This window comes from Arthrobacter sp. 2762, from assembly GCF_040548745.1.
Taxonomy (GTDB): Bacteria; Actinomycetota; Actinomycetes; order Actinomycetales; family Micrococcaceae; genus Arthrobacter.
On sequence record NZ_JBEPSI010000006.1, the window covers coordinates 277,373 to 322,278 of the forward strand.

The 44,906-nt window shown below is 63.0% G+C and carries 43 protein-coding genes, 1 pseudogene and 1 riboswitch (1 of these 45 cut by a window edge); of the genes and pseudogenes, 26 read left to right on the plus strand and 18 right to left on the minus strand.

Annotation, left to right across the window (positions count from 1 at the left end):
• From ABIE18_RS13640 to ABIE18_RS13655, 4 genes are all read left to right on the plus strand, one after another.
• Window positions 1-912, plus strand: partial view of a thiolase family protein gene (locus tag ABIE18_RS13640; RefSeq protein WP_499723289.1) — the 3' portion only. 303 nt of this gene lie to the left of the window's left edge; 912 of the gene's 1,215 nt are visible here — the last part of the coding sequence; the start codon falls outside the window, past its left edge; it ends in the stop codon at window positions 910-912.
• A 7-nt stretch (window positions 913-919) separates the two neighbouring features.
• A complete protein-coding gene (locus ABIE18_RS13645; RefSeq protein WP_499723290.1) occupies window positions 920-1,606 on the plus strand; it encodes a 3-oxoacid CoA-transferase subunit A in 687 nt (228 codons plus the stop codon).
• 2 nt (window positions 1,607-1,608) lie between these two features.
• A complete protein-coding gene (locus ABIE18_RS13650) occupies window positions 1,609-2,277 on the plus strand; it encodes a 3-oxoacid CoA-transferase subunit B (RefSeq protein ID WP_499723291.1) in 669 nt (222 codons plus the stop codon).
• Window positions 2,278-2,421: 144 nt separating this feature from the next.
• The gene (locus ABIE18_RS13655) at window positions 2,422-3,225 is read left to right on the plus strand and encodes an IclR family transcriptional regulator domain-containing protein (RefSeq protein ID WP_499723292.1); all 804 of its coding nucleotides are present in this window, start codon (window positions 2,422-2,424) and stop codon (window positions 3,223-3,225) included.
• 12 nt (window positions 3,226-3,237) lie between these two features.
• On the opposite strand, the gene ABIE18_RS13660 is transcribed toward ABIE18_RS13655, so the two are convergent.
• Both ABIE18_RS13660 and ABIE18_RS13665 read right to left on the minus strand, forming a co-directional pair.
• Window positions 3,238-3,582 carry an iron chaperone gene (locus ABIE18_RS13660; RefSeq protein WP_499723293.1) on the minus strand — a complete coding sequence of 115 codons (345 nt, stop codon included), beginning with the start codon at window positions 3,580-3,582 and terminating at the stop codon, window positions 3,238-3,240.
• A gap of 40 nt (window positions 3,583-3,622) precedes the next feature.
• On the minus strand, window positions 3,623-4,021 hold the full coding sequence (locus tag ABIE18_RS13665) for a RidA family protein (protein WP_442017275.1): 399 nt from the start codon (window positions 4,019-4,021) through the stop codon (window positions 3,623-3,625).
• A gap of 134 nt (window positions 4,022-4,155) precedes the next feature.
• On the opposite strand from ABIE18_RS13665, the gene ABIE18_RS13670 reads away from it, so the two are divergent.
• The 8 genes from ABIE18_RS13670 (at window position 4,156) to ABIE18_RS13705 (ending at window position 13,410) form a co-directional block, all read left to right on the plus strand.
• Window positions 4,156-5,028: a fumarylacetoacetate hydrolase family protein gene (locus ABIE18_RS13670; RefSeq protein ID WP_499723294.1), complete on the plus strand. Its 873-nt coding sequence runs from the start codon at window positions 4,156-4,158 to the stop codon at window positions 5,026-5,028.
• Between the two features lie 26 nt (window positions 5,029-5,054).
• A complete protein-coding gene (locus tag ABIE18_RS13675; RefSeq protein ID WP_499723295.1) occupies window positions 5,055-5,537 on the plus strand; it encodes a cupin domain-containing protein in 483 nt (160 codons plus the stop codon).
• Between the two features lie 5 nt (window positions 5,538-5,542).
• Window positions 5,543-6,409: an acyl-CoA thioesterase gene (locus tag ABIE18_RS13680; protein WP_499723296.1), complete on the plus strand. Its 867-nt coding sequence runs from the start codon at window positions 5,543-5,545 to the stop codon at window positions 6,407-6,409.
• A gap of 60 nt (window positions 6,410-6,469) precedes the next feature.
• Window positions 6,470-8,149 carry an AMP-binding protein gene (locus tag ABIE18_RS13685; protein ID WP_499723297.1) on the plus strand — a complete coding sequence of 560 codons (1,680 nt, stop codon included), beginning with the start codon at window positions 6,470-6,472 and terminating at the stop codon, window positions 8,147-8,149.
• A 14-nt stretch (window positions 8,150-8,163) separates the two neighbouring features.
• The gene (locus tag ABIE18_RS13690) at window positions 8,164-10,554 is read left to right on the plus strand and encodes a bifunctional salicylyl-CoA 5-hydroxylase/oxidoreductase (protein WP_499723298.1); all 2,391 of its coding nucleotides are present in this window, start codon (window positions 8,164-8,166) and stop codon (window positions 10,552-10,554) included.
• Between the two features lie 2 nt (window positions 10,555-10,556).
• The gene (locus tag ABIE18_RS13695) at window positions 10,557-11,933 is read left to right on the plus strand and encodes an MFS transporter (protein WP_499723299.1); all 1,377 of its coding nucleotides are present in this window, start codon (window positions 10,557-10,559) and stop codon (window positions 11,931-11,933) included.
• A gap of 7 nt (window positions 11,934-11,940) precedes the next feature.
• A complete protein-coding gene (locus tag ABIE18_RS13700; protein ID WP_499723300.1) occupies window positions 11,941-12,402 on the plus strand; it encodes an acyl-CoA thioesterase in 462 nt (153 codons plus the stop codon).
• A 123-nt stretch (window positions 12,403-12,525) separates the two neighbouring features.
• On the plus strand, window positions 12,526-13,410 hold the full coding sequence (locus tag ABIE18_RS13705; protein ID WP_499723301.1) for a PaaX family transcriptional regulator: 885 nt from the start codon (window positions 12,526-12,528) through the stop codon (window positions 13,408-13,410).
• 32 nt (window positions 13,411-13,442) lie between these two features.
• Here ABIE18_RS13705 and ABIE18_RS13710 read toward each other — a convergent pair whose 3' ends face one another.
• Window positions 13,443-14,225 carry a VOC family protein gene (locus ABIE18_RS13710; protein WP_499723302.1) on the minus strand — a complete coding sequence of 261 codons (783 nt, stop codon included), beginning with the start codon at window positions 14,223-14,225 and terminating at the stop codon, window positions 13,443-13,445.
• A gap of 258 nt (window positions 14,226-14,483) precedes the next feature.
• The gene (locus ABIE18_RS13715) at window positions 14,484-15,125 is read right to left on the minus strand and encodes an NADPH-dependent F420 reductase (protein ID WP_499723303.1); all 642 of its coding nucleotides are present in this window, start codon (window positions 15,123-15,125) and stop codon (window positions 14,484-14,486) included.
• 104 nt (window positions 15,126-15,229) lie between these two features.
• On the opposite strand from ABIE18_RS13715, the gene ABIE18_RS13720 reads away from it, so the two are divergent.
• Window positions 15,230-15,937 carry an HAD family hydrolase gene (locus tag ABIE18_RS13720; protein ID WP_499723304.1) on the plus strand — a complete coding sequence of 236 codons (708 nt, stop codon included), beginning with the start codon at window positions 15,230-15,232 and terminating at the stop codon, window positions 15,935-15,937.
• Window positions 15,938-16,011: 74 nt separating this feature from the next.
• Entirely contained in the window at window positions 16,012-16,221 is a 210-nt protein-coding gene (locus ABIE18_RS13725) for a DUF4177 domain-containing protein (RefSeq protein ID WP_223935036.1), read from the plus strand.
• A gap of 63 nt (window positions 16,222-16,284) precedes the next feature.
• On the opposite strand, the gene ABIE18_RS13730 is transcribed toward ABIE18_RS13725, so the two are convergent.
• The 3 genes from ABIE18_RS13730 to ABIE18_RS13740 all read right to left on the minus strand — a co-directional run bounded on the left by ABIE18_RS13730 (window position 16,285) and on the right by ABIE18_RS13740 (window position 18,072).
• Entirely contained in the window at window positions 16,285-16,836 is a 552-nt protein-coding gene (locus tag ABIE18_RS13730; protein WP_499723305.1) for an SRPBCC domain-containing protein, read from the minus strand.
• A 105-nt stretch (window positions 16,837-16,941) separates the two neighbouring features.
• Complete coding sequence (locus tag ABIE18_RS13735) at window positions 16,942-17,343, minus strand: hypothetical protein (RefSeq protein WP_499723306.1); 402 nt, start codon at window positions 17,341-17,343, stop codon at window positions 16,942-16,944.
• A gap of 117 nt (window positions 17,344-17,460) precedes the next feature.
• Window positions 17,461-18,072 (minus strand): NADPH-dependent FMN reductase, encoded by a 612-nt coding sequence (locus tag ABIE18_RS13740; RefSeq protein WP_499723307.1) that lies wholly within the window; start codon window positions 18,070-18,072, stop codon window positions 17,461-17,463.
• 184 nt (window positions 18,073-18,256) lie between these two features.
• Here ABIE18_RS13740 and ABIE18_RS13745 point away from each other — a divergent pair, with 184 nt between their 5' ends.
• The 5 genes from ABIE18_RS13745 to ABIE18_RS13765 all read left to right on the plus strand — a co-directional run bounded on the left by ABIE18_RS13745 (window position 18,257) and on the right by ABIE18_RS13765 (window position 22,030).
• Entirely contained in the window at window positions 18,257-19,465 is a 1,209-nt protein-coding gene (locus tag ABIE18_RS13745; protein WP_499723308.1) for a Re/Si-specific NAD(P)(+) transhydrogenase subunit alpha, read from the plus strand.
• Entirely contained in the window at window positions 19,465-19,800 is a 336-nt protein-coding gene (locus tag ABIE18_RS13750; RefSeq protein WP_499723309.1) for an NAD(P) transhydrogenase subunit alpha part 2, read from the plus strand. The genes ABIE18_RS13745 and ABIE18_RS13750 overlap by 1 nt, the downstream gene beginning before the upstream one ends.
• Window positions 19,797-21,170, plus strand: a complete 1,374-nt coding sequence (locus tag ABIE18_RS13755) for an NAD(P)(+) transhydrogenase (Re/Si-specific) subunit beta (RefSeq protein ID WP_499723310.1) — start codon at window positions 19,797-19,799, stop codon at window positions 21,168-21,170. The genes ABIE18_RS13750 and ABIE18_RS13755 overlap by 4 nt, the downstream gene beginning before the upstream one ends.
• Window positions 21,171-21,296: 126 nt before the next feature.
• Entirely contained in the window at window positions 21,297-21,551 is a 255-nt protein-coding gene (locus ABIE18_RS13760) for a hypothetical protein (RefSeq protein WP_499723311.1), read from the plus strand.
• A 122-nt stretch (window positions 21,552-21,673) separates the two neighbouring features.
• The gene (locus ABIE18_RS13765; RefSeq protein ID WP_499723312.1) at window positions 21,674-22,030 is read left to right on the plus strand and encodes a hypothetical protein; all 357 of its coding nucleotides are present in this window, start codon (window positions 21,674-21,676) and stop codon (window positions 22,028-22,030) included.
• On the opposite strand, the gene ABIE18_RS13770 is transcribed toward ABIE18_RS13765, so the two are convergent.
• The 11 genes from ABIE18_RS13770 to speB all read right to left on the minus strand — a co-directional run bounded on the left by ABIE18_RS13770 (window position 22,027) and on the right by speB (window position 34,726).
• Window positions 22,027-22,764 carry a maleate cis-trans isomerase family protein gene (locus ABIE18_RS13770; protein WP_499723313.1) on the minus strand — a complete coding sequence of 246 codons (738 nt, stop codon included), beginning with the start codon at window positions 22,762-22,764 and terminating at the stop codon, window positions 22,027-22,029. The genes ABIE18_RS13765 and ABIE18_RS13770 overlap by 4 nt on opposite strands.
• 8 nt (window positions 22,765-22,772) lie before the next feature.
• Entirely contained in the window at window positions 22,773-24,212 is a 1,440-nt protein-coding gene (locus ABIE18_RS13775) for an amidohydrolase family protein (RefSeq protein ID WP_499723314.1), read from the minus strand.
• A 48-nt stretch (window positions 24,213-24,260) separates the two neighbouring features.
• Window positions 24,261-25,133 (minus strand): aspartate/glutamate racemase family protein, encoded by an 873-nt coding sequence (locus ABIE18_RS13780; protein WP_499723315.1) that lies wholly within the window; start codon window positions 25,131-25,133, stop codon window positions 24,261-24,263.
• Window positions 25,130-25,813: a GntR family transcriptional regulator gene (locus tag ABIE18_RS13785; protein WP_499723316.1), complete on the minus strand. Its 684-nt coding sequence runs from the start codon at window positions 25,811-25,813 to the stop codon at window positions 25,130-25,132. The genes ABIE18_RS13780 and ABIE18_RS13785 overlap by 4 nt, the downstream gene beginning before the upstream one ends.
• 103 nt (window positions 25,814-25,916) lie before the next feature.
• Window positions 25,917-27,266, minus strand: a complete 1,350-nt coding sequence (locus tag ABIE18_RS13790) for an MFS transporter (protein ID WP_499723317.1) — start codon at window positions 27,264-27,266, stop codon at window positions 25,917-25,919.
• A 374-nt stretch (window positions 27,267-27,640) separates the two neighbouring features.
• Entirely contained in the window at window positions 27,641-28,555 is a 915-nt protein-coding gene (locus ABIE18_RS13795) for an amino acid-binding protein (protein ID WP_499723318.1), read from the minus strand.
• A 140-nt stretch (window positions 28,556-28,695) separates the two neighbouring features.
• A complete protein-coding gene (mscL, locus tag ABIE18_RS13800) occupies window positions 28,696-29,148 on the minus strand; it encodes a large conductance mechanosensitive channel protein MscL (RefSeq protein WP_499723319.1) in 453 nt (150 codons plus the stop codon).
• A 275-nt stretch (window positions 29,149-29,423) separates the two neighbouring features.
• Window positions 29,424-30,749 (minus strand): D-arabinono-1,4-lactone oxidase, encoded by a 1,326-nt coding sequence (locus ABIE18_RS13805; protein WP_499723320.1) that lies wholly within the window; start codon window positions 30,747-30,749, stop codon window positions 29,424-29,426.
• Window positions 30,746-32,269, minus strand: a complete 1,524-nt coding sequence (locus ABIE18_RS13810; protein WP_499723321.1) for an aminobutyraldehyde dehydrogenase — start codon at window positions 32,267-32,269, stop codon at window positions 30,746-30,748. Before ABIE18_RS13810 ends, ABIE18_RS13805 begins: the two co-directional genes overlap by 4 nt.
• Window positions 32,270-32,291: 22 nt before the next feature.
• The gene (locus tag ABIE18_RS13815) at window positions 32,292-33,725 is read right to left on the minus strand and encodes a purine-cytosine permease family protein (protein WP_499723322.1); all 1,434 of its coding nucleotides are present in this window, start codon (window positions 33,723-33,725) and stop codon (window positions 32,292-32,294) included.
• Complete coding sequence (gene speB, locus ABIE18_RS13820; RefSeq protein ID WP_499723323.1) at window positions 33,722-34,726, minus strand: agmatinase; 1,005 nt, start codon at window positions 34,724-34,726, stop codon at window positions 33,722-33,724. Before speB ends, ABIE18_RS13815 begins: the two co-directional genes overlap by 4 nt.
• A gap of 177 nt (window positions 34,727-34,903) precedes the next feature.
• Here speB and ABIE18_RS13825 point away from each other — a divergent pair, with 177 nt between their 5' ends.
• From ABIE18_RS13825 to ABIE18_RS13855, 7 genes and pseudogenes are all read left to right on the plus strand, one after another.
• A complete protein-coding gene (locus ABIE18_RS13825; protein ID WP_499723324.1) occupies window positions 34,904-36,445 on the plus strand; it encodes a PucR family transcriptional regulator in 1,542 nt (513 codons plus the stop codon).
• Window positions 36,446-36,519: 74 nt separating this feature from the next.
• Window positions 36,520-36,618: riboswitch (glycine riboswitch) on the plus strand.
• Between the two features lie 148 nt (window positions 36,619-36,766).
• Window positions 36,767-39,634: an aminomethyl-transferring glycine dehydrogenase gene (gene gcvP / locus ABIE18_RS13830; RefSeq protein WP_499723325.1), complete on the plus strand. Its 2,868-nt coding sequence runs from the start codon at window positions 36,767-36,769 to the stop codon at window positions 39,632-39,634.
• A 15-nt stretch (window positions 39,635-39,649) separates the two neighbouring features.
• On the plus strand, window positions 39,650-40,786 hold the full coding sequence (gene gcvT / locus ABIE18_RS13835; protein WP_499723326.1) for a glycine cleavage system aminomethyltransferase GcvT: 1,137 nt from the start codon (window positions 39,650-39,652) through the stop codon (window positions 40,784-40,786).
• A gap of 238 nt (window positions 40,787-41,024) precedes the next feature.
• On the plus strand, window positions 41,025-41,408 hold the full coding sequence (gene gcvH / locus ABIE18_RS13840; RefSeq protein ID WP_377654965.1) for a glycine cleavage system protein GcvH: 384 nt from the start codon (window positions 41,025-41,027) through the stop codon (window positions 41,406-41,408).
• On the plus strand, window positions 41,405-42,736 hold the full coding sequence (gene glyA, locus ABIE18_RS13845) for a serine hydroxymethyltransferase (RefSeq protein WP_499723327.1): 1,332 nt from the start codon (window positions 41,405-41,407) through the stop codon (window positions 42,734-42,736). Before gcvH ends, glyA begins: the two co-directional genes overlap by 4 nt.
• A gap of 390 nt (window positions 42,737-43,126) precedes the next feature.
• Window positions 43,127-44,527, plus strand: a complete 1,401-nt coding sequence (locus tag ABIE18_RS13850) for an L-serine ammonia-lyase (protein ID WP_499723328.1) — start codon at window positions 43,127-43,129, stop codon at window positions 44,525-44,527.
• Between the two features lie 107 nt (window positions 44,528-44,634).
• Window positions 44,635-44,906, plus strand: a pseudogene (locus tag ABIE18_RS13855) (lipoyl synthase); the annotation flags it as partial.

Genomic DNA, 44,906 nt, shown 5'->3' on the forward strand with positions numbered 1-44,906 from the left:
CGGCAGATCAATGCCGGGGACGCCGATGTTGTGTTGGTGGGCGGGGCTGAGTCCATGTCCCGGGCGCCGTGGGTGCTGCCGAAGACGTCCAAGCCGTACCCTGCCGGTGACATGACCTTGGCGTCCACCACGCTCGGCTGGCGTTTGGTGAACCCGGCCATGAACAAGGACTGGACCATCTCACTGGGCGAAGCCACCGAACGGCTTCGCGAGAAGTACGGGATTACCCGTGAGCGTCAGGATCAGTTCGCTGCCGACTCGCACAACCTCGCCGATGCCGCATGGAACGAAGGCTTCTACGACAACCTTGTTTCGCAGGTTCCGGGCACTGACCTGGTTCGGGATGAGGGAATCCGCGCCGGTTCTTCGGCCGAGAAGCTTGCCGGTTTGAAGACCGTGTTCCGGGCTGAGTCCTCCGGGACTGAGGGCGGCACAGTGACTGCTGGCAACGCGTCTCCTTTGTCCGATGGTGCTTCGGCCGCGTGGATCGGTTCGGAGGCAGCTTCATCGATCCTAGGTATGGAGCCGCTGGCCCGCATCGCCGGCCGCGGTGCGCATGGCAACGATCCCCAGTTCTTCGGCTTCGCTCCGGTGGAGGCCGCGAACAAGGCCCTCGCGAAGGCGGGCATTGGCTGGGACCAGGTTGGCGCCGTCGAACTAAACGAAGCGTTCGCCGCGCAGTCGCTGGCGTGCGTTGACGCGTGGGGGATTGACCCCTCGATCGTGAACCAGCATGGCGGGGCTATTGCGATGGGCCACCCGCTCGGCGCCTCGGGTACCCGCCTCCTCGGCACGCTTGCCCGTTCCCTGCAGGCGTCCGGGCAGCGCTGGGGAGTCGCGGCGATCTGCATCGGTGTGGGCCAAGGCCTGGCTGTTGTGCTGGAAAACGTTTCTGCGGGCGTATCGGAGTAGGTGGATCATGCTGAAATTCATTGACACTGTTGGCGAGGCTGTCGCTGGCATCCAGGACGGGTCCACCGTGATGATCGGCGGGTTCGGCAACGCCGGGCAGCCGTTCGAACTGATCGACGCCCTCATGGATTGCGGCGCGAAGGACCTCACTGTGGTGAACAACAACGCCGGCCAAGGCGATCAGGGGCTTGCGTTGCTGATCAAGGAAGGCCGGGTCCGCAAGATGATCTGCTCGTTCCCGCGGCAGTCCGATTCCTGGCACTTCGATGCCAAGTTCCATGCGGGTGAGATTGAGTTGGAGTTGGTCCCGCAGGGCAACCTGGCCGAGCGCATCCGTGCCGCGGGCGCTGGGATTGGCGGGTTCTTCACACCCACGGGCTACGGCACCACGCTGGCCGAAGGCAAGGAAACGCGCTTGCTGGATGGAAAGTGGCAGGTGTTCGAAACGCCCATCCACGCCGACGTCGCCCTCATCAAGGCCCTCAAGGCCGACGGCAAGGGCAACCTCGTGTACCGCAAAACTGCCCGTAACTTCGGCCCCATCATGGCGGCCGCTGCCAAGCACACCATTGTGCAGGTCTCCGAGATCGTGCCCACGGGTTCGTTGGATCCGGAGAACGTGGTGACGCCGGGGATTTACGTCAACAGTGTGGTCCGGGTTGGTTCTGCAGAATTCGATGGGAAGGTGGCTTGATTATGAGCACTGCGACAAGCATCCAGACGTCCGAGAAGCCCCTGGGCCGCGACGAACTCGCGCAGCTGGTGGCACGCGACATCGCACCGGGTTCCTTCGTGAACCTGGGCATCGGCCAGCCCACCCTCGTGTCCAACTACCTCACCGAGGAACAGAACATCACGCTCCACACGGAGAACGGGATGCTGGGGATGGGCCCTGCGGCTGAGGGCGACGAGATCGATCGTGACTTGATCAATGCGGGCAAGATCCCCGTCACCGAGCTGCCCGGGGCCTCGTACTTCCACCACGCCGACTCATTCGCGATCATGCGCGGTGGGCACCTGGACATCTGCGTCCTCGGCGCCTTCCAGGTTTCGGCCACGGGCGATCTCGCCAACTGGCACACGGGCGCCCCGGACGCCATCCCGGCTGTGGGTGGTGCCATGGACCTTGCCACGGGCGCCAAGGATGTGTTCGTGATGATGACGTTGTTGACGCGCGAGGGCGTGTCCAAACTGGTGGAGCAGTGCACCTACCCGCTCACCGGCGTCGGCTGCGTGACCCGCGTGTACACGGACAAGGCCGTCTTCCTTACAGGACCCGACGGCGTCACTGTCCGCGAGACGTTCGGCTGCACCTTCGAAGAAATCCAGGAGCTCATACCCCTGCCCCTGAAGCCCGGCGCCTAACACTGCTCACGTTGTGGGGCCCGCTCTGCTTGGTATTGCCCTGGCAGGGCCCACATCGCCCGGGTTCCCTGGCCGAGCTTGCGAGGTTAGGGAGGCGGTGGGGATGCAGAGCAGGCCCCGCAACGCACCCTAGGATTGGTAACCATGACCGATTCCGCAGTTACCCCGCAGGCCAGCGACCAGTATGTGCAGTCGTTGGCCAGGGGTCTGGCCGTGATCCGGGCGTTCGATGCGAACAACCCGGTCATGACCCTCAGTGAAGTCGCAGCCCGCACTGACCTGACCCGCGCCACGGCCCGACGTTTTCTTCACACCCTCGTGGAGCTGGGCTACGTCCGCACGGACGGCAAGACCTTCGCCCTCACTGCAAAGGTGCTGCAGCTCGGCTATTCGTATCTTTCGGCGCTGTCCCTGCCTCAGCTGGCTCAGCCACACTTGGAGCAGTTGAGTCTGAAGCTGGGGGAGTCCACGTCCGCTGCGGTCCTTGACGGTCCGGACATCTTCTACGTTGCCCGTGTCGCGACCCGCCGGATCATGAACGTGGGCATCACTGTGGGCACCCGTTTCCCGGCATACGCCACCTCCATGGGGCGTGTGCTGCTCGCCGGTCTGCCACAGGCCAAGCTCGAGGCATACCTGGCCAACGTCGAACTCAATCCCATCACGCCGCGAACCGTGGCCAACGCGGCAGACTTGAGGTCCGCCGTCGAGCAGGTCCGTGCGCAAGGCTGGTGCCTGCTGGACCAGGAGCTGGAAATCGGGCTCATGTCCATCGCGGCGCCGGTGTGGAACCACAACAACGGCGACAACGTTGCGGCGATCAACGTGTCCCTGCAGGCCCAGGCTGTCGCGGCGGAGCCGGACCCGGACAAGTATCTCGAGTCCGTCCGGCAGGAAGTCGTGGCCACGGCCAACGCGATCTCCCAGGACGTGTCCGCGAAGCACTAAATCGAGGCGCCTCTACTTCCGGATCGCAGCCAGCCGTGTCTCGAGAATCCGCCGCACCATGGAGTCGGGGACAGGGTTGTCCGCAGAGAACCGCAATGTCCCCGGCGACCACGAATAGCCGCCAAGCTCCTCTGACATCTCGGGCAGGATCCGCCCACTAAATGGGTACAGGGCGAGGTGCTTCTTGGTTTCGAGCACGCTCACGAAGCCCTTGCCATCAACGAGCAGAGCCGGCATGCCGTAGCTGGTGCCTTCCTCGGCGTCGGGCGCCAGCTCACGCGCGATCGCAACAACCCGCTCCAGGATTTCCCGGTTGCCTGCACTGACGTTCTCCAGATATTCGGTGACGGTTCCCATAGGGACATGCTTCACCAGGCTCGACCGCCAATCCAGAGATTTAGCCCTCAGGAATAACTGCGATGCCCTGGATTTCGATCAGGGCCTCTTTCTGCCACAGCCGGGTCACGCCGATGCCGGCCATCGCCGGGTACTGTGTGCCAGCCATTTCGCGCCAGATTCGTCCGATCTCGCGGCCGTTCGCCATGTAGTCGTCTACGTCTGTGAGGTAGATGGTGACGTTGACGAGGTCCTCCGGCTGCCCACCGGCTTCCCGCAACGTGGTCAGCACGTTGGAGAACGCCTGCGTGAACTGCTCCACGATGCCGCCGGGAACGATGTTCATGTTCTTGTCCAAGGCAGTCTGCCCACCCAGGAACACCGTGTTGCCGGCAAGCATGCCGTGTGCAAAACCGGATGGCTTGGGGAGTGACTCCGGGTTGATTGTTTTGTGGCTCATGCTGTTCCTCCTTGTTGTGGCAACTGCAAAAACTTTTGAAATGCCTCTGTGCAGATCATTTCTGCCGTGCTACGTTGAGCATATGTGACGATCGTAAAAAAGTCGACACATTGAATCTCGAAGGAGCAGAACCCATGAAACTTGCCACCTTGCGCACCTCCGGCGGAAGTACGACGGCGGCACTCGCCACGGGCGCCGACACGTACCTTGCGCTGCCGGCCACCGACGTCGGCGCGCTCCTGGCCCAGCCGGAATGGCGGTCGATCACCGAGAAAGCAGCGGAAGCAGCGGCGGAGGGCGGGCAAGCCGTCATCGCAGCAACTGAAGCTGACTTTGCCCCGCTCCTGCCCCACGCCGGAAAAGTCATTTGTTGCGGGCTGAACTACGGGGACCACATCCAGGAAATGGGACGCGAACTTCCTGAATTTCCGACCCTGTTCGCCAAATACGCTGACACCCTGATCGGGGCCGCGGACGTCGTAGAAGTCCATGGCAGTGGTCGCGTGGACTGGGAAGCCGAGTTGGCCGTCGTCGTGGGTTCTGAACTGTTTCGTGCTGACGAAGACCAGGCCCGGGCGGCAATTGCCGGGTACACCGTTGCCAATGACGTCTCCATGCGCGACTGGCAGAACCGCACCCTGCAGTGGTTCCAGGGCAAGGCCTTCGACGCAACCACACCAGTGGGCCCGGTGATGTTGACCGCGGACGAGGCAAGCGAAAGCTTCAAAGTCCGTGGCTACGTCAACGGTGAGCTCGTGCAGCAGGGCAATACCAGCACCCTGGTGTTCGGTCCCGCACAGCTGCTGTCCTACATTTCCCAATTCACGGTCCTGCGCCCCGGCGATCTCGTACTCACGGGCACGCCTGGGGGAGTAGGCATGGGAATGACCCCGCCGCGTTTCCTGAACGACGGCGACGTCCTCACCACCGAAATCGACGGCATCGGCCGCCTGGAAAACCAATTCCGAATCCACGCGCCGGTCACGCCAGTCCCCGCCAACGCCTAAAACCCACCGCCAAAAGGAGAACCCCCATGAGCCAGACCACCACCGAATACCGCCTCGAAGGCGACAACTCCATCTACGCCGGCGCTGACGGCAAGGTTGTCCCCGTAGTGACCCGCGCCGGTGAAGAAGACACCAACACGGCGCAGTCCGGGGATTGCATCCGCGTCTCCGGAGTGAGCATCCAGCACACCCCGGCAACCAAGATCTGGTTCGGCCAGGTGTCCAACACCCCGGGCTACCGCTCACTCCCGCACCACCACGGCGAGGCAGAGACCGGTGGCTACGTGCTCCGCGGCCACGGCCGGATCTACTTCGGCGCGAACTACTCAGAGTTCATTGACATGAAGGCCGGCGACTGGGTGTTCGTCCCGCCATTCATGCCGCACGTCGAAGCAAACATGTCTGTCACCGAAGAACTCGTGTGGCTCACGGCCCGCACCCCGGAGAACCTCGTGGTCAACCTCGACGACGTCCCGGACGAAACCCTCGCCGACTACCGCCGGGCATAACCACCATGATCACCGGAACCTTGACCTCGGAGACCTTCCTCAGGGCTGTGGACCTCACCCCAACAGAGGCCCAGGTTTTTGACGACGCCTACGAAGCCACCACCCAGTACGTTCCGTGGCCAAAAGCCTATGGCGGAGACATGGTGGCCCAAGCGGCAGCCGCCATGATGCTGTCCGTGGAGGCCGACAGGCAGCTCCACTCGATGCACAGCTACTTCATGCGGCCCGTGGACATCGGTGCCCATGTTCGCTATGAAGTAGAACGCTTGCGCGACGGTCGCGGCTACTCCACCCGCAATGTCCGTGGTTTCCAGAATGGCAAGCCTGTATATGCCGCGATGGGTTCGTTCCAGGTTCCCGAAGATGGTCCGGACTTCCAGCCGGAGGCTCCTGCCGCCGTCGATCCTGAATCCCTTCGCTCCGCAGCGGAAGCACTGGACGGGACAGAAGGCCCAGCCGCAGACTATTGGTCTACGGGCCGTAGTTTCGACATGCGGCATATTCCGGGACCGGTATACGTCGAGCTGGAGGGTGGATCCATGCCGCAGCAGGCAATTTGGGTCAGGGCTTTTGACAGCCTCCCCGACGACGCCAACCTCCACCGCACCGCCCTCGCCTACGTTTGCGACTACACGATCCTGGAGCCGCTGCTCCGGGTCAACGGACTCAACTGGGCCAGTCCCGGGCTCGCCACCGCCAGCCTTGACCACTCCATGTGGTTCCACCGCGATGGCCGCGCCGATGAGTGGGTCCTCTATGCACAAGAGGCCATATCCGGCCAAAGCAACAGGGGCCTGGCCATGGGCCGCTTCTTCGACCGGCAAGGAAGGCTCCTCGCCACAGTCGCCCAAGAAGGCATGATCCGCGCCTGAACAGCTTTACCCCCCAACATCATCCCCAGCTTCACTGACGCACCACTGAAAGGAACGGCCATGAGCATGACGCCATCGGCCCACGTGGACACGTTCACGCGCGACCACTTGCCGCCCGCCGATACCTGGCCGGCGCTCGAATTTACCCTGCCGGAACTCCACTACCCGGAGCGGCTGAACGCTGCCGCCGTGCTGATCGACAACGCGGTCGAGACGTTCGGTGCGGACCGGCCGGCGCTCCGCACCCCGGATGGCACAGTCTGGTCTTATGGACAGTTGCAGTTGCACTCCAACCAGGTTGCCCAGGTCCTTACCGAAGACCTCGGGGTAGAGCCCGGAAACCGTGTGCTGCTCCGCGGCCCCAACAATCCATGGCTGGTTGCCGCCTGGCTGGGTGTGCTGAAGGCGGGCGCCGTGGTGGTCACTACTATGCCCATGCTGCGTTCCAGCGAGGTGGCCACGTTGATTCAGCTCACCAAGCCCGTTGTCGCGATTTCCGATCACCGCTTCGTGGATGAGCTCGCGACGGCGGCAGGCGAGGACGTCACCGTCATGAGCTACGGAGGGCCCGACGACGGCGACCTCACCCAACGCTGCCAGCGCAAGAGCGGGGAGTTCACAGCTGTGGACACGTCTGCAGACGACGTAGCCCTGCTGGGTCCAACGTCCGGGACCACAGGTGTGCCCAAGGTGACCATGCATTTCCACCGGGACGTCTTGGCGAATGCGGACACCTTTGCCCGCCACATCCTGCACCCCACAGCCGACGATGTCTTCGCCGGTTCCCCTCCGCTTGCCTTCACGTTCGGGCTCGGCGGATTGGTGATCTTCCCGCTGCGGTTTGGCGCGTCGTCGCTTCTGACGGAGAAGGCCGGGCCTGTGGAACTGGCCGAGCATGCTTCGGCTGCCGGGGCCACCATCCTTTTCACGGCTCCCACTGCCTACCGGGCGATCCTGAAGGAAAAGCGCGGGGACTTGCTCCGTGGCCTCCGCGTCGCTGTTTCGGCGGGGGAGCACCTGTCCAAGGAGACGTGGGAAGCGGTCCGTGAGGCGACGGGCCTGAGGCTGGTCAATGGTATCGGCGCCACAGAGTTGCTTCACGTGTTCATTTCCGCTGCCGGGGATGACATCCGTCCAGGTACTACCGGCAAGGCTGTGCCAGGCTTCCGTGCAACCATTCTTGATCAGGACGGCAAAGAGCTCGGCCCTGGACAGTCCGGCCGACTCGCCGTGATTGGGCCCACGGGTTGCCGCTACCTGGACGACGCACGCCAAGCGAATTACGTGGTGAATGGCTGGAATGTCACGGGCGATACGTTCTCCATGGATGCGGACGGGTACTTCACGTACCAGGCCCGCTCCGACAACATGATCGTTTCCTCCGGCTACAACATCGGCGCGCCCGAGGTGGAAACCGCCATCGACCAGCACCCGGACGTGGTGGAGAACGCGGTGATCGGCCGGCCTGATCCTGAGCGCGGGAGCATCGTCTGCGCGTTCATCGTCCTGCGTGAGGGCGTCATTGGCGACGCTGCGAAGCGCAAGGAAATCCAGGACTTCGTGAAGCAGACCATCGCCCCTTACAAGTACCCGCGCGATGTCCGCTTCGTCACCGAGTTGCCGAGGAACCCCAGCGGCAAACTCCAACATTTCAAGCTCCGCGATGGCCTCCTCAAGGAGAGCACCACCGGCGAAGCAGAAACCCAACAACTTACCCCCGCCGGCCAAAGCCAGGCTTGAGAAGGAGCATGAGCATGAAGATCGCAATCGTTGGAGGCGGCCCCGGCGGCCTGTACTTCGCAGCACTGATGAAGCAGCTGGATGCGTCACACGAGATCACGTTGTGGGAGCGGAACGCTGCCAGCGACACGTTTGGTTTCGGTGTCGTGTTCTCCGATGAGACTCTGGGCGGGATCGGGAACGCGGACCCGGTGGTCGCGGAATACATGAGCCGCCGGTTCGCGCGCTGGTCCGATATCGATATCCACTTCCGTGACCAGATGATCACGGTCGGCGGGCAGGGGTTCGCTGCCATGAGCCGCAAGGAACTGCTGGAACTGCTGCAGCGCCGCTGCATCGAATTGAACGTCGATGTCCGGTTCTCCACCCTGGCCCCGGCCATTGAGGACCTCGAAGCGAACTATGACCTGGTGCTCGCCGCTGATGGGGTGAACTCCCAGATCCGTGCTAAGTACGCCGACGCGTTTGGCCCGGACCTGGACCCCCGGACCAACAAGTTCATGTGGCTCGGTACGGACCAGGTGTTCGAGGCCTTCAAGTTCTTCGTCAAGGAGACCGAGTTTGGTGTCATGCAGATCCATGGCTACCCGTACTCCGATGAGGGCTCGACGTTCATCGTGGAAATGCACCAGGACGTCTGGCACGCGGCAGGGTTCGACGAGACCGCCAACGAGGTCTTCCCTCCCGGGGTTTCGGATGAGAAAGCGATCGCGAAGATCCGCGAGATCTTCGCCGAGGAACTGAACGGCTACGAGGTCCTGTCCAACAACTCCAAGTGGATCAACTTCACCACGGTGCGGAACCAGAGCTGGCGCAAGGGCAACGTGGTCCTGCTCGGCGACGCCGCCCACACCGCGCACTTCTCCATCGGCTCCGGCACGAAACTGGCCATGGAAGACTCACTCGCCCTCGCGGCCTGCCTGCACGAGCACCCCGACGTGGACTCCGCTTTGGCAGCGTACGAGGCTGAGCGGCGTCCCGTCGTCGCCTCCACGCAGCGCGCCGCGCAGGCATCGCTGGAATGGTTTGAGCGCATCGGCCAGTACAAGGACCAGGACCCCACCCAGTTCGCGTTCAACCTGCTCACCCGCAGCCGCCGCATCACCCAGGAAAATCTCCGCCTCCGCGACCCCGAATTCGCCCAGGCCGTGGACCGGAACTTTGCCGAATCCCAGGGCCTGACGCAGGTCGCGCCGGCGATGTTCCAGCCCTTCCGCATTGGAGAGCTGGAGTTGAAGAACCGCGTCATCGTCTCCCCCATGGATATGTACTCCGCCACCGACGGGATCCCAGGGGACTTCCACAAAGTCCACCTCGGCTCCAAAGCCCTCGGCGGCGCGGGCCTGGTCATGACCGAGATGGTCTGCGTGTCCGAAACCGGGCGCATCACCCCCGGCTGCAGCGGCCTGTACACGGACGAACAGCGCGACAGCTGGAAGGAAATCGTGGACTTTGTCCACGCCCGCTCCACGGCCAAGATCGGCGCCCAGCTGGGCCACTCCGGCCGGAAAGGCTCCACCAAGCTCATGTGGGAAGGCATCGACCAGCCCCTCGAGTCGGGCAACTGGCAGGCCATTGGCCCGTCCGCCCTGCCGTACGGACCGGAAAACCAGACCCCGGCCGAACTGGACCGGGCCGGCATGGACGCCATCACGGCCGAGTTCGTCGCCGCTACGATCCGCGCTGGTCAGGCAGGCTTTGACCTCCTGGAAATCCACGCCGCTCACGGCTACCTGCTCTCCTCCTTCCTCTCCCCGGTCTCGAACCAGCGCACCGACGAATACGGTGGCAGCCTCCAGAACCGGCTGCGGTTCCCGCTGGAAGTCTTCGACGCCGTCCGCGCGGCCTGGCCTGGCAACAAGCCGGTGACGGTGCGGATCTCCGCGACGGACTGGATCGAGGGCGGCAACACCTCCGACGATTCGATCGAGATCGCCAAGGCGTTTGTGGAGCACGGCGCCGCCGGCCTGGACGTTTCCACCGGCCAGGTCGCCAAGGAGGAAAAGCCCGCGTTCGGACGCAGCTACCAGACCCCGTTCGCGGACCGCATCCGCCAGGAAGTCGCCGCCCCCGCCGGGGTGGCTGTGATCGCCGTCGGCGCCATCTCCAGCTACGACGACGTGAACTCGATCCTCCTCGCAGGACGCGCGGACCTCATTGCCCTGGGCCGTACACACCTTTACGACCCGCAGTGGACTTTGCATGCCGCTGCTGAGCAGGAATACCACGGCCCTGGGGCGCAATGGATTCCGCAATTCCGCGCCGGCCGCCGCAAGCCCCCCAGCACCCGCACCGACGCCGTCCGCCCCCGTCTGTCCCTCCTCCGCGAACCCGACACCGAAGAAACCACCACCCACCTCCGCTGGACACCCGCGTCCGCCACTGCATCTGCGTTGGTGAAGTAGCCGTGCCCGCCGCACCGGTTAATGACTGGAACGTGCCCAAGCGCACCACCGGCTTGGTGTTGATTTGTTGCTGGCTCGCCATCCTCGCCGAGGGTTACGACGTCGGCGTCCTGGGGGCAGTGCTTCCGGCGCTGGCCGAGTACAAGCAATGGAACCTCAGCCCCCTTGCCCTGGGCGGGCTGGGATCATATGCCTTGATCGGCATGCTTATCGGAGCCTTGTTCATCGGGACTCTCAGCGACCTTGTAGGCCGCAAGAAGATGCTGTTGGCGTCCATGGTGATCTTCACCCTCACCCAGGCTGGTGCCGCCTGGGCTCCGACGCCCGAGCTGTTTGGCCTTTTCCGGCTCATCGGCGGACTGGGCATGGGCGGTGTCATCCCCGTGGCCGCAGCCCTGACCATCGAGTACTCAGCTCCCAATAGGCGTTCCTACAACTACGGCCTCATGTATTCGGGCTACTCGCTGGGCATTGTTGCGGCCGCGCTTGCTGCGATGTTCGTATTGCCGGTTGGTGGCTGGCGGACCGTGATTGCTATTGGTGCCGCGCCGATTGTCCTGCTGCCGATCATTTGGAAGTTTCTCCCGGAATCGTTGGAGTACCTCGAGTCCAAGGGACGTAAGACCGAGGCCAAGGCCTTGGCTGCCAAGCTGGAGATCGCCGACTACCAGCCGGTGGCAACGGTGGCGCAGGCCGGTACACCCGCCGATCCGTGGTGGAAGACCATCACCACGATGTTCTCGCGGAAGTACCTGCGCTCCACGGTGTTCTTCTGGGTTTCCCTGTTCTGCGGCCTGGTACTCGTCTACGGGCTCAACACCTGGCTGCCGAGCATCATGAAGAAGGCCGGCTACGATCTGGGCTCGTCCCTGACGTTCCTGTTGGTCTTCAGCCTGGCCTCCGCCATCGGCGGCCTGCTCCTGGGCCGTGCGGCAGACAAGTACGGCAAGAAGCTCATCCTCGTGGTGTTCTACATCCTGGGTGGCCTGGGCATCATGCTCCTCGTCTTCCCCAACACCATGGTGGTCAACTTGCTGTTCGTGGCCTTCGCAGGCGTTGGCTCGATCTCTACGTCCCTGGTCCTGACCGGCTACATCGCTGACTACTATCCGGCCAAGGTTCGCGGTACGGCCACGGGTTGGGCTCTCAGCTTTGCCCGCCTGGGTGCGATCTCCGGACCCTTGATCGGCGGCTGGATTGCAGGTTCCAAGCTGCCCTTCGAGGCCAACTTCGCGATTTTCGCCGGCATCGCAGTGGTGGCCGCGGCCGCCGTCGCTATGATTCCGAAGCCGCAACCCGAGGTGACGGTTGTTCTGTCCAATGCGGGAGCCGACGTCGCGGACCCGGACGACGAAACCGCGGCAGTCAGCACCCGCTAGGAGAATCATGGACGCGTTTCCTGAAGCGAGTGTTGAGCGGACGGTTGAGTGGGTGGACACCGACGCCTCCGGCCACCAACACAACTCGGCCATCCTCAGGTGGGTGGAAGCCGCCGAGGCAGAGCTCTTCCGCTCCCTGGAGCTGCCCGACTACTTCCCCAACGCTCCTCGCGTCCAGCAGGTGATCAACTACAAGGCCAAGCTATGGTTCGGCCAGCGCGTCACCGCCACGGTGAAAATCCACGCGCTCGGCCGGACCTCGCTGACCATGGCCTTCGAGGTCCGCGGCCGCCCACTTGAAGATGCTGCCCGCGGAACGCCCGACGGCGTCACTCACCAAGGTGCATCGTCGGACGGCAGCGAGGTGGCCGCATTCGGGACGGTGACCACCGTCCACGTCCCCAACGGCACCACCGCCGCGCAGCCTTGGCCGGAACATTTCGTCCGGGCTGTGCGGTGGGTTGACTAGCTGACAACACGGACGCCGCCGTGATCTGCTGGCAGAGCATCAGCCTTTCCCGGCCATTGATGGTTCCCCACCTATGATGAACATGACTGGCGCCTTACCTGGCGCGGAAATGAGGGTCCTTCAATGTTCGCCGTCCCGGCACCCCCGGTGCGCCATCAGCAACTCCTGGTCACCATCTTCGGTCTTTATGGCAGGAACGCTGGTGATGCGTTGCCGGTCTCCGCACTGGTTTCGATGCTCGGTACGCTCGGCTATGACGCGCCGGGTGTGAGATCGTCTGTTTCCAGGCTTAAGGCCAAGGGTGTCCTGAAGAGCGTCCGCGAAGGCGGCATTGCCAAGTACAAGATCGCCGAATCGGTGAGCGACGTCTTCCGTGAAGGTGATCGGCGGATCTTCGCCCCCGAACAGCCTGCTCCCGTGGATACGTGGGTGCTCGCCGTGTTCTCGGTGCCCGAATCGATGCGGAACCGCCGACACCAACTGAGGTCCGCCTTGTCCAGCCTGGGATTTGGGTCAGTGGCGTCCGGCGTATGGATCGCTCCGGCACACAAGCTGGAGCAGGCTCGCGAACGCCTCACTGCCAGCGGGCTCATCGAGTTCGTGGACCTCTTCCGAAGCGACTACGTTTTCGATGGCCCCATGCGGCCCAAGATCTCCGAATGGTGGGATCTCAAGGAACTCGATGAACAGTTCACGGAGTTCCTTGAGATCTACCGGGGCGCAGAGCAGCAGTGGATCGAGCTGGTGGGCACCGACCCTGAGGCGGCCCTGGCTGATTCCACGGCCGAGGTGCGACGCGACGCTTTCCGCTACTACATTCCGATGCTCACGCTGTGGCGCAAGTTCCCTTACCGGGACCCGAATCTCCCGGCGGACTACCTTCCGCCCGAGTGGCATGGGCCGGAAGTCCGCCGGACCTTCCAGGCAGTGCACCGGCTCGCCGCGCCGCTCGCCGCGGCACACGCCCATGAGGTCATCAGCGAAGCTTTGGATCCAGTCCTGACGTAGCCGTTGGTGCGGGTTTAGCCGGCGGTCCGGGCTTAGTCCTTGGTCCGGGGCGCGTCGATGATGCCGAAGATTTCTCCCTGCGGCGCCTGCAGGATTGCCATCCGTCCCATGGGGCTGTCCATGACTGGCACCAAGGCTGAAGATCCGAGTTCCATGGCTGTTGCGGCGGTTCGATCTACATGGTCGCTGGCAAACCACGTCAGCCAGTGATTCGGCGCGCCCTCGGCAATTTCGGTGTCGTGCTGAATGCCGCCCACTTCGCGGCCATCAGAAGCCCGCTTGGCGGTTGCGTATATGAATCCGTCCTGGTCGATGTCCTGATAGCTGAAGCCAAAAACATCGGCATAGAAGGAACGGGTCAGCGCGTAGTCGCGGGTGTGGAGTTCGTTCCAGCACAGTGCACCGTGCTCGTTGACGCGCTCCGCCCCGATATGGGTCCCCGCCTGCCAGATGCCAAAGACTGCACCAACGCTGTCTGCGGCAATTGCCATGCGCCCCGAATCCATCACATCGAAGGGAGGAGCGATGAGTCGGCCACCAGCAGCGGCTACTTCTTTGCACGTGGTGTCAACATTGTCCGAGGCCAGATACGTGGTCCAGACGGTTGGCATGTTGGAATCCTGTTTGGGGCCGAGTCCGGCAACTGCTTGTCCGTCCAGTTGGGCCAGCAGGTAACCCCCGGCCTCTTCGTCGCCGGAGAGGTAATCCCATCCAAACAACTCCGTGTAGAAGGCCTTGGCGGCAGGGAGGTCATCGACCCCCAGATCCACCCATGCGGGTGTTCCTGCAGGCCATTTCTCAGTTTGGGTAGACATAGCAACTCCTTGGGTTCGGGGCTTAATTGGCGCGGCTGCCTCCCGGAATGCCCTATGCGCCGGGCTTCCTGGGAGGCAGCCACTCCCTTTGTGCGTCCAGCGTCCAATTCGTGATGCGATTCGGCCCAAATCCTGGCCGCAAATCGTGCCCACCCGTCGTGGAGTGGCAGTCCCACAGCACCCCAGCACAGAGGAGGCGGCAGGCGTAAGCCGCCTGCCGCCGTCGTGCGTGTTTTGTTATGAGATGGTGCGGGTCTATCAGACGGTGCGGGTCGCTTTGGCGAGGTTGTCGCGAAGTTCGTCCGCGTTCTGCCGGATGACGTAGGCCGGGCGGTCGCGCTCGACCCGCCAGCTGTCTTCGAGCGGCCCGATGTTGACGGTGTCGAAACCGAACTCGTCGTACAGCTTGGTCACGAGTTCGGCGGCCTCCGGGAAGTCACTGGCTGTGGCCAATGCGCGGCGGTTGGGCGTGCCGGCCGGGGTGCCATCGGTAGTGATGTCCTTGGCGAAGATGTGGTTAAAACCCTTGGCTACCTTGGACGTGGGCAGGTGCTTCTGGAGCAGGCCCGAGGTGGTGGCCTCGCCGTTGTCGAGCGCGGGAATACGGCCGTCGCGCTCCCAGTAATAGTTGTTGGTGTCGATGACGATCTTGCCTTCCAGCGGCTCCGCCGGGATGTCCCGGTAGTTCTTCAGCGGAACGGTCACGACGGCGAAATCACCTGCCGCTGCTGCCTCAGCCGCCGTCGCGGCCCGGGCCCGCGGCCCAAGTTCTGTGACCAGTTCCGCGAGGGTTTCCGGGCCCCGGGAATTGCTGATCACGACGTCGTAGCCGAGTTCAACCGCTTTACGCGCAACCTGGCTGCCAATGTGTCCTGCACCGATGATTCCGATTGTTGTCATACTCCCGCCAACAAGATGTTGCAGACGCGTATTTCCGGCGTTACGCAATATGTCGAAGAGCGCGCCTGGTTTCCGCGCAACGGAACGGTAAGTAGACTTACTAAATGTCTACTCCAGCCAACTCAAGCTACAAGAAACGCGGCGTCCTCTTTGACGTCGATGGGACATTGATCGACTCCAGCTACTTCCACGCGTTCGCCTGGTGGCAGGCATTCAGGCGCGAAGGCTTGGACATCCAGATCTCCGACATTCATCGCTGCGTCGGGATGGGTGGCGACAAGCTGGTCCAGCACCTTGTGCCGGACTGTCCGGAAGACATGCAAAAGGAACTGAAATCCGCGCACGGGGCTGTGTTTTCGACATTCTGGCCGTCCTTGCGCGCCTTCGACTCCGCCCGGGACCTCCTTGCAGCCTGCTCGGATTCCGGGCTGGCGGTAGGGCTGGCCTCGTCAGCGCAAGAGCGCGACCTTGACGTTAGCAGGCGGCTTCTCGACGCCGGTGGGTCCATTGACGCGTGGACCAGCTCCAATGATGCGGACGAAAGCAAGCCGGCTCCGGATATCCTTCTGGCGTGCCTGAAGAAGCTTGAACTCGATCCAGCGGACGTCGTCTTTGTTGGCGATGCAGTCTGGGACGTAAAGGCTGCTGCGGCAATTGGCGTTCCCGCCATCGCCCTGACCTGCGGCGGTATCAGCGAGGCCGAGCTCCGCGACGCAGGCGCCGCGGAGGTCTACGACAATCCGCGGCACCTGCTGGAAAATCTGGAAAGCAGTGCCATTGGAAGGCTGACGGCGGGGACGCTCAGTGGTTAGGAAGCACCGCCGCCGGCGCCGCCGCGTTGAGTAGCATTGCTCCCAATCGACCAGCAATGGAAGGAAGTCGCGTCATGCAGCAGTATGTCGTCCTGCAAGTGATCCTCAAGGAGAAGCTGTTGGGAACCGGTTCGGGCAATCTGACGTCCCTGGAGAAGGCCATCAACGATCAGGCCGCGAAGGGATACCGGCTCCACACCATTACCACGTCGAGCAGCGGGAGTAAGGGGCTCGGCGGCGGAGACCGTATCCAGGCAACGATGGTGTTCGAGCGCCTCGGCTAAAAGCGCGCGCATTGGCTTTTCCGTAACTGCCCTGATGACAACGGCGGCGGCGACAACGGATCGTCAACTGCTCGTTTCGCCATCACCAGACTTTGTTTTAAGGGCTCCCGGTATCCCGTTGAGGCGAAGGGTCGTCCCGGTGCGCAGATGAGGTAAGTCAGCGCTGCCGTCTCCGGTTCGCGTGAGGAACGTGACCTGCTCGGTCCAGATCAGCCTGCTTCTGCCGAATTCCGCATCGGCCAGGGTCACCGTTACCAGCGATGCCCATCGGGTTACATCGTCCACGATCGCTTCGTAGACGAAAACGATTCGGCGATCGGGCGCGATGTCGAGGTAGCGTGATCGATTGCGCAGTACCTGGGCCTGCCCGTCCGGCATGGTGAAGGTGCTGCTCGCTTCCTCACCGCCGCCGATGCGGAAGTCGTGATCATAGACGGACCCGGTTCCTGGCATCCGAAACCATTGCCGGCGCAACCGATCATCCGCGAACACGGCGAAGACGTCCGCCCGGTTCGCCTCAAAATCGCGCGTGATGGTGAAGGTCTCGTGCCTGACATCCGAAGGCTGCCCACCACTCGTTTGGTCGGAAGGGTGCGCATCATGCAACTCAGTCATGTCAGCCAACTCTCTGTTCTCTCATCACGTATCTGTAGGAACAGAGGCAGGCCGCAGTTGCTTCCCGCGCTTGATCTCAGCCGGGCAGCAGCGTCCTATCGCCGACTAGAGTTCTTCGTCCCGCACTTCCTCATTCCGACCGCGTCCGCGAACCGCCCAGATGATCAGCGCAATGACGATGATCGCAGCAACGGCGGCCAGGATCCACGGCGTGACGTCGGTCCGGGTTTGTTCCTGGGGCTCGGACTCTCCGGTCCCTGGGTTGGCGGGTCCGCTGCTAGCCGGGTTGGACGTGGTTTGCCCGCCGGACGACGGAGCTGGGTTTGTCGGTGTTGCCGTTGACGGGCCGGAAGGGTTGCTGGGCGACACCGACGGAGTGGGGGTGGTGGCGGCCACGTGGCCTTGCAGGGCGGCGGGGTTTGCTGCGTTTGCTGCTGCCGCGACGGACAACAGGGACCCGGTGAAGAGGGTCAGTGCCAGGGTTGTCAGGGCTAATCTACGAAGCATCGTTTCTCCTGTGGGATAGGGCGTGTTCGCGAATCCTCATAGTAGTAAGCATACTGACCAACAAAGAAAATAGGGTGGGTGTCGCCCACCAGGCAAGGGGCGACCCCACCCGAGGGGCTAGCGCGTTAGCTTGGCCGAATCAGGTTCCTGGTCGCCGATATGACCCGGAGCGTTGGCGGCGAGGACACGCTGGACAAACGCGCTGTATTCCTCCATATAGTGGCGCAGCAACCCTGCCGTGCCCTCGTCCTTAACCGAGCCGTCGTCGTCGTACGCGTCCGCGACGAAGCGGATGTAAGCCTCCGGCGCATTCAGCTGAGGCGCGTCGAGGAAGCTGAGGACGCTGCGCATGGAGGACTGCATCACTGCGGTTCCGATACCACCAGGCGACGCGCCGATAATGCCGGTAGGTTTCCGGGCAAAAGAATTGGTGCCCCACGGACGGGATCCCCAGTCGATGGCGTTCTTCAAAGCGCCTGGAATGGAGCGGTTGTACTCGGGGGAGACGAACAGGATGCCGTCCGATGCGGCGATCGCGTCCTTCAATTCCCTGCCGGCGGGCGGGAAGTCGGAGTCGTAGTCGGAGCTGTACAGCGGGAGGTCCCGTATGGCGATTTCATGAAATTCCAGTTCCGGAGGCGCCAGGCTGATGAGCGCCTTGGAGAGGACCCGGTTGATCGAGGTACTGGAGAGGCTTCCGACGAAATAGCCGATTTTGAATGTGTCCATAGCGGCGTTCCTTCCCGACGGCACGGCCGGAACCGGCTCGTCGACGGTGTGGAGGCTGGTTGCCCCAGCTTCCACCGACCCTAATGGACTTGTCCACATAGCGCACCCCCTACTCCCGTCCTGACCTTTGCGGCCATAGACTCATGCCAACTGGTTCCGGAGAGTTCCCGAAGAGGGGTGGCGGGTGAAAGCAGGCATAGCGCGCGAGGCACTCGACGGTGAGCGCAGAGTGGCAGCCACGCCCGAAACGGTCAAGCAATTGACCGGGTTGGGCCTTGATGTTGAGATCGAGTCCGGGGCGGGGCTTGCCTCCGGACATAGTGACGACGAATACCGGCAGGCCGGCGCTTCTGTTGTGCAGTCCCTGGATCTAGGATCCGTAGACGTTTACTGCCACGTGCGTCCCATGGAACCGTCGACGGCGGGAGCCCTCCGCCCGGGTTCAGTCACCGTCGGATTGGGGTCGCCGTCCTCGGAGTTGCCAACGGTGAGGGCGCTCGCCGCAGGTGGCATCACATCGTTTGCACTGGAACTGGTTCCCCGGATCTCGCGGGCCCAGTCCATGGACGCCCTCACCTCACAGGCCTTGGTGGCCGGATACCGCTGCGTCCTTGAGGCCGCGACGCGCCTGCCCAGATTCTTCCCGTTGTACATGACTGCGGCCGGGACCATCCCGCCCGCCCGGGTCCTGGTACTGGGGGCAGGCGTGGCCGGGCTCCAAGCGATCGGCACTGCCAAAAGGCTTGGCGCGCGGGTTTCGGCCAACGACATCCGTCCGGCGTCGGCAGACGAAGTGGCTTCCATGGGTGGGACCTTCATCAAGCTGGACCTCGAAACCGCCGAAGCTTCAGGCGGGTACGCCCGTGAACTCAGCGCAGACAGGGGTGCCTTGCAGCGTGCGCTCCTGACGCCGCACGTAGCGCAGGCAGATGTCCTCATCACCACTGCTGCCGTCCCCGGACGCCGGGCACCACTTCTGGTGAGCCGCGAAATGGTCCAAGGGATGCGCCCCGGATCTGTCGTAGTAGATCTGGCGGCCGAGTCAGGCGGAAACGTGGAAGGCAGCATCCCCGGGCAGGACATCCACATCCCCACGGCTGATGGGCAGGGTGAAGTGACCTTGGTGGGGCTCAAGGACCCAGCATCCGCGATGCCCGCAGACGCCTCGCGTTTGTTCGCCAAGAACGTGGCCAACCTGATCGCATTGATGACCCGGGAAGGAGTTGTCGCCCCGGACTTTGACGACGAGGTTGTGGCGGGAACCTGCCTCACCCACGACGGCGAGGTGCGGCACGCGCCAACAGCTGAAGCACTCGCCGCGCTCGCGGGTGAGACCGGCCCCTTTGGCAGTGCCCACACAGCGGCCAACCCTGGCAGTGAAGGAGCGCATTGATGGATGGCATGAGTCTGCTGACGATCACCGTACTGGCAGTTTTCGTGGGCTTCGAGGTCGTCTCCAAAGTTTCCAGCACCCTCCACACACCCCTGATGTCCGGGGCGAATGCTATCCACGGAATCATCCTGGTGGGTGCCATCATTGTCGCTGGCCAGGCCTCTGATCCGTGGGTTTTGGCGGTCGCCTTGCTGGCCGTCGTCCTTGCCACGGCCAACCTTGTGGGCGGCTTCGTGGTGACCGACCGCATGCTGGAGATGTTCCGCGGGAGGCAACGGCCGCCGTCGTCAGTTGTTTCATCCGAGGATCACGCGGGTAAGGAGCTCGGCCGGTGACTCTACTGGATCCCACCTGGACAGCTCTCCTCTATCTCGCAGCCGCAGCCTGTTTCATCCTGGCGCTCAAAGGCCTGAACTCACCGCGAACGGCGCGGCGGGGAAACCTCATCGGGGCGTTCGGCGCCTTGTTGGCTGTCGTCACAGTGTTCGTCTCGGTGAAGCTGGACAACGTTCCATGGATCGTTGGGGCAATAGCTGTGGGATCGGTGGTGGCCGCACCCGTGGCACGGCGCGTTCAGATGACGCAGATGCCCCAACTCGTGGCCCTGTTCAACGGTGTGGGTGGCGGCGCCGCCGCACTCGTGGCATTGCTGGAGCTCTCGCATACCGTTGATGCGTGGGTCCGCTTGGCCATCGTGTTCACGCTGCTCGTCGGGGCCGTTTCCTTTGCCGGTTCCGGGGTTACCTTTGCCAAACTGCAGGGGCTGATGACCACCCGGCCAGTGACGTTCCCGGGCCTGCCTGTGCTGATGGGCGTGGTGCTGCTTGCCGCGGTGGGCGCAGGGATTGTGGTGATACTGAATGGTTCGCTCCTGCTCGCGCTGGCGCTGCTGATCCTTGGCCTTGTGGCCGGTATCCTGCTGGTGCTTCCGGTGGGTGGTGCCGACGTACCGATTGTCATCTCGCTGCTCAACGCCTTCACTGGATTGGCCGTGGCTGCGTCAGGATTGGTGCTGGGCAACGTGCTCCTGGTGGTGGCCGGCACCCTGGTTGGAGCGTCAGGCACCATCCTCACCCGGGCCATGGCCGCCGCGATGGGCCGCAGCGTTGCGGGCATCATGTTCGGTGCCTTCAAAGGTGGCTCCACTGCCGGTTCCACCGCCGTGAGTGAGCGTCCGGTCAGATCCTCCAGCCCGGAGGATGTTGCGGTGTTGCTCGGGTACGCCCAGCGGGTGATTATCGTTCCCGGATATGGCTTGGCTGTAGCGCAAGGCCAGCACACAGCCGCTGAGTTGGCCTTGGCTTTGGAGGCACGCGGGACCGAGGTGGACTTCGCCATCCATCCTGTTGCCGGACGCATGCCCGGGCACATGAACGTCCTCCTGGCCGAGGCCAACGTGCCGTACGAGTCGCTGAAGGAAATGAGCGATATCAACCCCGAGTTCAAGACCGCCGACGTTGCCCTGGTGGTGGGTGCCAACGACGTCGTGAACCCTGCAGCCAAGACCACCTCCGGCTCCCCGATCTATGGAATGCCCATCCTTGAAGTAGCTGACGCCCGGCAGGTGGTATTCCTCAAGCGTTCCATGCGTCCAGGATTCGCTGGCATCGAAAACGAACTTTTGTACGAACCTCAGACCACGTTGCTGTTCGGCGACGCAAAGGATTCGTTGACCAAGGTGTTGGGCGCGGTGAAGGCGCTCTAGGAGGATCGGCACGCCGTAATTTCGGCCCCTGCTTTCGCGTCATGTTCGGACCGTGAAGCCACATCTTTTAAACAGAAGTCTGCCCAAGAGGCGACTGCGGAAAGATGCATGGCTAGGAGTCATCGATTGAAAGACGATATGAAGGATTCGACGCCGGGTTCACGCTTCGACAAACCACAAAGCAAGAGGGTGACAGATTGGAGGCCACTCGTTGGCCTGGACGTCCAAATCTGGCGCGGCAATAAGATCGTGGACCAAGGCCTGGTAGAGGCAGTGACCGACGATGGCAACGTTTTGTGGCTCAAACAACAAGGAGCAATAAACCGGCGGCTTGTCATGAAGGAAGCCGGAACAGGACTTCGGGTACGGCTCATCACCTGAGCCCAAAGCGTGGGGGCATGCCCGGGCCTCGCACCCTTCCCGGCCATCCGCCGTCGTCCTAAGCTGAACCGTACGAGTTACCCAACCCATGCCGAACCGCCACATCGAAGCGAGGTTGCGCCATGACCGTCAAACTCAACAAGAAAGCATTCGACAACGCGAAGCACCTGATCAGCGACGGGAAGATCGTCAAGGACGTTCGGGATGACTGGAGCGAGCACGCCCCGTCCACCAAGGACGAGAATGAGTTCCTGGAGAAGCATGGCCAAGCCGAGTATTCCAAGTGGTACCTCGGCGTGGACGACGATCATCCGGCTGACCAAAAGGGCCATTACAAATTCCCTTTCGGCGACTTCAAGAAGATCCACAGATGCGCGGTCATCTCTGCCGAGAGCCGTGCGGCGCAGAACGACTATGACGATATCCGGGATGCGCTCGGCAAGCTGCTCGAGCGCATCGATGAGGACAACAAGGACTAGGCCACGGCGTCAGCCAGCAAGCGCCCCCATTTCGGGTCCAGCAAGGGAGCTTCCGCAAGCTTGAGGGCATGCCAGAGTGTCACTGCCACGGAATCGAGAACAGGGACGCCTGTTCGGGCTTCAACGTCGGCTGTGATGTTGGCTCCATAGAGGTTGGTGCACAGGAAGACCACGGCGTCCGGATGAGCTGCCGCCAACTCCAATGAGCCCGGCAGCATCTCCTCATCGGTAACGCGCCCAAAGGATTCGTTATCGGTGAGATCAAGGTGCCGATGATCGATCGTCTTGATGCCTTCCCTGGCGTACGACGCGATCACGGCCTCGTTCACGTCTGCCGTGTAGGGCGTGAACAAACCGATTCGCTCGGTGCCAAAGGACGAGAAGGCCTCCAGGTAGGCCAGTGTGGACGTGGTGGCCGGTATGCCTGTGGCGTCGGTGATCTCACGGACCAAGGCATGGTCGTGGGAAGCGCCGAGCCAGGATCCGGACGTGCCGTTCCATGCAATAACGTCCACGTTCGCCGTGGCCAGCAACTCGGCAGCTCCGCGCATCACCGAGGAATCGAATTGCTTGTCCGAGGAGTCGTCCAAGGCAATCCGGGTGACGGGGATGCGGGTTGAATGAATGGTCACATCCTGGCGATCGCCCAGGATCCGGTATGTCTGCGGCTCAAGGCAGGTGTTGGAGGACGGCACGATCATGCCGATGCGGATTGGGCGGTTGTTTGAAGGCATGGTTGCTCCTAAGCGTTGAGGGATTCGGCAGAGGGGATGACGGGAACGGAGAGGGCGTCTCGGTGTTCCGTGAAGCCATTGCGGGGCACGAAGCGACCCACCGGCCCGGGATCGTGGAAACCTGCTTCGTCAAGGACCACCCGTCCCGCGGAGATCACCGCTGAGGGCCAGCCGCTGAGCGTCTTCCCCTCAAAAGGCGAGAAATCAGTCCCCATGTGCAACGCACCGCCGTCGACCATTTGCTGTGAGGCGGGATCGAAGATCACGATGTCGGCATCGAAGCCTTCCACGATCGCGCCCTTTCGCGGGACTGCATTGATCCTGGCGGGGCCTGCCGAGAAGACCTCAACGAAGTCCTCCACAGAGCCGCCGGATTCAGTGACCAGTGCCGTGAACGTCACGGGCATGCGGGTTTCCACGCCGGGGAGGCCATGCGGCATATAGCGGACATCGTCCGTGCGCTCGCGTTTTTGGGAGAGGTCGTAGCAGGAGTGGTCCGAGGAAACAGTGTGGATGGCACCGGCAGCCAGTCGATCCTTCAAGGCGGCCACCGTTTCGGCACTCCGCATCGGCGGGCAGCACGCGTACCATTCCGGGAACGCGGAACCATAAACGGCGTCGTCCAAAGTCAGATAGTGCGGGCAGGTCTCCGAGTACGCCTCCTGGCCGCCCGCGCGGGCCTCGGCCACGAGGTCCACGGCGCCCGGAGTCGACTGGTGGACAAAATAGACGGGCGCTCCGGTGTACTGGGCCATCGCCAAGGTTTCCTTGACCGAGATCTCCTCGGCAAGCTCAGGCCGGGTATGGTGCAGGTGCTCGATGCCGATTCTGCCGTCCGAGGCGTGCTGCTCAGTGCAGTCGGTGATGATGGGATCGTGCTCTGCATGGATGTACGTGAGCCCATCCAGGCGCACCATTTCGCGCATGACCTTCAGGATGGTGTCACCATCGGCCATGGTTGAGCCGCGGTTTGTGGTGTACATCTTCACGGACCTGACGCCCTCGGCCGCAAGCTGCTCAAGCTGCCACGGAACCGTCTCGTCCCACGAGACAACAGAGCCGTGCACGGCAACATCGCAGCGGGACTCGGTGGCGAGGCGCTTCTTGTTCAGGACCGCTTCGAGCGGAGTCTCCTGAGCATCGCGGGGGATGCCGAAATCGATGATGGTGGTAGTGCCGCCCCAGAGTGCCGCCGTTGACGTGGTCCGGTAGTCATCCAAAGTGCGGAATCGGCCGGTCACTTGGGCAACATGACAGTGGCCGTCGATGCCGCCGGGGATGACCAACTGGCCGTGGGCTTCAATGGTTCGTGCAGCCGCGGGAATGGGTTCGGCAGCGTCAATGAGCTGGACGATGCGTCCGCCGTCGACTACGACGTGGGCGGCTTGCCTGCCGAAACTGTTGACGACCGTGCCGTTGGCGATGACGAGATCGGGGAAGTGGGACATCGTTGTCCTCCTTGTTCTTGGAAGATTTAGCGGGACTTCTTGGAAGTTCTAGCGGGACGGCAGCGCGGATGTTGCCGGAACCGGTGCGGAGGGGAGGTGCGCGGACTGGGCCGCGGACTGCGCGGCGGTCAGGGCGGCGTCGAGGTTTTCCGAAAGGCCCTGCCGCCGCTTGACCGGTGGCGCCGCGAACGAGCCGCCACGGTGAGCCCCGGACTTCAACGCGACCACGGCCTCCGTCATGCGGATGCCGGCAGAAATGCCGTCCACCACGGGCGCGGGGATGTGTCCTTCGAGCTCGCGGGCGAGCCCTGCGAGCGGCGCACCGGCAAGGATCACGACGTCGGCGCCGTCCTCAGTGACGGCCTGTCGGCTGAGTGCCAGCAGGGTTTCCTTGAAGTCTGCCTGCACCGACCCTATGGAGTTCAGGCTTTGGTTAATGGAGCGTATGGAAGCGAGACGGCCGGCAAAACCGAAGCGTTCCACGCAGTCCAGGTACCAGGCCTGGATCCGGTCCGAAATGGCGATGATCGAGAAACGGTGGCCCTGCAATGCTGCAGCGCACAGTGCCGCCTCGGTGATGCCGATGACCGGTACGTCAACGAGTTCCTTCAGCGCAGGCATTCCGGGATCACCGAAAGCAGCCACAACGATGCCGTCCACAGCGGCCGGGCCGCCCTCGAGCGTAAGGCTGGCGCCGTCGCGCCCAAGGCCGGCGCCGCCGTCGTGCGTGTATTCGGCGATCAGCTCAGCCACCGCGCCGGCGGCGATAAGCGACTCGAAGCGGGTTTCGATATATTCGACGCCGTGCCCGGCTGTCCGAACAATCAATTCGGTGTCCGGCCCCGCCGAGCGCAAGGCCTCAGCCTCGATCAGGGCTGTGACGTCGTCGCTGATGTTGGGGTTGATGACCAGGAGTCTCATGGTTTCTTCCGTTGCAGTTTGGGCTCGGTGTGGCTGGAATCCTCCGGGAACTGCTCGCGGTACTTGCCGATGTGCGACGCCGACTGGATAGCGGCCCGGTCAGGGTCGCCACTGGCGATGGCACCGTAGAGGTCGCGGTGTTCCTGGATGAGTTCGGGGAGATCGCTGACGTGGCGGAACAGCCAGTGCATGCGTCCCTGGAGTGGTTCCAGCGCGGAGCGGAGAAAATCGTTGTTGGCGATCGCCGTGATGGCATCGTGGAAATCGCTGTTGGCGCGGTGGGCTTCCAGGATGGAGCCCTTGGCCAGGCAGCGGTCGGCCTCATCCAGCAGGCCGGCGAGGTGGTCAAGGTTCTCGGTGGTGGCCCGCTTGGCGGCGAGCCGGCAGGCGAGGACTTCCAAGGATTGACGGACGTCGAAGAGGTCCTCCACATCCTTGGGGCTCAGGCCGCTGACTTCCGAACCACGGCCGGCGCGGTCCCGGATAAGTCCTTCCTGCCTCAGCATCCGGAGTGCTTCGCGGATGGGCAAGCGGGAAACGTTGAATTCGGCGGCGAGGTCGCGCTCCACCAGCCTGGTGCCGGGCGCATAATGCCCCTCAAAAATCCTGGAACGGAGCGTGTCACGCACTGACTCCCGGAGGGGGCGATCAGTGATGTTCGTGTCTTCTGCGGCTAGCATTTCCAGCTCCATTTCGTGATGTGTGAGGCAGTGCGCCCGGCGACCAAGCGGGCTTCCGGCCATCCGGCGGTTCAGGACCGTCCGGCCGGCCCGGTCAGGCGAGTTAGACCGGGAGTCGCTTGTTGTAATCCAAGACCAGGACGGAGATGCCCATGATCACCGCGGATCCAACAAAGTACAGCAGCGCCCAGGTGTAAGAGCCGGTTGCCCCGACAATCAGGCCTACCACAATCGGGGTGACGAATCCGGCGATGTTGCCGCTGAAGTTCATGGCCCCGCCGAGTACGCCCGCATTCGTGCGGCCGCCCAGGATGGACGGGATGGACCAGAACAGGCCAACCCAGCGCAGGAAGAACAGGACTACCGAGAGAAGCACGACGGCGGTGATGGGGTCTGCGACGACCGTGACACCTACGAGGCCGCCCACCACTACGACGCTGGAGATACCCAGGAGGGTGCGCATGACCCGGTTGGCGGAGGCACCGGATGCCCGCCACTTGTCCGCGATGATGCCACCGAGGATTTCGCCGACGAACCCGGCGCCGAAGATCACGAACGTGGACCAGCCGATGGTCTTCAGATCAAAGCCCTTGGCTTGAGCCAGGTAAAGCGGTCCCCAGGTGAGCAGGCCGTAGAACACGCCGTTGAAGCCAAGCCAGCCGAAGCACATTGCCCAGAAGGAACGGAACTTCAGGTATGGCAGGAGGGCGCGCTTGCCCTGTGCGCCTTCCTTGGCGGCCTCGGCGTCGTCCTCAGCGTGGGAAGCCTCGATGTAATCGGCTTCTGCATTGTTGACGCCCTTGTGCTGGCGGGGGTTATCGCGGATGTACCACCAGACCGCCAAGCCCATGAGAATCGTGAGGGCGCCAGCGATGATGAAGGACATCCGCCAGCTGCCCGTGGAGGCGATCAGCCAGGTGATGAGGATGCCGCCCAGGCCAGCGCCCAAGGGAGCTCCGGCGTCGAGGATGGTGGCGCCGCGGCCGCGTTCCTTTTTGTGCATCCAGATGGCGTTGAGCTTGCCGCCGGCAGGCATGACGCCCGCCTCCGTCACGCCAATGCCCAGGCGGGCGATGAACATGCTGAGGAATCCGCCGGCGAAACCCGAAGCGGCAGTCGCGGCGCCCCAGCCAATGCAGGAAGCGGTGACCACTTTGCGTGGGCCGAACTTGTCGATCAACAACCCCACGGGGATTTGCATCAGGGCATAGGTCCAGAAGAACGCCGACAACAGAAGCCCCACAAGCTCGGGCGGGAGGTTGAATTCCTTCTGGATGATGGGGAGGGCAACGGATATTGAACCGCGGTCGATGTAATTCACGGCGACCAGGACCAGGAGCAGGATGAAGAGCTTCCAGCGGACGTTCGTGCGTCGCTGCACGCCGTCCTTGCCGGATTTGGGCTCGTTTTCCTGGTTTTCCTGGGTTGCCAGTTGGGTGTTTTGGGGAGACACAACTTCTCCTTCAGAGGAGTCAACAGGGGGTGGAATGTCTTTGGGATTTGTCTTTGGGGGGATGAGCCGGGCGTGATATCGCTTCGACTGGATCCGTGCCGGCGGCAACTGTTGCGATCCCTGCCCTTTTGGTGGCAGGGGCCGCAGCCGGTAGCGGGTCTATTTGGGATCCCGCTTTGGGATCCCAAAATCTAAGTTAGGTGTGACGGGCGGCACTGTCAAGAGTTTTGGTATACCCAATTTGAAAACGAAATGTGACCGGGTGGGATGGCTGCGTACGCTCCTTCCCGGTTACTCCTACGTAGACACGCGAAAACCCGCCATTTCCTGGGAAATTGCGGGCTTTCGAAGCGGTAACTGGGAAGGAGTGCTGATCAGCGCTGGTATGCCGGCGGTGGGGCTTCACTCGGACTGTATGCCAAAATCTCCGCCAGTTCAGCCAGCCTGTGTGCGCGGGCCGACTCGGCTGGGGTGAATGGCTCGCCTGGACGGGAGAAGACCAGAGGACCGTGCCATGCAGTCGGAATCTTGAGAATGTCCGTTGAACGCCCGACGCCGGTACTCGTCCCGGGTGCCAGGTTCTCCGGATCGTTGGGGACTACTTTCGCGGACAACAGTTCGGCGACCGCATGAGGGAGCTCATCCAGGTTCCCGGCAATACGGGTGGCGAGACTCAGCGCCTTGGTTTGGCCATCGGCCATGGCTAGTGCGGTGGTAGGCCACACGTGGGACTCACGCCCGCCGCCGTCGTCGAGCGCTTTCAGCAGTTCATGTTCTGTGACCTCGCCGGGGGCGGAGAGGACGAACTCATCCATCACTACTTGGGCGACTTCGGTCGCCTGGCGGTCCGGGCCCTCGCGGCCCGGGCCGTCCATCGGGTGAACGTGAATGCTGAGGATATTCGTCTCCAGCTTGGCCAGGGACTGAGTGATTTTCTGCAGGGAACCGGGCTGGTCCCGCAGCAAGACCCGGGCACGCCACAAAGCCGGGGCCGCGTGCAGCTTGTGCCGCTGGCGGAGGGCCGGAGCATGCAGCCATCGCCGGAGGACCTTGGCGGCCGACGGCTCAGCCACCCAGATAACCAGCACTGTGGCAGTCACGGTCAGCAGCAGCACCTTGGCCACATAGGGGAGATGGGTTTCCACAACTGCCGCGTGAACCAGCAATTCAATGGGAAGCATCACCGCGATGTTGGCCAGGGTGAGCCGGGCCTTGGGCGGTTCGGGCAACTGTCCGCAGACATCGCACCGGAGATCCGCAGTAACGGGAGAGCTCGTTTTGGGCTTCATGGTTTCATGCTGCCCCGCGCCTGTTTCGGGACGGTTGCCTCCGCGTCACGTTCTGGGGACATGCGAAAGCCCGGCGTTCTCGTACGGAGAATGCCGGGCTCAGCTGTGTAACTGGGAAGACGTGCCCTGGGGAGTTTGTCCTAGCGGATGGAATCCGAATCGAGGTCAGAATCCCGCTCGGTACTGCGGTGGGCGGCAGCTTCCTTAAGAAGGTCGCGGATTTCGGCCAGAAGGGCGGTGTCAGCCGGCAGCGGCTCTTCTTCGGGTTCCTCGGTGGAGAGGCGATCCTTGACCAGTGAATTGATCTTGTTCATGGGCGCTACGAAGATGAAGTAGACCACTCCGGCGGTGATCACGAAGGTTACCAATGCAGTGAGCACGGCACCAAAGTTGATGAACGTAGCGGGGTTGTCCTGCCAGATTCGGAAGCCCAGGCCGTCAGCGTTCACGCCGCCTGCAGCCGCGATGACGGGGTTGATGATGTTGGTGGTGAAAGCGGCGACGAGTGCAGTAAACGCACTGCCGATGACGACGGCAATAGCCAGTTCGATCACGTTGCCGCGAAGTATGAAGTCCTTGAAACCCTTAAGCATGGAAATGTCCTCCGATTGGGTGCGGTGTCTGGCTCAAGCAGAGATCAAACTACCACTCCGAGGTTTCAAAACGGTGTCAAGGGGATGTGAGAGAGGGATGCCGGGAGGGGGTGTGGATGTGAGAGAGGGATGCCGCCAGGGGGTGTGGATGTGAGAGCGGGATGCCGGGAGGGGGTGTGGATGTGAGAGAACATCGGGATTGTTCGATGTTCTCTCACATCGTGGCCTGTTTTCGAGAATGTTCTCTCACATCCTGACCAGCTTTTGTGTTGTGTCTAGGCGAGCAGGGCCCTGGTGTGGTCGTTGAGGAACATGCCCCGGGGGTCGAATTCGCGGCGGACCTGGATGAAGGTGTCCAACTCCGGGTAGAGGCGCTCAAGGCGGCCACGGGTCATGAAGTGGATCTTTCCCCAGTGTGCGCGGGGCTCGAACTCCTGCAGCACGGCGTCGGCGTCCCGGAAGAACTGCCAGTAGTCGGTTCCGGGCTCGGTTGTCAGGGTGATGACAGTGCTGTCGCGCCCTTGGAACTGGGACATGTAGGCGTCGTCGGACTTCACCCAGCGGACCTCCACCGGGTACTTCTGCTCGGGATATTTGGTGCGGATCAGGTCTTGGATGGCCTCAACAGCCACCAAGCCATCTTCGCTGCGGACGAAGTACTCGAGCTCGTGGAACTGGGTAGTGAAGCCGCCCGGGTAGATCCGGTAGGAGCGATCCAGTCGGGCGCCTTCAACCGCGGAAAGCTCCCGTTCGTCCTGGACGTTCACAATGTTGTACCGCTTGGTGTAGCTCCGGCCGCCCATGGCGTGGTCCGGTGAACCGGGGAGGTCCAGAAGCTCGCAGGAATCGTCCTCCGGGCACCAAAGGAAGGAGTAGTGCCTGTTGGAATCGATATCGTCCTGCCACGTCGAAGCGGTTTCCGCCCAGGTGGGATAGGTGATCTGCTCCTGGAGGTAGTAACTGTCCTCAACAGCCAACTCCACTTCCAGGAAGATCCCCAGCGTGCCCAACGCAACCTGTGCAGCCCGGAGTTCGCGGAGTTGGCCCTCCCCGATTTCCACGATCTCACCGTAGCCGTTGATCAACTTCACCCAGCGAAGGTTGGAGGAAAAACTGCCCAGGTTCTTGCCTGAGCCGTGCGTGCTGGTGGCCAAGGCGCCGGCGATCTGCTGCTTGTCGATGTCACCCTGGTTCCCCAAAGCCAGCCCCTGCTCCCACAAGGCATCGCCGAAGGCGTTGATCGTGGTTCCGGCGAGGGCCCTGGCGCGGCGGGCCACCCGATCTGTTCCCGTGATGGCCGAGAGCCCGGACATGTCCATCAGCACTCCGCCGGTCTGAACCAGAGGTGAGGACGAATGGCCTGAACCGACCGCCCGCACAGGCAACCCTTCGCAGATGGCGAAACGGACGGCGTCGAGCGCTTCTTGTTCATTCCTGGGCCGAACCGTAAAGGCGGGCGTCGCGCTCTGGTTTCCGCCCCAGTTGGTCCAGGTCACGTCCGTCCCGAAGGGGGCTGAAGGCGTGGCGGCACCTGGCAGAGAGGCAGGGCGGGAAACGTTGGTGGTCATGGTGAAAGCTCCGTTGCTTGTCTGGATGCTCATGCGCCGTGGTTGATCATCACGTGCTTGGTGCGCGAGTAATCGTCCAGGGCGTAGAGCGAGAGGTCGCGGCCGTAGCCGGATCCCTTGAATCCGCCCCACGGTACCTCGCACGCCAGGACAAGGTGTGCATTGACCCAGACCGTGCCGAAGTCCAGTTGCTTGGGAATCCGGAGGGAAAGGCTTGAATCGCGCGTCCATACGGAGGCTGACAAGCCATAGGGGCTCTCGTTCGCGCGGGTCACGGCTTCTTCGGTGGTGCTGAAGGTCTCCACGGTGACCACGGGGCCGAAGATCTCGTGGGTGGCGATGTGGGCTCCGGCGGGAACGTTGGAGATGACTGTTGGCTCGATGAAGTAGCCGGGTCCTTCCAGTGCCGAACCACCAATGGCCACGTGGAGTCCCGCCTCGCGCGCTTCGGCCAAGGATTCCTTGACGCGTTCAAAGTGGGGCCGGGAAATCATGGGGCCGATTTCCACGTCGTCGCCGGCTTCGGGAGCGCCAACTATCAGCGTGCTGACTTCGCGCACCAGATGCTGGGTGAACTCTTCGGCCACGGACTCGTGCACCAGCACGCGGCAGGCAGCACCACAGTCCTGGCCGGCGTTCCAGAATCCTGCATTGCGGACCCCAGCTGCGGCGGCCCGGAGATCGGCGTCGGGGAAGACAACAACCGGCGCTTTGCCGCCAAGTTCCAGGTGGACGCGCTTGACGGACTTGGCCGCAGTTTCAGCGACTGCCTGACCGCTTACGACGCTGCCGGTCAAGGCAACGAGGGCGATGTCGGGGTGCTCTGAAAGGCGCTGCCCAACGGTCCGTCCCTGGCCAGTGACGACATTCAGGATGCCGTCGGGGATACGTCCGGCCAGGAGTTCGGCCAGCTTCAGCGTGGACAACGGGGTTTGCTCGGACGGCTTAAGGACGATGCTGTTGCCGGCAGCCAGAATCGGCGCGACCTTCCAAGCAGCCATCAGCAGTGGGTAGTTCCAGGGGGTGATCACACCCACCACGCCCACGGGTTCACGGAGGATCACGGAGGTGTGGTCAGTGGCGTAGTCGCCGCCGGCCATGGACGTCAGGGTGCGGGAGGCGCCGGCCATGAAGCGGAACGTATCGATGGTGCTGGTGACATCGTCCTCGGCCACCGCTTGCGGCTTGCCGGTATTGGCGGACTCGATGAGCTCGAACGCTTGCCGGTTCTCTTCAACGATGTTGGCGATCAGGTTCAGGACGTCCGCGCGCTCTTTGGGGGTAGTGGCACCCCAGGACTTTTGGGCGACGACGGCGGCCTGTACAGCGGCGTCGACATCATCCGCCGTGCCCGCCTGCACTGAGGCGATGATCTGCTCGGTGGTGGGATCCACGACGTCGATCAGCTCACCAGTGGAGCCCGGGACGAACGATCCGTTGATGAAGTGCCCTGCCGGAGGCAAAGGCAGTTGCAGGCTGCCAGCGTGGTCAGAGGTGGTGCGTCGAACGGTGAACCGGACGGTTTCCGGGTGGGCAGTGTCTGTGAGGGTCATGACAATTCGCTTTCAGATGAGGTCAGTTTGCGAGTGCAGGGGCTGGAAGGGGGGCGACTTCCGTCTTTTTCCGGAACACGCGGGCCGCGAAGTAGTAGAGGGGAGCAACCACCACCAGGCCGACGATCCAGGAGATGTCCACACCGCCCAACGCGGCGGCCAGGGGGCCGGTGTAGATTGCGGTTGCCGAGAAGGGAACCTGGATCAGGGCGCCTGCGAGGTAGGAGCCGATGGCGACCCAATTGAACCGCCCGTACACGCCGCCGTCGCGCTTGAAGAAGTCTTCAACCCGGTAGTCGCCGTGCCGCAGAAGGTAGTAGTCCACCAAGTTGATGGCCGTCCAGGGGACCAGGACGTACATCAGGAAGGAGAGGAAGTTTGTGTAGAAGAGGATGAAGTTGTCCCGGGCGAACAAGGCAATGGAGACAGCGACGACGAAAAGGATGAGCGCCGCGATGCTGCGGGTCTTGGCGCGTGGCAACCAGGAAGGCTTGAACGTTTGGCCAATGGTCAGCGTGCACAGGACGCCGCAGTAGAGGTTCATGGCGTTCGAGGCCGCGACACCCAGGCAGAAGACACCCACGATGATCAGGGTCCACGGCTGCAGCAACGCACCCAGGCTGCCTACGATTTCAACGTTGTCGGCGCTCATGGTCATGGCGAGGGTGCCCACCAAGGCGCCCAGGATCATGGGGAACAACGTTCCCAGGACGCAGCCAGAGTATGAAGCCCAGAACGCCGGTGCTGAGCCCGTGCCCTGCGGCATGTAGCGGGAGTAATCGGAGACGTAGGGCGCGTAGGCCAACTGCCACAGGGCCGAGACGGAGATGGTCCCCATGAAGCCAACCCAGTTGAAATTGCCCTCCGCAAGGAAGCTGGCGGGAAGGCCGTGGACCACCAGGATCCAGATGAAGGCGAGCAACAACGCCAGGCCCGCTGCAACACTAAGGATGCGGGCATAGGCGTGAATGAGCCGGTAGCCGAAAATCGTGGCAATAACGCTGATCACGCCGATGATGATGATGCCGGCATCCACGCTGATGCCGGGGCTGACGGCGGCCATCGCTTCTCCACCAAAGACGAGGTTTGCAGCGAAGAACCCGACGTACATGATGACCACGATGACCACGATCAACAGGGCGCCGAAGGAGCCGAACTGGCCGCGGGTCTGGATCATCTGCGCCACGCCCAGCTGCGGGCCTTGGGCCGAGTGCAGCGCCATGAAGACGCCGCCCACGACGTTGCCGATGATGATGCCCACCAGCGCCGGCACGAAACCCAGGCCGAACACCGTGGTGGCAAGTCCGCCGGTCACGATGGTCATGATCATGATGTTGGAGCCGAACCAGATGGTGAAGAGGTCGCGCGCCTTGCCGTGACGCTCGTTCAACGGGATCGGTTGGATGGTTTTGTCCTCGAGGCGCGGAACTTCGTGTGCGGCCAAGGGCGCGTTCATGATGCACTCCGGGAGGTCGAAGCCAGTTCACGGACAGCAGGGCCGGTGGCTTTGCTGCGGTTCACCATCAGGCCGAGAAGGTCGAAGACGAGAGTGGCGGCGGCGACGGTTGTGATGTCCGCATGGTCGTAGGCCGGAGCGACCTCCACGACGTCGGCGCCCACAATGTTGATGCCGTTCAGGCCGCGGAGCAGGGCCAGGAGTTCACGGGAGTGGAGTCCGCCCATCTCCGGAGTCCCGGTGCCGGGTGCGAACGCGGGATCGAGGACGTCGATGTCGATGGAGACGTAGACAGGGGTGTCGCCGAGCCTGTCCTTCACCTGCTGGATTGCAGCCGGGACGCCGATAACATCCAGGTCTGAGCAGCGGATAATCTGGAATCCGAACTCATGGTCCCTGAGGAAGTCATTGCGGTCATACACCGGGCCTCGGATGCCTACGTGCATTGACTTATCCTCCACAAGCAGGCCCTCCTCGAAGGCCCGCCTGAAGATGGTTCCGTGGGTGACGGGCTGGTCAAAGTAGGTGTCCCACGTGTCCAGATGGGCGTCGAAGTGGAGCAACGCGACTGGACCATGGACCTTGTTCAGCGCCCGCAGCATGGGCAAGGCAATGGTGTGGTCGCCACCGATTGAGATCAGCAGCTTGTCCTCACTGATCAGGGGCAACGCCTGCTCCTCGATCTCACGGACCGCCCGGGTGATGTCGTAGGGAGTGCAGGCGATGTCGCCCGCGTCCACAACCTGGGCTTCGTAAACGGGTTCGACGTCGAGCTCCGGGTGGTAGCCCGGGCGCAGGAGGCGCGAGGCCTCGCGAACCGCGGCAGGACCGAAACGGGCGCCAGGCCGGAAGGAGGTTCCGCCGTCGAACGGGACACCGACTATCGCAATGTCGTAGTCCGGAACCCGGTCGATTTGGGGGAGGCGGGCGAAGGTGCCGAGGCCGGCATACCGGGGGACTTTGGTTGCGTCGACAGGGCCGATGGGCTTGTGGATTGTCATTGACGGATCCTTAGTGTGAGGGGTGCTCGCCATTGAGCGGGAAGTAAGTAATTCCATTCTTCGTGACGCGGGTCACGGCGAATAGCGGTACATTGACTACAAATGGCCGAGGCGCTTAGACGAATGTCTAAACAGCTCCAAACGGCCCCCGGAATCATAGAGTCAGGACCCCATCCGATGGCAATCACCGTCGCCGAGCTCGTGGCGGAACCCCAACTGGGGCTCACCCTCCTTGCCGGTGAAGCTGGCCGCGACAATCGGATCACTTGGGCTCACACTTCAGACCTGCCCCGGCTGTGGGAATGGGTTACCGGCGGCGAGCTCATGATGACCAATGGGCTGTCGATTCCCGCCGATGCCGCAGGACAAGTGGCGCTCGCAGAGGCACTCATGGACAGTGGGGCAAGCGCCTTGGCGATCGGCGAGAAGATGCACGCACCCCCGCTGACGCAGGAATTCCTTGATGCCTGCGACCGGCTGCCGTTGCCGCTGATCAACATCCCGTACCCGCTGCCGTTCATCGCGATCGCCCGCTCGGTTGCCGAATCTTCCCTGCTCGAAGAGTCCCGGCGTTTGCGGCAAACAGCCAGGGTCTACGACCTTCTCCGCACGGCCGGAGCCTCCGAGGACCATTGGCAGAGCCTGGTCCAACGGCTTGCCGCCGAACTGGACGCGGAACTGTTCGTGGTGGATCGCCGCTGCCTCCATCCCTGGCACCCCGAGGGACAGCGGCTCCCGGAGTTCCTCGCGAATGAATGGGCTCCGCTTTCCGGGCAGGTGTCCTTGGCGGGCAAGAATTTCCAGTGGCACCGGATCAGGGGCCGGCACGTGCTGACCATGGACATCCCGACCCACGCCAACGCGCTCCTCGTGGTGCTGCCCAACAGCGAACCGCACCCGGACGCCGTCGTACTCCTGCACGCGGCAACCGTGCTGGGACTGCAGCTCTCGCGCATCGTCCTGTCTCTGGAAGGCCGCCACCGGCTGGCTGGCGAGTTCCTGCTGCAGGCCATGGATGGGCGCTTGGGCGCGGCCGAGATGGAGAGCAGGCTGGCAACTTTTGGGGTTCCGCCACAGGAATTCCTGCTCGCCTCCATGGCAGCGGATGCGGTCATTTCAGCGGGGCCGGTTGCGGGGCCGGCCCAAGCAGCGAACGACGGCGACAGGCTGGCCAACGTGCACATCGAACTGTGGCGGCACGGGGTTGCGTCGGCTTCGTTGAAGCGGAACAGCCGGCTGCACGTGGTGGTCCCCGCTGATGTGCCGGACGACGTCCTGGTTCATTGTGCCGGGGCGGATGCAGCGATCGGAATCAGCGCTCCGGCGGCAGTGGCCGGCATTCAGCGCGCGCTGCAGGAGTCCCTCTGGGCGCTCGGATCGGCCCGGGCGAACAAGCTTGGCCTGGCCCGATATGCGCAGGGACCGTCGTGGCTCGGGCTGACAGGTTTCGAGGAAGGAACTGCGCTGGTCAGGCGTCTCCTGGGGCCGATTTTCGATTACGAGCAGAGCCAGGAAGGTGATCTCCTCGTCACGCTGAGGACCTATTTGGACTCGCAGCGTTCGTGGCAAAAGACTGCCGCTGCCCTGTTCGCGCACCGGCAAACCATCATCTACAGGATCCGGAAAATCGGCGAATTGACGGGGCTGGACATGGGTGAAACCTCGACGGTTGCCCAGTTGTGGTTCGCACTCCAGATCCACGAGGCAATGCATCGGTAGGTATCCCTTGCTTGCGCTTTTTCCAGATAACCGGCTATGGTGTGAACCGTGTCACTGAGGTGACGCAATGCTTTTGATCTGTGGCGGGAGAGTCCTGCCGGTACATCCAGTCAGGCGCCGTAGGAGCAAATCCTCCCCAGGAATCTCTCAGGCCCACGTACCGCCACGGCGAGGCAACTCTGGAAAGCAGTCCAGGTAACTGGGCTCACCGACGGTGCAAGCAGGCAACCATTCCTGCGGAATCTCTCAGGTCCAATACAGAGCGGGGAGGAACCCACATCATCGTGGCGCACATAGGGCGCCTGAATCATGGAGTTCCTCTTGACTGTTCAATCAACCCCCACCGCTTTCGCGGACCGGCACATCGGCGCCCGGCGCCAGGCCGACGTTGACACCATGCTCAAGGCAATCGGCTACGACTCCGTAGACGGCCTGGTAGATGTTGCGGTCCCCGATTCCATCCGCCAGGACACCGCCCTGAAGTTGCAGGACGCCCTCACTGAGGTGCAGGTCCTCGCAGAGCTACGGAAGCTCGCGTCCAAGAACAAGACCGCCATCCAGCTGATCGGCCAGGGCTACTACGACACCGTCACGCCGCCGGTTATCCGCCGCAACATCCTGGAAGCTCCGGCCTGGTACACGGCGTACACGCCTTACCAGCCAGAGATTTCGCAGGGCCGCCTCGAAGCGCTCCTGAACTTCCAGACCATGGTCCAGGACCTCACGGGGCTGCCGGTAGCCAACGCTTCGCTGCTGGATGAAGCAACGGCTGTTGCCGAGGCTGTACTGCTCATGCGCCGCGCCAACAAGTCCAAAACTGCCAAGGACGGGAAGACCGTCCTCGACGCCGACCTCCTCCCGCAGACCATCGCGATCGTGAAAGGCCGCGCCGAAGCGCTGGGCTTCGAAGTGGAGATTGCCGACCTTTCGGCGGGCCTTCCCGACGGCGACATCAACGGCATCGTCCTGCAGCAGCCCGGCGTTTCCGGCCGCGTATTCGATCACTCCACCGTGATCGCCGACGCGAAGGAACGCGGTGCGCTGGTGACTGTCGCTGCCGACCTTTTGGCGCTCACCCTCATCACGCCCCCGGGCGAACAAGGTGCCGACATCGCCGTCGGAACTGCGCAGCGCTTTGGTGTTCCGCTGTTCTTCGGCGGCCCCCACGCTGCGTACATGGCCGTCCGCGAAGGCATGGAGCGGACGCTTCCGGGCCGCATCGTGGGCGTCTCCAAGGACAACGCCGGTGTCCCCGCGTACCGACTCGCGCTCCAGACACGCGAGCAGCACATCCGCCGCGAGAAGGCCACGTCCAACATCTGCACGGCCCAGGCGTTGCTCGCCATAGTGGCCTCGATGTACGCGGTTTACCACGGTCCGGAAGGCCTGAAGGCGATCGCCGAAACCGTCCACGGGCACGCCCGCACGCTGGCCACCGCCCTCAAGACCGCTGGCCGTGAACTCGTGTCCGAATCCTTCTTCGACACCCTCACTGTCCGCGTACCAGGCAAGGCCGACAAAGTCATCTCCGCTGCCGAAGCCCGCGGTATCAACCTGCGGCGCATCGACGCTGACACGGTTGGCGTTTCCCTCGATGAAACCACGACGCCGGATGTCCTCTCCGCGGTAGCCGTCGCCTTTGGTGCCGGCCCGGTGAAGGACGCTTCAGGGTTTGAGCTGCCGTCTGATGTGCTCCGCACCAGTGATTTCCTCCAGCACCCGGTGTTCAACACGCACCGTTCCGAGACGCAGCTGTTGCGCTATATCCGCAAGCTGTCCGACCGGGATCTCGCCTTGGACCGCACCATGATCCCGCTGGGATCCTGCACCATGAAGCTGAACGCCACGGCCGAGATGGAAGCAATTTCCTGGCCTGAGTTCGCCTCGATCCACCCGTTGGCTCCCGATCACCAGACCGCTGGCTGGCGCGAGCTCATTGAAGGACTGGAAGCCGACCTCACCGAGATCACCGGCTACGATCAGGTCTCCATCCAGCCGAACGCCGGTTCGCAGGGTGAGCTCGCGGGGCTCCTGGCGATCCGCGGTTACCACCTGTCCCGCGGCGATGACCAGCGCAACGTGTGCCTGATTCCTGCTTCTGCGCACGGCACCAACGCAGCCTCGGCTGTGCTCGCCGGCATGAAAGTTGTTGTAGTGGCCACGGCTCCTGATGGCACCATCGATCACGCCGATCTGGCAGCCAAGATCGAGGCCAACAAGGATGTACTGTCCTGCATCATGATCACGTACCCGTCCACCCACGGCGTGTACGACGCCGACGTCCGGGAGGTTTGCGACTCGATTCACGCTGCCGGCGGACAGGTATACGTTGACGGTGCAAACCTCAACGCACTCGTTGGGCTCGCCCAGCCGGGCAAGTTCGGCGGCGACGTATCGCACCTGAACCTGCACAAGACGTTCTGCATCCCGCACGGTGGTGGCGGACCCGGTGTTGGTCCGGTTGCGGCCAAGGCCCACCTGGCACCTTTCATGCCCAGTGATGCGAACAACGTTTCATCTGAAGGTGGCGTGGCCATCTCTGCATCCCGCTACGGCTCCGCCGGCGTGCTCCCGATTTCCTGGGCATACGTGAAGCTGATGGGCGGCCAAGGCCTCACCGAAGCCACCAAGTCTGCGCTGCTCGCGGCCAACTACGTCGCCTCCCGCTTGGATGAGCACTTCCCAGTCCTTTACACGGGCGAGGGCGGACTCGTAGCCCACGAGTGCATCCTGGACCTCCGCGAGCTGACTGCCCGCACGGGCGTCACCGCTGAGGACGTGGCCAAGCGCCTGATCGACTTCGGTTTCCACGCTCCCACCCTTGCGTTCCCCGTTGCGGGCACTTTGATGGTGGAGCCGACCGAGTCCGAGGACCTGGCTGAGATCGACCGCTTCATTGAGGCCATGATCACCATCCGCGCCGAAATCGAGCAGGTGGCCGCCGGCGATTTCACTGTTGAAAAGTCGCCGCTGCGCAACGCGCCGCACACGGCTGCCGCCGTCGTGAGTTCTGCTTGGGACCGCGACTACACGCGTGAGCAGGCAGCGTTTCCTGTCCACCACCTGAAGCAGGACAAGTACTTCCCGCCTGTTGGCAGGGTCGACGGCGCTGCCGGCGACCGCAACCTGGTGTGCTCCTGCCCGCCCCTCGAAGCGTTCGAGGACACCACTGCAGACTTCGAAAACTAAAGGACGGTCCTGCAAATGACTGAGAACTACACCGCTCTTTACGAGCAGCACAAAAAGGCCGGCGCGTCCTTCACGGATTTCGGCGGCTGGCAGATGCCCCTCAAATACGAGTCCGAGCTTGCTGAGCACCACGCAGTCCGTCAGTCCGCTGGCTTGTTCGACCTCTCCCACATGGGCGAAGTCTGGGTCAGCGGTCCGGACGCAGCAGCGTTCCTGGACTTCGCGCTGGTGGGCAAGTTGTCTGCGGTCGCCGTGGGCAAGGCCAAGTACTCGCTGATCTGCAACGCTGACGGCGGCATCATCGACGACCTCATCTCCTACCGCCGCCCAGCTCCCGAAGAAGGCGTGGATCAGTACCTCGTGGTCCCCAACGCGGGCAACGCCAAGGTAGTCGCGGCGGCATTGCTGGAGCGCGCGGCGGGCTTCGACGTCGTGGTTGACGACGCCTCCGCCGAGACGTCGCTGATTGCAGTGCAGGGTCCGAACGCGGAAGCCATTCTGCTGACCTTGGTTCCCGCTGAGCAGCACGCCCTCGTGACCGAACTGAAGTACTACGCGGCCGTTGAAGTCTCCATTAACGGGCAAGATCTTTTGCTTGCACGCACCGGCTACACCGGCGAAGACGGCTTCGAGATCTACATCCCCAACCTTGACGCAGCTGGCCTTTGGGAAGCACTCCTCGAGGTCGGCGAGGGCCACGGCCTTATTCCCGCGGGCCTTGCAGCGCGTGATTCCCTACGCCTCGAAGCCGGGATGCCGCTCTACGGCAACGAACTCTCCCGCTACGTCAACGCCTACGCCGCAGGCCTTGGCCCGGTGGTTTCCCTGGCCAAGGAAAGCGACTTCAGTGGCAAGGAAGCGCTGACTGCCATCAAGGCTGCCGGCGTCGGATCGACCATTGGCCAAAAGCTCGTCGGCCTCAAAGGTGCAGGCCGCCGCGCAGCCCGCGCCCACTACTCGGTCCTCAAGGACGGCTCACTCATCGGCGAAGTCACCTCCGGCCAGCCGAGCCCGACGCTCGGTTACCCGATCGCCCTGGCGTATGTCGACGTCGAACATTCAGCGCCAGGCACCCTGGTTGACGTCGACCTGCGAGGAAAGTCCGAGCCGTTCGAAGTGGTAGCCCTGCCGTTCTACAAGCGCCAAAAGTAGGTCCCGGTGGGAGTGACATCCTCCGCGGGCTCGGTCGCAGAAGCGCCCGCTGGGCGGACGCGATGGTCCCTTGGACGCCCGCTTCCGGATGTCATTCCCACAGGTACCGCGCGGCTCACCTTGCGCCCGGGACCAGTAGACCGAGGCGACCTGCTGAAAGGCGGGTTCCCCGCCACACGACCCAGCCACGATGTGCGACACAACAGTTTTCAAAACACACGAGAAGTTAGGAATTGGAATGAGCAAAGTAGTTGCCGAGCTGAAGTATTCGGCCGAGCATGAATGGGTTGCTTCGGATGGGGCCGGCCCTGTGGGGATCGGGATCTCTGCGGTTGCTGCGGATGCCTTGGGCGACATTGTGTATGTGGACCTCCCCGAGGTTGGCTCCACGGTTACTGCGGGGGAGACCTGCGGTGAAGTTGAGTCCACGAAGTCCGTGTCCGACCTGTACTCGCCTGTGACGGGCGAGGTGACCGAGATTAACGACGCCGTTGTCGATGATCCTGCCCTGATCAACAACGATCCCTATGGTGCCGGCTGGCTGTTCAAGGTGGCCGCCACGGAAGAAGGACCGCTCATGACGGCTGAGGAATACGCTGCAACGAACGGTGGCGAACTGTGAACCCCGCCGCCGCAGGCACCAGCACAGCCGAATTCGAGCAGGTCGTGTCGGCGTCGTTGGATGCGCAGCTGGGTGACCTCGATCCTGAGATCGCCGCAAAGATCGACGACGAACTGGGCCGCCAGCGCGACGGCCTGGAAATGATCGCTTCAGAGAACCACACAGCGGTTGCCGTGATGCAGGCCCAAGGCTCCGTGCTGACCAACAAGTACGCCGAAGGCTACCCGGGCAAGCGGTACTATGGTGGTTGCGAGCACGTCGACGTGATCGAGCAGCTCGCGATTGACCGCATCAAGTCACTGTTCGGCGCCGAATTTGCGAACGTCCAGCCACACTCCGGTGCGCAGGCCAACGCGTCGGTGATGCACGCGCTGATCAAGCCGGGCGACACCATCATGGGCCTGAACCTGGCCCACGGCGGCCATCTCACCCACGGCATGCGGATCAACTTCTCCGGCAAGCTCTACAACGTGGTCCCCTACGGCGTCCGCGAGGACACCCACACCGTGGACATGGCCGAAGTGGAGCGCCTCGCCCAGGAACACAAGCCGGCCCTGATCGTTGCTGGCTGGTCCGCATATGCGCGACAGTTGGACTTCGCCGAGTTCCGAAGGATCGCTGACTCCGTGGGCGCCTACCTGATGGTGGACATGGCGCACTTCGCCGGACTGGTTGCGGCTGGCCTGCACCCGTCGCCGGTGCCGCACGCCCACGTCACCACATCCACCACGCACAAGACCCTCGCCGGTCCACGTGGCGGCATCATCCTCTCCAACGACGCCGACATCGCCAAAAAGATCAACTCGGCTGTGTTCCCGGGGCAGCAAGGCGGACCGCTGGAGCATGTGATCGCCGGCAAGGCTGTCGCCTTCAAGATCGCAGCTTCCGAGGAGTTCCGGGAACGCCAGGAACGCGTCCTCGCTGGTGCGCGGATTCTTGCCGAACGCCTGGTCCAGCCGGACGTTGCCGAAAAGGGGATCACAGTCGTCTCAGGCGGCACGGACGTGCACCTGGTCCTCGTCGACCTGCGCAACTGCGAACTCGACGGCCAGCAAGCAGAAGACCGTCTTGCCGCGATCGACATCACCGTTAACCGCAACGCCGTCCCATTCGACCCGCGCCCGCCCATGGTCACCTCCGGCCTGCGCATCGGCACCCCTGCCCTTGCTACGCGCGGATTCGGGGAAGCGGCCTTCCGCGAAGTTGCGGACATTATCGCCGAAGTGTTGATTGCAGAGGCCGATGCGGACCTTTCCGGGTTGCGGCACCGGGTTGATGTGCTGGCTAAGGCGCATCCGCTGTACCCGGGTGTTTCGAACCTCTCGTAAGTCGCCCGTCGGGTCCGGTTCGCCCGTCGGGTTCGGTTCGCCGTCGTGTTCGGTTCGCCGTCCGGTCGGGTTCGCCCGTCGGGGCCGGCTTCCTCCGCGGGCTCGGTCGCATATGCACCCGCTGAGCGGATGCGATGCTCCCTTGGACGCCCGCTTCCGGATGTCGGCCCCAAAGGGGCAGCGGTCGGGTTGCACGGATTTGGACCGGGGGGTCGGGGGTTCGTTTGTTTGTGAATGGATCCAGCTACCGAGGGTGTTCCGTAGAGGCAGGGTTGGTTTGGGGGAATGTCTTGGCCCCCCCGAAACGGGGGGCCGGACCGGAGTGAGCGTCCGCTCTGGCATTGGGGGCGGAGCGGATTAGTTGAAGTTTTACTGAGTAAGGAAATCACCATGGCCGTTGGGGTCTTTGATCTGTTCACTGTGGGTATCGGCCCGTCGAGTTCGCACACTGTGGGGCCGATGCGGGCTGGGGCGGTGTTTGCCCGCGAGCTGCTCGAGTCCGGCGTCCTTGGGTCAGTCGCCTCGTTGCGGGTTGACTTGTATGGGTCGTTGGCTGCGACGGGTAAGGGACACGGCACGTTCACCGCGGTCTTGCTCGGGCTTGAGGGCTTCGACCCCGAGGAGATCCTGCCCGACCAAGTGGAGGAGCGGTTGGGCTCGATTGCGGAAACCGGGAAGCTCAATCTGGCTGGGAGCCAGCTTCTCGAGTACGCGGTGGAGGATATGATCCTGCATCCGTTGACGGTGTTGCCGCGGCATACGAACGGGATGAAGTTTGCCGTGGCGGATGCCGGGGGGAACGTGCTGCGGGAGGCGACGTTCTTCTCGGTTGGTGGCGGGTTCATCGTCCGGGAGGGCGAGGAAGACGCGGCGCGGGCGGAGTTGGAGGAGACGAAGGCGGAGTTGCCGTTGCCGTTCCGGACGGCTGCTGAGTTGCTGGGCCGGTGCTCCTCCAAGGGCCTGGGGATCAGCGACATCATGTTCATCAACGAACGTGCGTCACGGTCTGAGGAGGAGATCCGGGAGGGTCTTTTGCATATCTGGCAAGTGATGGAGGCGTGTGTTGAGACGTCGTTGAAGCGTGAGGGTGTGTTGCCCGGGGGGTTGAAGGTCCGTCGTCGTGCTCCTGACTGGTTGGAGCGGTTGTTGAAGGAAGACAAGGACCGCAACGATCCGAAGTATTGGCAGGAGTGGGTGAACCTGATCGCGTTGGCTGTTAATGAGGAGAACGCTACGGGCGGGCGGGTGGTCACGGCGCCGACGAACGGTGCGGCGGGGATCATTCCGGCGGTGTTGTATTACGCGTTGAATTATGCCCCGGGCATGGACAAGGCGTCCCAGGCCGACAAGGACGATGTGGTGGTGAAGTTCCTGCTCGCCGCGGGTGCTGTGGGTGTGTTGTATAAGGAGCAGGCGTCCATTTCCGGTGCTGAGGTGGGCTGCCAGGGCGAGGTGGGTTCGGCGTCGTCGATGGCTGCTGCCGGGTTGGCCGAGGTGATGGGTGGTACGCCGGGGCAGGTGGAGAACGCGGCGGAGATCGCGATGGAGCACAACCTGGGGTTGACGTGTGATCCGATCGGAGGGTTGGTGCAGATTCCGTGTATTGAGCGGAACGCGATCGCGGCGGCGAAGGCGATCAACGCGGCGAAGATGGCGCTCTGGGGTGACGGGACGCACCGGGTGTCGCTGGATGAGGTGATCGTGACCATGCGCGAAACCGGTAAGGACATGTCCTCCAAGTACAAGGAAACCGCGATGGGCGGCCTGGCCGTGAACGTCGTCGAATGCTGACACTTACCTGCGTTGTGGGGCCTGCTTTGCGCGATTGAACGCCTTTGAAGGGCGCATAGCGGGCTTGGCAACAGACAAAATGAGACAACCAACAAGGAAGTAAACCCATGACCCTGGCACCTGAAGGCCGTAAGTTGCTGCGTGTTGAGCAGCGTAACTCGGCTGTCCCGGTTGAACGCAAGCCCGAGTGGATCAAGGCCAAGGTCCAGATGGGGCCGGAGTTCGTTGGGTTGAAGAACCTGGTGAAGAAGGAAGGCCTGCACACGGTCTGTGAAGAGGCCGGCTGCCCGAACATTTTCGAGTGCTGGGAAGACAAGGAAGCGACGTTCCTGATCGGCGGGTCCGAATGCACCCGGCGCTGTGATTTCTGCCAGATCGA

Bases quoted from the DNA above. Each gene is read 5' to 3' on its own strand.
- ABIE18_RS13645 (WP_499723290.1), top strand. From the start codon at position 920: ATGCTGAAATTCATTGACACTGTTGGCGAGGCTGTCGCTGGCATCCAG.
- ABIE18_RS13650 (WP_499723291.1), top strand. From the start codon at position 1,609: ATGAGCACTGCGACAAGCATCCAGACGTCCGAGAAGCCCCTGGGCCGC.
- ABIE18_RS13655 (WP_499723292.1), top strand. From the start codon at position 2,422: ATGACCGATTCCGCAGTTACCCCGCAGGCCAGCGACCAGTATGTGCAG.
- ABIE18_RS13660 (WP_499723293.1), bottom strand. From the start codon at position 3,582: ATGGGAACCGTCACCGAATATCTGGAGAACGTCAGTGCAGGCAACCGG.
- ABIE18_RS13665 (WP_442017275.1), bottom strand. From the start codon at position 4,021: ATGAGCCACAAAACAATCAACCCGGAGTCACTCCCCAAGCCATCCGGT.
- ABIE18_RS13670 (WP_499723294.1), top strand. From the start codon at position 4,156: ATGAAACTTGCCACCTTGCGCACCTCCGGCGGAAGTACGACGGCGGCA.
- ABIE18_RS13675 (WP_499723295.1), top strand. From the start codon at position 5,055: ATGAGCCAGACCACCACCGAATACCGCCTCGAAGGCGACAACTCCATC.
- ABIE18_RS13680 (WP_499723296.1), top strand. From the start codon at position 5,543: ATGATCACCGGAACCTTGACCTCGGAGACCTTCCTCAGGGCTGTGGAC.
- ABIE18_RS13685 (WP_499723297.1), top strand. From the start codon at position 6,470: ATGAGCATGACGCCATCGGCCCACGTGGACACGTTCACGCGCGACCAC.
- ABIE18_RS13690 (WP_499723298.1), top strand. From the start codon at position 8,164: ATGAAGATCGCAATCGTTGGAGGCGGCCCCGGCGGCCTGTACTTCGCA.
- ABIE18_RS13700 (WP_499723300.1), top strand. From the start codon at position 11,941: ATGGACGCGTTTCCTGAAGCGAGTGTTGAGCGGACGGTTGAGTGGGTG.
- ABIE18_RS13705 (WP_499723301.1), top strand. From the start codon at position 12,526: ATGTTCGCCGTCCCGGCACCCCCGGTGCGCCATCAGCAACTCCTGGTC.
- ABIE18_RS13710 (WP_499723302.1), bottom strand. From the start codon at position 14,225: ATGTCTACCCAAACTGAGAAATGGCCTGCAGGAACACCCGCATGGGTG.
- ABIE18_RS13715 (WP_499723303.1), bottom strand. From the start codon at position 15,125: ATGACAACAATCGGAATCATCGGTGCAGGACACATTGGCAGCCAGGTT.
- ABIE18_RS13720 (WP_499723304.1), top strand. From the start codon at position 15,230: ATGTCTACTCCAGCCAACTCAAGCTACAAGAAACGCGGCGTCCTCTTT.
- ABIE18_RS13725 (WP_223935036.1), top strand. From the start codon at position 16,012: ATGCAGCAGTATGTCGTCCTGCAAGTGATCCTCAAGGAGAAGCTGTTG.
- ABIE18_RS13730 (WP_499723305.1), bottom strand. From the start codon at position 16,836: ATGACTGAGTTGCATGATGCGCACCCTTCCGACCAAACGAGTGGTGGG.
- ABIE18_RS13735 (WP_499723306.1), bottom strand. From the start codon at position 17,343: ATGCTTCGTAGATTAGCCCTGACAACCCTGGCACTGACCCTCTTCACC.
- ABIE18_RS13740 (WP_499723307.1), bottom strand. From the start codon at position 18,072: ATGGACACATTCAAAATCGGCTATTTCGTCGGAAGCCTCTCCAGTACC.
- ABIE18_RS13750 (WP_499723309.1), top strand. From the start codon at position 19,465: ATGGATGGCATGAGTCTGCTGACGATCACCGTACTGGCAGTTTTCGTG.
- ABIE18_RS13765 (WP_499723312.1), top strand. From the start codon at position 21,674: ATGACCGTCAAACTCAACAAGAAAGCATTCGACAACGCGAAGCACCTG.
- ABIE18_RS13770 (WP_499723313.1), bottom strand. From the start codon at position 22,764: ATGCCTTCAAACAACCGCCCAATCCGCATCGGCATGATCGTGCCGTCC.
- ABIE18_RS13775 (WP_499723314.1), bottom strand. From the start codon at position 24,212: ATGTCCCACTTCCCCGATCTCGTCATCGCCAACGGCACGGTCGTCAAC.
- ABIE18_RS13780 (WP_499723315.1), bottom strand. From the start codon at position 25,133: ATGAGACTCCTGGTCATCAACCCCAACATCAGCGACGACGTCACAGCC.
- ABIE18_RS13785 (WP_499723316.1), bottom strand. From the start codon at position 25,813: ATGCTAGCCGCAGAAGACACGAACATCACTGATCGCCCCCTCCGGGAG.
- ABIE18_RS13795 (WP_499723318.1), bottom strand. From the start codon at position 28,555: ATGAAGCCCAAAACGAGCTCTCCCGTTACTGCGGATCTCCGGTGCGAT.
- mscL (WP_499723319.1), bottom strand. From the start codon at position 29,148: ATGCTTAAGGGTTTCAAGGACTTCATACTTCGCGGCAACGTGATCGAA.
- ABIE18_RS13805 (WP_499723320.1), bottom strand. From the start codon at position 30,749: ATGAGCATCCAGACAAGCAACGGAGCTTTCACCATGACCACCAACGTT.
- ABIE18_RS13810 (WP_499723321.1), bottom strand. From the start codon at position 32,269: ATGACCCTCACAGACACTGCCCACCCGGAAACCGTCCGGTTCACCGTT.
- ABIE18_RS13815 (WP_499723322.1), bottom strand. From the start codon at position 33,725: ATGAACGCGCCCTTGGCCGCACACGAAGTTCCGCGCCTCGAGGACAAA.
- speB (WP_499723323.1), bottom strand. From the start codon at position 34,726: ATGACAATCCACAAGCCCATCGGCCCTGTCGACGCAACCAAAGTCCCC.
- ABIE18_RS13825 (WP_499723324.1), top strand. From the start codon at position 34,904: ATGGCAATCACCGTCGCCGAGCTCGTGGCGGAACCCCAACTGGGGCTC.
- gcvT (WP_499723326.1), top strand. From the start codon at position 39,650: ATGACTGAGAACTACACCGCTCTTTACGAGCAGCACAAAAAGGCCGGC.
- gcvH (WP_377654965.1), top strand. From the start codon at position 41,025: ATGAGCAAAGTAGTTGCCGAGCTGAAGTATTCGGCCGAGCATGAATGG.
- ABIE18_RS13850 (WP_499723328.1), top strand. From the start codon at position 43,127: ATGGCCGTTGGGGTCTTTGATCTGTTCACTGTGGGTATCGGCCCGTCG.